Below are 55,017 nucleotides of genomic sequence, written 5' to 3'. Positions count from 1 at the left end.
CGGGCATCGGCGCGGACTTATCGGTGACCTCCGAAAGTGGGTCTGCGCCGGTGAAGACCACTTTTTCCACCAGCGGGCACAGCTGCAGCAGCCGGCCCAACTTGGGGGCGAGCCGCGGGTCGGCGACGATGACCTTCGCCTCCGAGTGGTTCACGATGTAGGCGATCTGATCCTCCATCAGCTGAATGTTCAGCGGGGTAAAGACTGCGCCCTTGGCCGCCACCGCGAACATCACCTCGAGGTGCTCGGCGCAGTTATACATAAAGGTGGCCACCCTCTGGTCGCCGTCGATGCCCAAATCATCGTGCAAGGCGTTGGCGAACGCGCCTGCGCGCGCCCCGATATCCGCAAAGGTGCACTCCTCCGCGCCAGTGGCGCGCCACGTCGTGCACTTGGTCGAGCCGTGCGTCTGCGAGCCATAACGCAAAATTTGCGCGACAGAGAAGGGTACTTCCTGCATCGTTGAAAGCATGCGCTTTAGTCTAGCCCGTAGCGTGCAGGGCAAAAGTGGGGGCGAAGCCGCGGGGCCAAGATTACGATCTGGCAAAGATGCGTTACACTAACTCCCGGGTTTGCAACCGTGCCCAGAGATGCCGCAGCACCGCTTCACGCCAACACCGGTGAGAGATGCGCGTACTGCTTGGCCTTCAGACGCAGATTTCGCGCCACTGGGCAATGCTGTAACGGGCGCACCCGCCTCACCCCGCTACCTCCCAGGGCGATTTGAGCTGTGATGGGCCGCAAAGGTCTTCACGGGGAGGGCAGACCGGCACACCACACTGCTGGGCCATGTTTTCAAGGGGTGGGAGTGTGGCGGCTTTGCCCGTCATCAACAGCTTCACAGTTTTTCCATACTGCACACGGAAAGCTTCCAGTTTGCCCGTGCGGGACACGCCCGCGGGGTAGGAGAAGAAACTGGTTAAGCGACGAAAGGACATTCGTGACCGACACGAGTAACGCGGCAGCTACCGGCAACACTGCCGAACTTTCCGCACTGAAAATCCCCGAGCTGCGCAAGATCGCCGCAGAAAAGGGGCTCAAGGGCGTCTCCGCGCTGCGCAAGGGGGACCTCATCCAGGCCATCGTGACCGGCGAGGTGCCGCGCAAGGCACGCGCCGCAGCCGCTGAGGCCGCGGGGGACGCAAGGGACGCAGACACCGCTGAGCAGAACAACGACGCGCCCGCTGCCAGCCAGCGCCGCCGCGCGTCTCGTCGCGCCGCTGGCCCCGCCGACGGGGACGCTGGGGACAACGCCAACGCTGCCGCGCCGCACGCTGAGGACAAGAAGTCCGACAAGCCTGCGAAGGGCGACAAGCCAAAGAAGCAGGATCGCGAGCAGGACAGCGATCACGAAGGCCAGAACGAGAAGTCTGAGCAGGGCGGCCAGAAGTACGAGTCCCGCTCCGCCGCGCGCCGCGCACGCCGCAACCGGGCCCGCCACGACAACGATCAGCACGGTGATCACCAGCACGGAGACAACCAGCACGGCAACGATCAGCACGGCGACAGCGAGCAGGACCACGGGGGCGACGGGAAGCAGCGCGACCGCGACAACCGGGACAACAACGGCGGCCGTAACAATAAGCAGAACAACCGCGGCGGGCGCAACAACAACCGGGACAACAATGACGACGGCAACCAGGGCGGCCGCCGCGGGCGCCGCAACCGTCGGAACCGGAACCGCAACCGTGATAACCAGCACAACCAGCAGGACAACAACCAGCAGCTGGACCCGGAGGAGCTGCAGGAAGTCGCCGGCATTGTGGACATCGTGGATAACAATGCCGCGTTCATCCGCACCACCGGCTACCGCAAGAACAACGCTGACGTCTACGTCAACCAGAAGCTCGTGCGCCAGAACGGCCTGCGCGCCGGCGACGCGGTCATCGGTCAGGTCCGCCAGAACGGCCAGGGCCACTCGCACGGCTCGGGACGCAACCGCCAGCGCTACAACCAGCTCGTCCGCGTTGACTCGGTCAACGGGATGAACCCGGAGGAAGCGAAGCAGCGCGCCGAGTTCCACAAGCTCACCCCGCTGTACCCGAACAAGCGCCTGCGCCTGGAGACCGAGCCGAAGATCCTCACCACGCGCGTGATCGACCTGGTCATGCCGATTGGTAAGGGCCAGCGCGCGTTGATCGTCTCCCCGCCGAAGGCCGGTAAGACGACGATCCTGCAGAACATTGCCAACGCGATCGCGACGAACAACCCGGAGTGCTACCTCATGGTCGTGCTGGTGGACGAGCGCCCCGAGGAAGTCACCGACATGCAGCGCAGTGTGAAGGGCGAGGTTATTGCCTCGACCTTCGACCGCCCGCCGTCAGAGCACACCGCGGTTGCGGAGCTGGCGATCGAGCGCGCGAAGCGCCTGGTGGAGATGGGCCAGGACGTCGTCGTCCTGCTCGACTCGATCACTCGCCTGGGCCGTGCGTACAACAACTCCTCGCCGGCGTCCGGCCGCATCCTCTCCGGCGGTGTGGACTCGAACGCTCTGTACCCGCCGAAGCGCTTCCTGGGTGCTGCCCGCAACATTGAAGAGGGCGGCTCGCTGACGATTATCGCCACCGCGATGGTGGAGACCGGCTCGGCCGGTGACACCGTGATCTTCGAGGAGTTCAAGGGCACCGGCAACGCGGAGCTGAAGCTGGACCGCAAGATCGCGGAGCGCCGTGTCTTCCCGGCAGTGGACGTCAACCCCTCCGGCACCCGCAAGGACGAGCTGCTGATGAGCCCGGAGGAGGCGCGCGTGATGCACAAGCTGCGTCGCATCCTGTCGGCGCTGGATCCGCAGCAGTCGATCGATATGCTGATTAAGCAGCTGAAGAAGACGAAATCCAACGGTGAGTTCCTCATGGGCGTGGCTAACTCCGCGCCGATGGTCGCTGACCAGGACTCGGAGGAGTACAAGTAAATGGCAAACGAAGTCTCACTGGTTGATGACTACGTCGCTGAATACCAGGGCATCCAGGCGCAGATGAGCGACCCGGAGGTGACCTCGGACCAGCAGCTCTTCCGCAAGCTGTCCAAGCGCTACGCGGAGCTGCAGCCGATCATCAAGGCCAACGACGCGCTCCAGCAGGCCAAGGACGACCACGAGGCCGCCTCCGAGATGGCCAGCGAGGACAAGGAGTTCGCCGAGGAGGCCGAGCGCCTCGCCGCAGAGATCGTGGAGCTGGAGGAGCAGCTCGCTGACCTGCTCGCGCCGCGCGACGAGCACGACGGCGACGACGTCATCATGGAGCTCAAGGCAGGCGCAGGCGGCGAGGAAGCCGCGCTCTTCGCCGGCGACCTGGCCCGCATGTACCAGAAGTACTGCGAAAAGCACGGCCTGAAGTGGGACGTGCTCGACGCAGCGGAAACTGACCTGGGCGGCATCAAGGACATGACGGTCTCGGTCAAGGCGAAGAACCCTTCGCGCGACGGAGCCTGGTCGAAGCTGAAGTTCGAGGGTGGCGTGCACCGCGTCCAGCGCGTGCCGGTCACCGAGTCGCAGGGGCGTATCCAGACCTCAGCGGCGGGCGTGTACGTTTTCCCGGAGGCCGACGAGGTCGAAAGCGTCAACATCGATGAAAAGGACATTCGCGTGGATGTCTACCGTTCCTCCGGTAAGGGCGGCCAGGGTGTGAACACCACCGACTCGGCGGTGCGCATCACTCACCTGCCCACAAACATCGTGGTGACCTGCCAGAACGAGCGTTCGCAGATTCAAAACCGTGCGCGTGCGATGCAGGTGCTCCAGGCCCGCCTTGAGCAGCTGGAGCGCGAGAAGCTCGAGGCTGCGGAGGCCGAGGGCCGCGCGTCCCAGGTGCGAACCATGGACCGCTCCGAGCGCATCCGCACCTACAACTGGCCGGAAAACCGCATCTCCGATCACCGCATCAACTTCAAGGCCAACAACCTGGATTCGGTGCTGGACGGCAACCTGGACGACCTGATCACCGCCCTGCAGGCCCACGAGCGCCAGGAGCGCCTTGAAGCAGAGTAGGCCCGCGATGCGGGAGGTACTCGCGCGGGCGTCGGCATTGCTTGCCGACGCCGGCGTGCCCACCCCCGACGTCGACGCCCGTTTGCTCGCCGCCCACATCGCTGGCACCAGCCCGATGGGCGTGCTGTTTGCCGAGGTCACACAGGAGTTCTCCCAGGCCTTCGAGGCCGCCGTCGCGCGACGCGCCACCCGCGAACCGCTACAGCACATCACCGGCACCGCGCCCTTTGGCCCCCTCGAGCTCGAGGTTGGTCCGGGCGTGTTCATCCCGCGCCCCGAGACCGAGGTGCTCGCGGACTGGGCGGTGCGCACGCTCGCGGATACGCCGCGTCCGGTCGTGGTGGACCTGGGCACTGGCTCCGGGGCGCTGCCGATCTACATCGGCCACCACATCCCCGAAGCCCAGCTGTACGCCGTCGAGCTTTCGGCCACCGCACGCGAGTTTGCTGCGCGCAATGCGGCCAGCCACAACGTGCGCCTTTCGCTTATCGACGCCAACATGACCGACCCGGGACTCCTCCCGGAGCTGCGCGGACGCGTCGATCTGGTGGTGGCGAACCCGCCATACGTGCCGGAAACGCCCGACCTGGACCCTGAGGTCTACCACGACCCGCACGATGCGGTCTTCTCCGGGCCCGATGGCATGGACGCCATCCGCGGACTCGTCCCGGTCGCAGCACAACTGCTGCGTCCGGGTGGCTGGTTGGGCGTGGAGCACGACGACGCGACGTCGGAAAGCACGCGCGCGGTCATCGCCGCATCCGGTGGCTTTTCCGCCCCGGAGCCGCTGCGCGATTTGGCCGGGCGGGAGCGGTTTGTGTGTGCGAGTAAGCTTTAACGCGATACGGGAGTAAAGGAGCCCAATGGGGAGCAAAATCTATCACTGTCTCGAGCCGGACGAGCGCGAAGCAGGCCTGAGTGCCGCGGTGGACGCCGTGCAGGCAGGCCAGTGCATCGTGCTGCCGACCGACACGGTCTACGGCATTGGCGCGGACGCGTTCAACAACGACGCGGTGGCGAAGCTGCTTGCCACCAAGCGACGCGGCCCGGACATGCCGGTGCCGGTGCTCGTCGGCTCCTGGACCACGATTCAGGGGCTCGTGCGCGAGTTTTCGGACACCGCGAAGATCTTGGTTGAGGCGTTTTGGCCCGGAGGGCTCTCCATTGTTGTGCCGGAGGCGCCGAGCCTGCCGTGGAACCTCGGCGATACCCGCGGCACCGTGTTGCTGCGCATGCCGAACCAACCGCTCGCGCTCGAGCTTTTGCAGCGCACCGGGCCGATGGCGGTGTCTTCGGCGAATATCTCGGGCAACCCGCCCGCGCTCAACGCCGCGAACGCGAAGCAGCAGTTCGGCGACGCCGTTGGCATCTACCTCGATGGCGGGGACGCGCAGGTGGGGGAGCCGTCGACGATCGTGGATATCTCCGGGCCGCAGCCGGTGGTCTTGCGCGAGGCAGCGATCAGCGCCGAGCGCATCGGTGAAGTCTTAAACCTTGACCCGGAGCAGTTGCGGAGGCACTAGGAGATGACCGGAGCGGGAGTGCCGCTGCGCGAGCTCGGCCTGGTGCTCCTGGTCGCGGCGGCAATTACCTACTTAGCCACGGGGCCGGTGCGCTCGCTGCTCGTGCGCACCGGGAGGGTTGCGGAGATCCGCAAGCGCGACGTGCATACTCAGCCCACCCCCTCGGTTGGCGGGCTCGCCATGTTCACTGGCTTCGTCTGCGCGGTCTTTCTTGCCCAGCAGCTGCCCGCGTTGACCCGCGGGTTCGCGCCAATTACCCCGGAGATGACGGCGGTGCTCGCGGGAGCTTTCGCCATCGTGGTCGTGGGCATTGTCGACGACCTCTACGAACTCGGCGCGCTGACGAAGCTGCTCGGGCAGTTCCTCGCCGCCATCGTCATGAGCGTCATGGGCATTTCCTTTACCGTTTTCTTCCTGCCCTTTGGTGAGGGAACCACCTTGATTCTGGACCAGGTCCAAGGCATGGCGCTCGGAGCGATCTTTACCGTGCTCTTGGTCAACGCCGTGAACTTTGTCGATGGCATCGATGGGCTCGCCGCAGGCGTCGGCATGATCGCGGGAAGCGCGATCCTGGTCTTTTCGCTCACCGTGCTGCACGAGCAGGGCGGCGCGGTCTCGGCCTACCCGCCAGCGATCATCTGCGCCGCGCTGGTGGGGATTTGTGCGGGCTTTCTGCCGCACAACTTTGAGCCCGCGCGGATCTTCATGGGGGACTCCGGCGCGATGCTCATCGGGTTGCTGCTCGCCGCGGCGTCGATTTCTGCCTCCGGCAAGATCAACATGTCCCTCTACGGGACTGCTGATCTGGTGGCGCTGGTCAGTCCGATCATCGTGGTGCTCGCCGCGATCGCGCTGCCGGTGGTGGACCTGCTGTGGGCCGTCGTGCGGCGCACCGCTCGTGGCCAAAGCCCCTTTGCCGCGGATTCGGGCCACATCCACCACCGGCTTTTGCGGCTTGGGCACACGCACCGTCGCACAGTAGTGGTGCTCTACCTCTGGGTCGCCGCTGTGGCCTTCGGTGCGGTGAGTTTCTCGGTGGTGCCGACCCGCGCGGCGGTGCTCTTTACGCTGGTGCTCCTGCTCGCGGCGTTCCTGCTCACTCTTGTGCCGCTCCGCGCGGGCAAGATCGGGCCGACGCGCATCCCACGGGGGAGCACGCAATAGGGAAGTGCTGGCCGTTGGGTAAGATGTCGCTTCGTGAGTACTTCCACGCCGGACCCCAGCAATGCACAGCCCGACCTCGAGGTGCGTGACACCGAGGAATTCCTCGACCAGCGACTGCCTATTACCCGCGCCCTGAAGATCGCTGCGGGTGCGCTGGTGGCGCTGACGTTGATCAGCCTCATGGCATGGGGCGCGGCGCGCGAGTTGCCCGGCATCTGGGGCGTGCTCATGGGTGTGGCGATCGGCGGCGGCTTCGTGCTCGCCACCGCGGCGACGGTGCTGGCCACGTCGAACTCGACCCCGAGCATGACCATGGCGGTGGTGCTCGGCGGCTGGCTAGTCAAGATGGTGGTCTTGATTCTGCTCTTCGTGTGGCTGCGCGGGTTCGACTTCTACGACAACACCGCATTCGGTGTGACCACGCTGGCCGCCCTCGTGGTGGCGCTCACCGCAGAGGCGTGGGGTGTGATCACCTCGCGTACCGCTTACCTGAGCTAGGAGACGGGGGCAGCGCTCGTCGACAAGTGCCTTGGGCACGTGCGACGGCGGGGTAGCGCATGGCCGCGAACAACTACCCCTGTTTGGCGGTATGTGACAGACATTACAAGGGGGTAAACATGCTGGTTATGGTGGCACTTTACCCCGAAAACGGGTGGGAGGCAGTGACATATAGGTGGCACGACCCCCAAAGTCCAGGAAACTCACGACGACCTGTTAAAGTATCCGACGGGCATACTTGAGGCAGGGGACTGCTCAGCGAAAGCTGGCTCACGCTGCCTTTTAAAGACTCCCCTGTCCCCGCGGTAGCAGATGTGCGACGGAGTCCGCCGCGGGTGACAGCTTTGATGAAGACGTCCATCGCACCGCATTCACACCGGATGCGGCCCGAGAACGGGAGAGAACGCTGAGCGTTACAACTTTGGCCATGAAGGGTAGTTTTCACGCACCCGAACTTGGTCCAGAATTTTTCCCGGGGCACACGTACGGCCAGTTCATTGGTGAAGACTTTGCCAATGGATGGTTCGCGCTGGATCGCATCATGCTCGTTCGCCTCCTTGTGGCAGCGATCCTTGTGATCCTCTTTGCTATTGCCTTTAGGAAGCCACAGCTGGTTCCTAAGGGGCTGCAAAACTTCGCAGAAATGGGTGTGGACTTTGTTCGCATCCACATCGCAGAAGACACGTTGGGGAAGAAGGACGGCAAGCGATTCCTTCCGCTTATCGCCACCATCTTCTTCACCATCCTGTTCATGAATGCTGCGACGATCATTCCTTTCCTCAACATCTCGCCTAACGCGCGTATCGGTATGCCGATCGTGCTGGCTGGTGTTGCCTACATTGCGATGATCTACGCAGGCGTGCAGCGCTACGGCATTGCTTACTTCAAGCACTCCACCGTCATTCCTGGACTGCCTTGGTTCCTCCACCTCCTGGTGGTGCCGATCGAGATCTTCTCGACGTTCATTCTGCGTCCGGTCACCCTGGCACTTCGTCTCATGGCGAACTTCCTGGCCGGCCACATCATTCTGGTCCTGCTGTACTCTGCCACGAACTTCTTCTTCTGGCAGCTCAACGCATGGACCGGGCTCAGTGGCCTGACCATCATTGCAGCGATCCTGTTCACGCTCTACGAGTTGATCATCATCTTCCTGCAGGCATACATCTTTGCTCTGCTGACGGCGGTCTACATTGAGCTCTCGTTGCACGCGGATGCGCACTAACAAAGGCGCGACCAACTGGCCTAACTGAATAACCCCTCCACATTGTCACTCGCCCTCCTGCACTAAGGACGCGGGGGAGCACCTAGAAAGGGAACGACTTTCACATGAACGACATCATCCTCGCCCAGGCAAACGAGACTGTCACCGCTTTCGACGGTCTGCAGTCCATCGGCTACGGCATCGCAACCATCGGCCCTGGTATCGGTATCGGTATGCTCGTCGGCAAGACCGTCGAGGGCATGGCTCGTCAGCCGGAGATGGCTGGCCAGCTGCGTACCACCATGTTCCTGGGTATCGCCTTCGTTGAGGCACTTGCCCTCATCGGCCTTGTTGCCGGCTTCCTGTTCTAAGAAGAGCTAGCCAACCTAGCGATAAGAGTCCATTTTTTAGAACAGGAGCAACCAATGACTAACGTCAACGAATTTCTCGTGGCGGCTGAGGGGTCGGAGGACATTCCGTTTACGTCGGAACCTTCCATTCTCTTCCCCGCTGCGTACGACGTGGTTTGGTCGCTTGTCGTCTTCATCATCGTCTTCTTGCTCTTCTGGAAGTATGTGCTTCCGAAGTTCCAGGAAGTGTTGGCGGAGCGCGAAGACCAAATCAAGGGTGGCATTGAGCGCGCTCAGGCTGCCCAGGCTGAAGCGTCGGCTGCCCTGGAAAAGAACAATGCAGAGCTCGCCGAGGCACGCGCCGAGGCCGCTGCGATCCGTGAAGCTGCCCGTGCAAAGGGCAAGGAGATCGAGGCGGAATCCCGTGAGCGCGCTGAGGCCGAGTCCAAGCGCATTGTAGAAGCTGGAGAGAAGCAGCTTTTGGCTTCCCGTGAGCAGGTCGTTGCCGAGCTGCGTAACGACTTGGGCCAGAACTCGATCAACCTCGCCGAGCGTCTGCTGGGCACCGAGCTGTCGGATTCGACCCGTCGCTCGAACACGATCGACTCCTTCCTCTCTGAGCTCGACAACGTCTCGACGAGAAAGTAGGCGAGATGAAGGCAGCGAGTCGCGAAGCACAAGCAAAGGTCTCGGAACAGCTCGATCAGCTGATCCAGAACTCCGACAACGCCGTCGCTACTGCGATGAACGTCGGCGCGGAACTGTTCCTCATCGTTGATCAGCTCGACGGGGAGCGCGCGCTGCGCATCGCCGTTGCCGATAGCTCGGTCACCGGCGAACAGCGCACCGGCGTCATGCGCGACGTGTTTGGTGGGAAGGTCGCGGAGCCGACCCTGCAGATTCTGCTGGCAGCAGCGGAGCAGGAGTGGTCCACGCCGCGCGAGTTCCGCACCGGGCTTGTCAACCTTGGGCGTCGCGCGATTGCGCGCGGTGCTGAGAAGGACGGCAAGCTCGAGCAGGTAGAGGAGGAGCTGTACCAGCTCTCCACCCTGCTGGAGCGCGAGAAAGATCTGACCCAGCTGTTGTCGGACCGCACTGCGGTGTCCGAGAAGAAGCGAGGGCTGCTGGCTAACGTGATTTACGGCAAGGTGACGATGTTCACCGAGGCTTTGGCTTTGCAGGTCATCGGCCGGCCGCGTCACAACCCGGTGGACGACCTGGTGGCACTGGCCACCGAGTTCGCCGACCTGCGCGGCAAGACCGTGGCACGTGTCGCCACTGCTGAGGGACTTAATGACTCTCAGCGTGACGTCCTGACGCAGAAGCTTGAGAAGATTTACGGTCGTGAGATTGCTATCCACTCCGAGGTTGACCCCAGCCTCCTCGGCGGGATGGTTATCCGTGTTGGCGATGAGGTAATTGACGGTTCCACGCGCGGCAAGCTTGCCCGCCTGCGCACCGACGTTGCCGCGAACGCGACCCTCTAAGAACGAAGATAATGCTGGAAGAAACTACCGAGAGCAGGAAGAACATGGCGGAGCTGACGATCTCCTCCGATGAGATCCGTAGCGCGATAGCGAACTACACCTCGAGCTACTCCGCGGAGGCCTCCCGTGAGGAGGTCGGCGTGGTGACTTCGGCTGCAGATGGTATTGCCCAGGTTTCCGGGCTGCCAGGGTGCATGACGAACGAGCTGCTCGAGTTCCCGAATGGCGTCATTGGCGTCGCACAGAACCTTGAGACCGATTCCATCGGTGTTGTGGTTCTGGGTAACTTTGAGTCCCTGACAGAAGGCGACGAAGTCAAGCGGACGGGCGAGGTCCTGTCCATCCCCGTTGGGGAGGACTTCCTTGGTCGCGTAATCAACCCCCTGGGTCAGCCGATTGACGGCCTTGGCCCGATCGAGTCCAAAGAAGAGCGTGCCCTGGAGCTCCAGGCCGCAGGCGTGCTCGACCGCCAGCCGGTCGAGGAGCCGCTGCAGACGGGTATGAAGGCGATCGACGCCATGACCCCGATCGGCCGCGGCCAGCGTCAGCTCATCATCGGTGACCGTAAGACTGGTAAGACCGCGGTCTGCATCGACACCATCCTCAACCAGAAGCCGTTCTGGGAGACCGGTGACCCGTCGAAGCAGGTGCGCTGCATCTACGTGGCGGTGGGCCAGAAGGGCTCCACCATCGCTGGTGTGCGCAAGACCCTGGAGGATCACGGTGCGCTCGAGTACACCACGATCGTGGCTGCACCGGCGTCCGACTCCGCAGGCTTCAAGTGGCTCGCACCGTTCTCCGGTGCCGCCCTGGGCCAGCACTGGATGTACCAGGGCAAGCACGTCCTGGTCATCTACGATGACTTGACCAAGCAGGCTGAGGCCTACCGTGCCATCTCGCTGCTGCTGCGTCGTCCGCCGGGCCGCGAGGCTTACCCGGGTGACGTCTTCTACCTGCACTCCCGTCTGCTGGAACGCGCAGCGAAGCTGAACGACGAGCTGGGTGCCGGCTCGCTCACCGCGCTGCCGATCATTGAGACCAAGGCTAACGACGTGGGCGCGTTCATTCCGACCAACGTCATCTCCATTACGGACGGCCAGGTCTTCCTGCAGTCCGACCTGTTCAACCAGGGCGTGCGCCCGGCTATCGACGTGGGTATTTCCGTCTCCCGTGTCGGTGGTGCCGCACAGACCAAGGGTATGAAGAAGGTCGCCGGTAACCTCCGTCTTGACCTTGCCGCGTACCGCGATCTCGAGGCCTTCGCCGCCTTCGCTTCCGACCTGGATGCTGCTTCCAAGAAGCAGCTGGAGCGTGGTCAGCGCCTCGTCGAGCTGCTCAAGCAGTCCGAGAACGCGCCGCAGGCAGTCGAGTACCAGATTGTTTCCATCTGGGCCGCGAACGAGGGCCTCTTCGACGTCGTTCCCGTCGAAGATGTGCGCCGTTACGAGGTCGAGCTGCAGGAGGCGATCCGCTCCTCCGCTCCCGAGGTCTACTCGCAGATCGAGGGCGGCCAGGCGCTGGACGACGCTTCGAAGGACGCCATCAAGCGCGTCAACGAAGAGTTCTCCCGCACCTTCCAGGCATCTTCTGGCGAGCGCATCGTGCGCGAGCCGGAGGCACAGCCCCTGGATGCCGGCGAAGTTTCCAAGAACCAGCTCAAAGTCAGCCAATCCTAGTTCTGCGGCAAGCGGAATTTAGGACCTACATAAAGGAAGGGAGGAACACACACCATGGCAACACTTCGCGAATTGCGTGACCGCATCCGGTCAGTCAACTCCACGAAGAAGATCACCAAGGCCCAGGAGCTGATCGCGACTTCGCAGATCACCAAGGCCCAGGCTCGCGTCGCTGCGGCGAAGCCGTACGCGGACGAGATGCAAGACGTCATGGAACGCCTCGCGGCTGCGAGCTCCCTCGACCACCCCATGCTCCGTGAGCGTGAGAACGGTCGAGTCGCAGCAATCCTCGTGGTCACCTCCGACCGCGGTATGGCTGGCGGCTACAACCACAACGTGTTGAAGAAGGCGGCAGAGCTTGAGCGCATGCTCAAGGACGCCGGCTACGAAGTGGTTCGCTACATCACCGGAAACAAGGGCGTGACCCACTACCGTTTCCGTGACATGGATGTCGCTGGTGCATGGACCGGCTGGTCGCAGAAGCCATCGTGGGAGGGCACGCACGACGTGCGCCGCCACATGATCGATGGTTTCATGGCCGGTTCCGAGGACTCCGCCAAGTGGCGCGAGGGGCTCAACAGCCCCGAAGGGGAGGCAGTGCGTGGTTTCGACCAGGTACACGTTGTCTACACCCAGTTCGTGTCCATGCTCTCGCAGGAAGCACACGTTCACCAGCTGCTCCCCATCGAGCCCGTCCTCGAGGAATTCGAGTACGAACAGAAGAGCATGCTGGAGCAGACCGGTGCCGTGCACCCGGATATGAGCTTCGAGCCGGATGCGGACACGCTCATTGCTGAGCTGCTTCCGGCATATGTTTCCAGGTCGCTCTACTCGATCTTCTTGGAAGCATCGGCTGCGGAGTCCGCTTCTCGCCGTACGGCGATGAAGAACGCGACGGATAACGCCACCGATCTGGCGAACAACCTGTCGCGTGAGGCTAACCAAGCCCGTCAGGCAAAAATCACCCAGGAAATCACCGAGATTATCGGCGGCGCTGGCGCGCTGTCCGGTAGTGGAGAAAGTGACTAAATCATGACTACTGCTCAATCTTTTGATGAGCGCAACGATGAGCCAACGGGCGAGGCCGACACCCAGGCACAAGCCCGCGAGGCACAGTCCGCGCAGAACCCGGCGGGTTCTGACAACGGGCGCGTCGTTCGCGTAATTGGCGCAGTCGTCGACGTGGAGTTCCCGCGCGGCGAGCTGCCCGCTCTGTACAACGCACTCGAGGTCGACATCGAGCTCGAGGGCATGTCCCGCACGATCGTGCTTGAGGTTGCCCAGTTCCTGGGCGACAACCTCCTGCGCACCATCGCCATGGCTCCGACCGACGGCCTGGTGCGTGGCGCGAAGGTGCGCGACACCGGCAACCCGATCTCTGTCCCGGTCGGCGACCAGGTCAAGGGCCACGTGTTCAACGCACTCGGCCAGTGCCTGGACGACCCGAGCGTGGGCCAGGACGGCGAGCGCTGGGGCATCCACCGCGAGCCCCCGGCGTTCAAGGACCTCGAGGGCAAGACCGAGATCCTCGAGACCGGCATTAAGGTCATCGACCTGCTCACCCCGTACGTGAAGGGTGGCAAGATCGGCCTCTTCGGCGGTGCTGGTGTGGGTAAGACGGTGCTCATCCAGGAGATGATTACCCGTATTGCCCGCGAGTTCTCCGGTACCTCCGTCTTCGCCGGCGTCGGCGAGCGTACCCGTGAGGGCACCGACCTCTTCCTCGAGATGGAGGACATGGGCGTCCTTCCGGATACCGCCCTTGTCTTCGGCCAGATGGATGAGCCGCCAGGGGTGCGTATGCGCGTCGCTCTGTCCGGCCTGACCATGGCGGAGTACTTCCGCGATGTGCAGAACCAGGACGTGCTGCTGTTCATTGACAACATCTTCCGCTTCACCCAGGCCGGTTCCGAGGTCTCGACCCTGCTGGGTCGTATGCCTTCCGCCGTGGGCTACCAGCCCACCCTGGCTGACGAGATGGGTGTCCTGCAGGAGCGCATTACCTCCACCAAGGGCCGCTCCATTACCTCGCTGCAGGCTGTCTACGTGCCGGCCGATGACTACACCGACCCGGCACCGGCAACCACCTTCGCCCACCTGGATGCGACCACCGAGCTTTCGCGTTCCATTGCCTCCAAGGGTATTTACCCGGCAGTGGACCCGCTGACCTCGACCTCTCGCATCCTGGAGCCGGGCATCGTCGGCGAGCGTCACTACGCTGTCGCGCAGAAGGTGATCGGTATTCTGCAGAAGAACAAGGAGCTGCAGGACATCATCGCCATCCTCGGTATGGACGAGCTGTCCGAAGAGGACAAGATCACCGTTATGCGTGCACGTAAGCTGCAGCGCTTCCTCGGCCAGAACTTCTTCGTCGCGAAGAAGTTCACCGGCGACGAGGGATCCTACGTGCCGCTCGAGGAGACCATCGAGGCCTTCGACAAGCTCTGCGAGGGCGAGTTCGACGCCTACCCGGAGCAGGCCTTCAGCAACCTTGGTGGTCTCGACGACGTCGAGGCTGCGTACCAGAAGCTGCAGGGCTAGGAGGCAGACATGGCTGAACTTACCGCTCAACTGGTGTCGGTGGATCGTATGCTCTGGTCGGGTCCGGCCAGCATCGTCACCGCCCAGACCATCGAAGGTGAGATCGGCGTGCTGCCAGGTCACGAGCCGTTCCTTGGCCAGCTCAAGGAGAACGGTGTGGTGACCATCCGTCCCATCAGCGGCGACCGCATCGTCGCCGCTGTGCAGGGCGGGTTCCTCTCCGTGCAGGGCGATAAGGTGACCGTCCTTGCTGACTACGCGATCTTTGCCGACGAGGTGGATTCTGCTGAGGCAGAATCCGGCTTGGAGGCACAGGACGAGGACGTGAAGCACAGGTCCGAGGCGGAGCTCGCTGCGGTGCGCCGCAACGAGTCCCGCTAGGCCACTCGCCTTACAAGGAGGGGCGTCACACGCCCGTACCACCGCAAGCACCCCCGCATACCGCAAGGTAGGCGGGGGTGATTCGCATTGTGTTGCACGACAAGTGTGCGGTTGGCAACCGTCGAGGCGCGAAGTAGGATTACTGCTAAACGACGAAGTACCGGCTGAGTCGACGGGGTCGACGCCAAATATTGAAATCTTGCGGGGAGGTTGTCATGGAGATCATCCTCTCTGTGGTGCTGCTTATCGTCGTTGGCGTCGCGGGCATCGCCATTTGGCGTTTTGCCATGTTCCGCAACGCGGGGGCGCGCGGGTTGATCCGCAAGCTGCCCGCCACGGGTGTGCGGGGCTGGCGCCACGGGGTGGTCAAATACACGGGGGAGGAGCTGCAGTTTTATAAACTGCGCTCCCTGTCGTCGAATTACGACGTGTCTTTTGATCGTCGCGAGCTGACGTTCAACGGCGTGCGCGAGCTGAGCGCGGACGAGCGGATGATCATGCCCGGCGTCACAACAGTACTGGAGCTGACCTGCCCGGAGGGCGATTTCGAGTTCGCTGCCGAGCGCCACGTCGAGATGGCGCTGATTTCTTGGGTGGAGTCCGCGCCGGATCGTCGACAAGAGCGGATAGACATCCGCGCGCTGACGCAGCGGGTGCAGCGCGGCAAGGCCTAGCCTGCTTGCCCTCACCGCCTGCCCGGGCGGTAGTCTGTGGGACATGCGTCTTGTCATAGCTCGTTGCTCTGTCGACTACGTCGGCCGCCTCGCGGCACACCTGCCGTCTGCACTGCGGTTGATCCTGCTCAAGTCTGATGGGTCGGTCTCTGTACATGCCGACGACCGTGCCTACAAGCCATTGAACTGGATGACGCCGCCGTGCACGGTGAAGGAAGAAGCAGTGCTTGATATCGACGGTGAGGACACCGGCGAGGCGCTCTGGATTGTAGAGAACCCGAAGGGCGAGCAGCTGCGCATCACGATCGAAGAGATCGTAGCGGATTCGACCTACGAGCTCGGCGAGGACCCCGGCCTGGTCAAAGACGGGGTGGAAACCCACCTGCAAGAGCTGCTTGCGGAGCACATCACCACGCTGGGAGAGGGCTACAGCCTTGTTCGCCGCGAGTACCCCACAGCGATCGGCCCGGTCGACCTGCTCGCGCGGGATGCCGACGGTAAGACCGTGGCCGTAGAGATCAAGCGCCGCGGGGGCATCGATGGCGTAGAGCAGCTGACCCGCTACGTGGAGCTTCTGAACCGTGACGAACTGCTCCGGCCGGTGGAGGGAGTATTCGCCGCCCAGGAAATCAAGCCGCAAGCACGCACCCTTGCCGAGGACCGAGGCTTCCGCTGCCTGACCCTGGACTACGACGAGCTGCGCGGCATCGAATCCGACGAGCTGCGCCTATTTTAGAAAGGGGGCTCTCGCGATGCCGAGGAAGAACCGCCGCCAGAACATCACCCCGTCGTATGTGCTCCCGCGCGATGGCTCGACGTTCATTGGCACCCAGGAGGTTGAGGGGCCGAGCTGGAGTAACGGGGAGATCTACCTCGTGCGGCTGATCGGTGCGAGCGCGGCGAACAAGTTCTACGTCTGTCCCCGGTGCAACCAGAATATTCCGCCGGGTGTTGCGCACGTGGTGGCCTGGCCCCGTGATGCAGGAGGCCGTGGCGACGATCGGCGGCATTGGCACAAACACTGCTGGGCGAGGCGCTAGGCTGGGCCCATGATCGCAGCATTTTCAGTCGCACCGACGGTGACGAATAACGCCACCGCAGAGATGTCAGAGGCGGTTTCGCGCGCAGTGCGCGTGGTCCGCGAATCAGGCCTACCGCACGAGACGACGGCCATGTTCACCACGATCGAGGGGGAGTGGGACGAGGTCATGGACGTGATCAAGCGCGCAACGCAGGCGGTCGAGGCCGTTTCGCCGCGGGTATCGTTGGTGATCAAAGCGGATATCCGTCCTGGATACACCGACATGTTGCACCAAAAGGTAGCGTCGCTGGAGAAGCACTTCTCCCAAGAACAATAGAACCTATACAAGGAGTACATAAATGCCGGATTTTGGTCCCGGGGCAGTAGACCTGAACAAGCTGGTCGAGCAGAAGGAAGCACAGCAGCAGCTCAAGGAAGGCGGCTTCGAGCCGTTTATTACCGTCGATGAGAAAGACATCGAGGCGCGTGCGTTCCAGCGCTCGATGCAAGTGCCGGTTGTGCTGATGTTCGGCACGCAGCGCTCGGAGGACTCCGAGACGCTCAAGGAGACGTTCAAGACGCTTGCCGCCAACCAGCGCAAGTTCATGGTCGCCTACGTCGACGCTGACGCGACGCCGCAGGTGGCCCAGATGTTCGGCCTGCGCGCGCTGCCCACCGTCGTCGCGCTAGCGGCCGGGCAGCCGGTGACGAACTTTGAAGGCAACCAGCCCGTAGAGCAGCTCAAGCAGTGGGTGGAAGCCCTGGTCACTAACGTTGGCCCGCAGCTACAGGGCTTAGGCGAGGAACCCGAGGCTGAGGAGGCCACCCCCGAGGATCCGCGCCTGGATGAGGCGACCGCGGCGCTCAACCGCGGCGACTTCGACGCAGCCACCGCCATCTACGACGCGATTCTGACTGAGGAGCCGGACAACCAGCCGGTCAAGCAAGCAAAGGCGGCGGTTGCAGTGCTGCGTCGACTTGACCCGCAGAACCGCACGACTGACCCGATCGCTGAAGCGGAGCAGGCCCCGGATGACGTGGAGAAGCAACTCGCCGCCGCAGACGCAGAGGTCGTCGCGGGGGCACCGGAGAAAGCCTTCGATCGCCTGCTGCGCTACGTGAAGACGGCACCGGAAGCGAAGGAGCGCCTGCTTGAGCTGTTCACGCTGTTTGCGCCCGATGATCCGCGCGTGATCCAGGCGCGTACCAATCTGGCCAGCGCGCTGTTTTAGTCTGGCTGGGGTGGGTTGCCCCGCCGCTGGTTGTCCAGCTAACTGCCAGACTAATTCCGCAGGGGCGGAAAACGGCGCCCCTCCTCGCGACGCAGCCCCAAACGAACCTGGCCCGCCGCACTACTCGAGCACGGCGGGCCAGGGGGCGTAACTCGGGTTAGCCCCGCAGCTTGTACAGCTGCACGCTCATCGCCGGGATGTGCAGGCTCAGGGACTGGTCGAACTGGTCCCACGCAGTCGGCTCGGTGTGTACCTCACCGGCGAGCGGGTTGTCGGCACCGCCGTAGATGCCCGCGTCCGTGTTGATCAGCAGATCCCACGTGCCGGCCTTCGGCGAGCCCAGCCGGTAGTTGGGCTGGGAAGAGCCGGAGAGGTTGACCACGGCGAGTACTGCGGAGCCGTCCGCGCCCCAGCGGATGTAGGACAGGATGTTGTGCTGCGCGTCGTCGCCCTTGATCCACTGGAAACCCATCGGCGTGTTGTCCTGGGAGAACAGCGCCGGAGTGTCGCGGTAGACCAGGTTGAGGTCGCGGACGAGGCGCTGAATGCCGCGGTGGTACTCGTGCCCCCAGCCGTCGCCGATGTTGTCCCAGTTGATGGAGTGGGCCTCGTCCCACTCCGTGGTCTGGCCCCACTCGCAGCCCATGAAGAGCAGCTGCTTGCCCGGGTGGGAGAACATGTAGCCGTAGAGGGCGCGTAGGCCGGCGGCCTTGTTCCAGTCGTCGCCAGGCATGCGGGTCCATAGCGAGCCCTTGCCGTGGACGACTTCGTCGTGGCTAAACGGCAGCACGTACTTCTCGCTAAATGCGTAGACCAGCGAGAAGGTGATCTCGTTGTGGTGGTAGGAACGGTGCACCGGGTCGAGGGAGAAGTACTCGAGGGTGTCGTTCATCCAGCCCATGTTCCACTTCAGAGAGAAGCCCAGGCCGTCCGACTCGGTCAGGGCGGTCACGCCCGGCCAGGCCGTGGACTCTTCGGCGACGGTGACCACGCCCGGGTGGGTGCGGTGGACCGTGGCGTTCATCTCCTGGAGGAACTGCACGGCGTCCCAGTGCTCGCGGCCGCCATACTGGTTGGGCAGCCACTCGCCGGGCTCGCGGGAGTAGTCGAGGTAGAGCATGGAGGCCACTGCGTCAACGCGGAGCCCGTCAAGGTGGAACTCCTCGCACCAGTACAGCGCGTTAGCCACCAGGAAGTTGCGGACCTCGTTGCGGCCGAAGTCGAAGACGTAGGTGCCCCAGTCCTTCTGCTCGCCGCGGCGCCAGTCCGGGTGCTCGTAGAGCGCGGTGCCGTCGAAGCGGGCGAGTGCCCAGTCGTCCTTGGGGAAGTGGGCGGGTACCCAGTCGACGATGACGCCGATGTTGTGGGCGTGGAGCTCGTCGACAAGCGCGCGGAACTCATCTGGGGTGCCCCAGCGCGCGGTCGGCGCGTAGTAGCCGGTGACCTGATAGCCCCAGGAGCCGCCGAAGGGGTGCTCGGCGACGGGGAGGAACTCCACGTGGGTAAACCCGTTCTCCACGAGGTAGGGAACGAGCTCTTCGCGCAGCGTGTTGTAGTTCGCGCCCTGCTTCCAGGAACCGATGTGGCACTCGTAGACGCTCATCGGCGAGTTGGTCGGGTCGATGCCCTGGCGCTTCTGCATCCAGTCGGCGTCGCGCCACTCGTACTCGCTGGGCGCGGCGACCACGGAGACGGTCTCCGGCGGGGCGACAGTGGCCTTGGCCAGCGGGTCAGCCTTGTCCTTGCGGTTGCCGTCGGCAGTTTGCACCGCGAACTTGTAGTGCGCGCCGGCGGTAATGCCGGGGATGAAGATCTCCCACACGCCGGTCGAGCCGAGCGAGCGCATCGGGTACTGGTTGGGGTTCCAACCGCAGAAATCACCCACGACGGCGACGCCGCGCGCGTTCGGGGCCCACACTGCGAAGGCAGTGCCGGTGACCTGCCCGAGGTCCGTGGTGTAGGTCTTGACGTTCGCGCCGAGCGCTTCCCAGAGACGCTCGTGGCGGCCCTCGCCGATGAGGTGGAGGTCGAGGGAGCCGACCGAAGGCAGGAAGTAATAGGGATCCGCGACGATTTGCGGCTCCGCCTCGGGGTAGGTCACGCGCAGGCGGTAGTCGCTGGCGTGCTCGCCGTCGAGCTCGGCGATCCAGATGTCGTCGCCAGTATCAACCATCTGGATCATGTCGTTGTGGATAAGCAGTTGCACGTCCGTCGCGCCGAGCAAGCGGGTGCGCACCACGGTGTTGCCCGCCACAGTGTGGCGGCCGTAAAAATCGTGCGGCGCGTGGTGCTTGCACTGGAGCAGGCGCGTGCGGTCGTGCTCCGGGATGAGTGCTTCCGGGGAGAGTTCGTGGCCGGTCATAATTGTCTTTCTTTGTGGGGTTCCAGGTATGCGTGTGGGGCTTAAGGCCGGTAGTCGTGGTCAGAGATCTGGCGGTAGGCCAATGCTTCTCGACGCTCCGGTGCCACCTCCGGCAGGCGGAAAATGTGCGCCACGTTGTTCTGGGGCGTGAGCCGGACGTAGTTGTGCGTCCCCCAGTCGTAGCGGTTGCCGGTGACAAGATCGTGCACCTGGAAGGGCTCGCCCTCGTCGCGTCCGACCGCGGCGGCGTCGATATGCACCATGCCCTCCTGAGTGTGCCAGGGATCCAGGTTGACCACCACGACGATGGTGTTGCCGGTAACGGCGTCGACCTTGGAGTAGGCGAGGATCTGGTCGTTGGTCACCTCGTGGAAGCGGATCTGCCGCAGCTGCTGGAGCGCCGGCTGCTGTTTACGGATGGAGTTGAGCAGCGTGAGGTAGGGCTCGAGCGACTCGCCGCGCTCAAGTGCCGCTTCGAAGTCGCGGGGGCGCAGCTGGTACTTCTCGGAATCCAGGTACTCCTCGGAGCCGCCGCGCACGGGGATGGACTCGTAGAGCTCGAAGCCGGAGTAGACGCCCCACAGCGGGCTCATCGTCGCAGCCAGGGTCGCGCGGATGGCAAAAGCGGCTGGCCCGCCCTGCTGGAGCGAGGCGTGCAGGATATCCGGGGTGTTGACGAACAGGTTGGGGCGCGAGACATCAGCTACGTCGACGCACAGCTGCGCAAAGTCGGTGAGCTCTTCCTTGCTCACCTTCCAGGTGAAGTGGGTGTACGACTGCGAGAAACCGGCCTTGGACAGGCCGTACATGCGCGGCGGGCGGGTAAAGGCCTCGGCGAGGAAGATGACGTCCGGGTGCGTCTCGTGCACCTTGGAAATCAGCCAGTGCCAGAAGTTGACCGGTTTGGTGTGCGGGTTGTCCACGCGGAAGGTGGAAATGCCCAGCTCCACCCAGTACATGATGACGCGGTAGACCTCGTCGTAGAGGGTCTCCGGGTCATTATCAAAGTTGATGGGGTAGATGTCCTGGTACTTCTTCGGCGGGTTCTCCGCGTACGCGATCGTGCCGTCCGCGAGCACGGTGAAGAACTCGGGGTGCGCCTCCGCCCACGGGTGGTCCGGGGCGGCCTGGAGGGCGAAGTCGAGCGCGATCTCCAGGCCGAGCTGCTCGGCGTGGCGCAGCATCTCCAGGAATTCCGCCTCGCCACCCAGCTCGGGGTGGAAGGCGTCGTGGCCGCCGTCCTGCGAGCCAATGGCCCAGGGCGAGCCGACGTCGCCCGGCTCGGCGGTGACCGAGTTGTTGCGGCCCTTGCGGTTGACCTCGCCGATCGGGTGGATCGGCGGGAAGTACACGGTGTCAAAGCCCATCGCGGCGACGCGGTCGAGCGCGGCGGCGGTGGTTTCCCAGGTGCCGTGGACCGGACGGCCGTCCTCGTCCCACCCGCCGGTGGAGCGGGGGAACAGCTCGTACCAGGAGTTCACCAGTGCGGCGCGGCGCTCGACGGCCACATCACAGGTGGGGCCGTGGGTGACGAGCTCACGCAGCGGGTAGGCCGCCAGCACGTCGAGGACATCTTCGTTCAGGCCGGCGTGGATGCGGTCGGCAAGCGGCAGCGTGTCGTCGGCAAGCGCGGTGGCGACATCGCGCAGCACCTCGCTATCTGGCGCCGGGGTTTGCTCCGCGGCGGCCTCGAACAACTCGATGCCGTGGGCGATGTCGTTGGCTAGCTCGGCTTCGGACTGCCCGGCGTCGAGCTTCTTGGTCACGGCGTTGCGCCAGGTGGCCATCACATCGGACCACGCGTCGACGCGGAAGTGCCACAGGCCCTGCTCGTCCGGCACGAAGACGGAGTGCACGTAGTCCGGGCGGAAGGGCTCCGGGTGCATGTGCACCGAGTACTGGTCGCCGTCGGGGGAGGTGATCACCAGCGTGGCCGCGATGGCGTCGTGGCCCTCGCGCCACACGAGCGCGGAGACCGGCACCACCTCGCCGACGACCGCCTTTGCGGGGAGCGTGCGCCCGCTGACCTGGGGGCGAACGTCATCAATTCCGAACCTTGCAACCATGCTGTATCTCTACCTCGTCCGTCGCGTGTGTATCACTGCCAAGAGTAGCGAAAGACGTCGCGCTCTACCTGCCTAAGATGGGCCTAATTACCGGGGGTGGCAAGAGATGCCCTTTGGCGCGCCGGATGCAACTTCCACATATGGGAGAGAAAATAGGACAGAATGGGAACCGTGAATGATGCACGAGCGACTGAACCAGGAACGGACCCGGACCTTCTCATCGACTTTCGCGGGGTGGAATTCTCGCGCGGCGGCGCACGCCTCGTCGGTCCGGTGGACTGGCAGGTAGAACTTGATGAGCGCTGGGTCGTCATCGGCCCCAACGGGGCGGGCAAGACCACCCTGATCCGCATGGCGTCTGCGCTCGAGTTCCCGTCCAAGGGCACCGCGTTTGTGCTTGGCGAGCAGCTCGGGCGCACCGACATGCGCGACCTGCGCGCCGCCATTGGACTCACCTCCTCGGCGATTGCGCAGCGCGTGCCGGATGACGAGAAAGTCGGAGACCTGGTCGTCTCGGCCGGATACGCCATCGTCGGGCGCTGGCGCGAGGACTATGACGAGATGGATTACGCCCAGGCGATGGACGTGCTCGAGCAGGTCGGCGCGATGCACCTGATCGACCGCCGCTGGGGCACGCTCTCCGACGGGGAGAAGAAGCGCGTGCTCATTGCCCGCGCAGTGATGATCAACCCTGAGCTGCTCATCATGGACGAGCCCGCCGCCGGCATGGACCTCGGCGGCCGCGAGGACCTCATCGCCTACTTGGGCGAACTCGCCTTGGACCCGGACGCCCCGGCGATGGTGATGATCACCCACCACCTGGAGGAGATCCCGTACGGCTTTACCCACGCGATGCTGCTCGACGAGGGCGATGTCGTCGCCCAGGGCCTCATCGAGGATGTGCTCACCAGCGAGAACGTCTCCAAGGCCTACCACCAGCCCATCGAGGTGACCCGTGACGAGGGCCGCTTCTTTGCGCGCCGGGCGCGTTCGGCCCGTGCTGGGGCGCACCGGAAGTAGGGAGAGTGGGGCGTCGAGAAGCACTCGGGGCCCCTTCAAGGATGGGTCGAGGCATGCAGCGCAGCGTTGGGGCGTTCTCTGCTGACCGTGGCGACGAGATCGACGTCACCGAGGTCAGCGGGTTTCACGGTGCGCGAATGTCGGCGACCGTGCTGCTGCTGCGCGACACACCCCAGGGGATGGAAGTGTGGATGCAGGAGCGCGTGCTCAGCATGAAGAACTATCCCGGGGTCACCGTTTTCCCCGGCGGCGGGGTGGACAGCCGCGATTTCCCGGGCCGCGCCTGGAACGACGGCGACCTGTGGCTCGGTCGTAGCGCGATTTCCATGGCCCGCCAGCTCGGCGTGACCAAGTACAAGGCGCACGCGCTCGTCTTCGCCGCCGTGCGCGAGCTCTTCGAGGAGACCGGCACGCTGCTCGCAGTCGACGATGCGGGCCAGCTGCTTGACGACGCCCGCCCGTTCCACCACCAGCGCCTCCTGTTGGAATCCCACGAGATCTCGCTGACCGACGTACTGCGCGCCCACGACCTCAACGTGTGTGCCGACCTGCTCAAGCCCTTCGCCAGGTGGGTCGGCCAGTCCGAGCGCGGCAACTGGTTCGACACCTTCAGCTTCCTCGCCGCTAACCCGACCGGCCAGGAACCAGACGGCAATACCGGGGAGGCCGACGACGCCAACTGGTTCCCGCCCTCGCTGCTGCTGGAGGGGTGGCGGCACGGGCTCGTGCGCTTCGCGCCCGCCACCTGGGCGCAGCTACGCCTCATCGAGGGCTTCAACACCGTGGAAGAAACGCTGGAAAGTGCGAAGCACGCCACGATCTCCCCGGTGATCGGCGACCCAGTCGACGACGAGCGCTTCGCCGAATTCTTCACCTTCACACCAAAAGACCGGATTGGACGCCGCTATGGCATTTCACCCGACTGAGGTGGACTATCTCGCCGCCAACGCCGAACGCATCCGGGCGATCGCCCCGGAGCTGGCGCTGACCAAGGCGAGCGTGTTCGCCGACCGTGCGCGCTTGGACGCCGAGTTCGGCGAGCACGCCCGTGCGGTCTCCGCGCTGATCGCGGCTCAGCGGCAGGCTGCGGGCAAGTTCCCCGAGTGGTGGCTCACTGACTCCGACGCCGCCCAGCAGGCCACCCCCGCCCTCGTTGCCGCCCACCGCGCCCGCACGCTTGCGTCCGCGGGGGCAAGCTTCGTTCACGACGTGACCTGCTCCGTCGGCTCGGAGGCACCGCACATGGTCGAGGCGGGGCTCGGCTGGCTCGGCTCGGATCTTTCGGCCGCGCGTCTGCGCATGGCGCGCTTCAACCTGAGCGAGGACGCCTGGCTCGCGCGTGCCGACGCACTCGCGCCCGCCAGCACGATTGCTGGGGTATCCGGCGGGGTCGTCGTGGCGGACCCGGCGCGTCGCAAAGATGGCCGACGTATCACCGACCCAGCTCAGCTCGAGCCACCCCTGCCGGCACTCGTCGCGGCCTACCCGGGCGCGGAGCTGGCGATCAAGTGCGCGCCGGGGATCGACTACGCCGAGTGGGAGGGCCTGGTTAGCGTGGTCTCGCTCGACAGCGGGGTGAAGGAGGCCTGCCTGTACACGCCTGGGATTGGGTGCGGGCGCGAGGCGGTCGTGCTGCGCAGCGACGGCTTTGCCGAGACAGTGCGCGGGCTTGGCGACGAGCACGCATCGGAGTCGGAGGAGGTGCGCGACCCAGGCGAGTGGATCATCGAGCCCGACGGGGCGATCATCCGCGCAGGCCTTGTGCGCACGTGGGCGGAGAAGCACAGGCTGTGGCAGCTCGACCCGCACATCGCATTCTTGAGCGGCGCGGAGATCCCTCCCGGCTACAGCGGTTTCCGCGTGCTTGACGCGGTCCCGCTCAAGCGCCTGAAGGCGGCGCTGCGCGAGATGGATGCGGGCGCGGTGGAAATCCTCGTGCGCGGGGTGAACGTGGATCCGGACGCGCTGCGCAAGAAGCTCAAGCTCAAGGGCACGCAGCAGCGCGGGGTGGTCATCGCGCGCGTTGGCGACGACGCGCTCGCATACGTCTGCGATGCGAGGGAGCACCGGCCGCTACCATAAGCGGCATGGTGTATCTCGATCACGCAGCAACAACCCCCATGCGCCAGGTGGCTATCGACGCCTGGGTCGAACACGCAGCCGCCGTCAACCCCGGCGGCCAATACGCCTCGGGACGCGCGGCCAATGCGGTGCTCGCGCAAGCCCGCGAGGACATCGCGGAGCTTTTGGGCGCAGACCCGGTCGAGGTGGTCTTCACTGGCTCGGGTACCGAGGCGGACAATATTGCGGTGCGGGGTCTGTACCGGGCGCGTCGAGAAGCGGCGGGCACAAACCGGGTGGTGGCGAGCACGATTGAGCACTCGGCAGTCCTCGAGACAGTCAAGTCTCTAGCACAGACTGAAGGGGCCGAGGTCGCGTGGCTGGAGCCGGATCGCGGCGGGCACCTCCGCGACTTGAGCGCCTTGGATACCCCGGCCGCCGTGGCCACCATGATGTGGGCGAACAACGAGACCGGCGCGGTACAGCCCGTGCGCGAGGCCGCCGAGCGCGCCGCGGAGGCTGGCACCCCGCTGCACATCGACGCGGTGCAAGCCGTGGGCAAAGAGGACGTGCACTTCCATGACAGCGGCGCGACCACACTCGCGGCTAGCGCGCACAAGTTTGGCGGACCGCGCGGCAGCGGCATCCTGCTCGCGCGCCGCTCGCCAGTGCCGGCTCCGGTGTTGCTTGGCGGCGGGCAGGAGCGGGGCCTGCGCCCGGGCACGGTCGACGTGGCGGCAGCAGCTGCCACCGCAGCCGCGCTGCGCGAGGCGCTGGCTGAACGCGAGGCGGAAAATGCACGCCTGGCGAAGCTGCGCGACGAGTTCATCGAGCGCATCGTCGCCGCTGTGCCGAACACGCTGGTCACCACCCCGGAGCCGCGCCTGCCTGGGCACGCGCACCTGATGTTCCCGGGCGCGGAGGCGGAATCCATGCTCATGCTGCTCGACTCGCTCGGCATTGAAGCCTCCGCCGGTTCGGCCTGCTCGGCGGGCGTGCACCGCCTGTCGCACGTGCTCGAGGCGATGGGCGTGGCCACCGAGGACGGCATGGGCGCGCTGCGGCTTACGCTCGGCCGCACCACCACCGCTGCGGACGTGGACAAGGTGGTCGCCGAACTGCCCGCAGTCATCGAGCGCGCCCGCCTCGCCGGCTCGCTCTAGCGCGCTTTTCGACGCCCACCGGTGTGTCAGGTGTGAAAGTTGTGACTTGAGTGCGCTAAAGTGCCGGATATGCACGCACCTCGGACGCTTAAGCACGCGCGCAACGCGCACCAGAACACACTCAAGGCGCTTCTCGCCGCCGTCGTTACCGCCGCCCTGACCTTTACGCTGCTGGTCGTCAGCCCGTTTGGGCAGAAGTCTGCCGACGCGCAGGCGTTGCCCGGTCTGATTAACGGCGTCGACGTCGCCGCCCACCAGCACCCGGGCGGTGGTCCGATCGACTGGCGCATGGTCGCAGGGCCGGGCGGCCAGCAGTTCGCCTTCATCAAGGCGACCGAGGGCACAAGCTACGTCAACGACTTCTACGCTCAGGATGCGCAGGCTGCTAACGAGGCCGGCATCAAGGTCGGTGCCTACCACTACGCCCGCCCGGCCACCGACCCGATCGCGCAAGCGCGCCACTTCGCCGACACCATCAACGCCGGCCCGCGTAACCAGCTGCCGCCGGTGCTCGACCTCGAGGTCAACGAGGGCCTCGGCCCGGTGCAGCTCGCGGCGTGGACCCAGATCTTCATGGCCGAGCTGGAAGCGCGCACCGGGCGCACGCCGATGCTGTACACCTACCGCTACTTCTGGTACGAGCGCATGGACAACACCAACGCGTTCACCCGCTACCCGCTGTGGCTGGCCGCTTACCAGAACCAGCCGCCCGCACCGGTCGGCGGCTGGGACCACCTGAGCTTCTGGCAGCGCTCTGACTCCGGGCGTGTACCCGGCATTGATGCCGTCGTAGATATGAACCTGTTCAACGGCAACGCGGGCCAGTTCATGAGCTTCGCGGCAGGCAACCTCAACGCAGGCGGCGGCGTGCTGGAGAAGTTCCAGGCCTCCGACTCCGGCGAGCTCGCAGTGCTGGAGCAGGACAACACCGCGCTCGTTGTGGCGATCCTGGCGCTCGCCGGCGGTGCACTCGGGATCGCGGGCCTGGCCGAGGCTGCGGACCAGGCTGGCTTTAGCGACCAGGACGCGCGCAACATCGCCAACATGGTCGGCCAGCTTGCCGAGAACGGTGAGCTGCCCGTCGAGGACCTGCGCAACATGATGATCGGCGACTACCAGATCGGCGACCTACTCATCCTGCTGGATAACGCGACGAAGTAACGCGCGCGTCAACGGTCCGAGCACCGGCACCCCATTTGGGGCGCCGGCTTTTGTTTATGCGTGTGAGTCGTGGCGCGGGGTGGTGGCCAGGCTACGCGCCCATTTCTCGCCCTTGAAGTGGGCAGGCACTGCGCCCTTGAGCAGGTTGCGGGTGAGTTGCGGGCTCGCTTCGAGCGGGGTGTTCGCGCCGATCAGCACGATGTTGCCGTAGCGTCGCCCCTTGAGCATCGGCGGATCCGCGATCGCCGCGACGTGCGGGAAGACCTCGCACATGCCGGCGAGTTCCTCCTTCGCCTCCTTCAGGTCGGCGTGGGAGCCGCAGTTGGCCACGTAGACGCCGTTATCACTCAAAGATGTGCGCACGTGTTGGTAGAACTCCACCGTGGTCAGCTCGCGTGGGGTGAGCGACTGCGCGAAGACGTCGCGGATCATCACGTCGCGCGTTGAAGGCTTGAACGAGTCGGTGACCTCGCGCGCGTCACCGACGCGGATTTTGACGGCGGGGGAGCGCGGGACGTCGAAAAGCTCGCGCGCGAGCTCGGCGAGCTTGCCATCGATCTCCACGACGGTGTTGCGCGAGCCGGGCCAGGCGGCGGCGAAGTAGCGCGGCAGCGAGCAGGCCGCGCCGCCTAGGTGCGTCAGGCGCGGCTTCGGCCAGCGGGGCGAGCTGCCGAGTTGGAGCGAGTCGAGGAAGTCCGCGATCCAGCGCATGTACTCGAAGTCGAGGCGCTGCGGCTCGCCGGGCACGATGTGCGAGCTGGGCACTCCGTTGACGAGCAGCACCATTGAGCCGTCGGGCTCGTGGTGGACCTCGGCTTCACCGGTGTCGATCGGGTACGTCTCGCTTTTCGCAGCCATGTCTTGGCAGGGTAGTCGTTAGGCGTGCACGTCGACGAAACGCAGGTACGCGATTGATGCGAGCCAGCCTGCCGCGGTGAGCAGCAGTGCGCTCGCACCAATGCTGGCGAGCGTGCCCAGGTCGAGCGCGTCTGAACCTGCGACCGCGGTGCTGCCCATCCACAGCGCCTTCGTCACGCCGACGGGCGGGAGGAAAAATTGTGCAGCTGGGACGCCGGCGGCGAGCGTGCCGAAGGCAAAAATGCTCGCGATCACGCCGAGCGCGACCGGCATGGCGAAGTTTCGAATCACCATGGAGGCGAAGCTCTGCCACGCGGCCACTGCCGCCGCCGGGATGACGGCGAGCAGCGTCGCGGTAAGCAGTGCCCGGGGAGGCAGACCCGACAGCCCCGAAACCCAGCCGCCGATTGTGCTGAAGAGGATGAAGACGCACTGCATGATCGCCGTGACCGCGACAATGACGCCGAGCTTGGCGGTGACCAGGCTCGCCGCCGAGCGGGAAGAGGTAAGCAGCGTGTGCCAATTGCCGCCGCGGTGTTCCACCCGCCATACGGCGGAGGCGAGGATGGCGATGCCGGCCACCATGAACAGCATGCCGTAGAACAGCGTCGCCTGAGACCAGTAGCTGTGCCAGCCGGAGTCCAGTGTCTCTGCATTTGCGGCGTAGTTGCCGGTGCCGAAAACGACTGCGATCAGGGGGATAGCAACCGGGACGATAGCGACGTGTGCGCGCCGGAGTTTGGCGAATTCGTTGATGAGCATGGCTAGATTTCCTTCCCGTTGAGTGCGCGCGTCGCGAAGTAGAAGCCCGCACCAAGCAGCGCGATGTAGGCGCACCACAGCGCCCACCCCGGCTGCGTCGGTACGGGACCTGCGTCCGCGAAGGTGTAGGGGAGCAGCACCGCGAAGTAGCCGAAGGGGTTGATCGCGGCGAGCCAGGCAGGGGACAACAGCGAGACGATGCCGCAGAATCCGCCGACGACACCACACGCGAGCACCCCGATCTGTGATTCGGTCACGGCCGCAAGCAGGACCATGGCGCAGGTGAGTGCGATACTCGTGATGACAGTCGCGAGCGCGTAGAGTGCCCAGGCCCCGGCGGTGCTTCCGCTTGGCAGCGGTGCCCCGAGCAGCACCGGAAGGGCGACGCACCCGCCGAACTCCAGCAGTTTCAACGCAGTAACAAGCGGTGCGAGCACGTACAGCTTGCGGCGCAGCAACGATCCCTGGCGGGTGCCCGCTACCGCGTTGAGCAGCCAGCCGCCGCTTGCGTGCTCGTTATCCACCGTGCGGCTGGCCAGCAGCGCCACCTGCAACGGGGTGAGAAACGCCAGCGCCATCGCCACGCCGATGAGCTGCCCAGACCATGCCCCGGCTGGATCAGCGACAAACGTGTCCACCTGCCCGTCGGCGAAGAGGCTCATCGACGCGAACAGCACGATGCCGAGCGAGAGCACACCACCGAGCAGCAGGATGTGCGTGCGCCGCAGCTTCAAGATTTCGACGTTCATGCGCTCAAGCCCTCCCGCCCCGTCATGCCGATGAAGATCTCTTCCAGGCTGCGGCGCGCGCGAACCACCTGGTGGATCGGGACTTCGCGGGCGACAAGCTGTGCGCACACGGAGGCAACGTCGTCGTCGCTGAGCCCAGCCAGCTCCACACCGCCGGGAACGATGCGCGGCTGCCGCTCGCGCAAAACCGAAGCGGCCGCGGTGGTGGCAGGGGTTTGGATGAAGAGGTCGGGGAGGTGGGCGTCGAAAAGCTCGCGCTGCGAGCCCTGAAAGACCAGCTTGCCCTGGTTGATGATGCTCAGGCTGGTGGCCATCTTCTCAATTTCCGAAAGCAGGTGGCTCGACACAAGGACCGTGCGGCCTTCGTCGCGCGCGAGGCTGATGATGAGCTCGCGGATTTCCTCGATGCCGGCCGGGTCGAGGCCGTTGGTCGGCTCGTCGAGGATGAGCAGCTGCGGGTCGCGCACGAGTGCGATCGCGATGCCGAGGCGCTGCTTCATGCCGAGCGAATACTTCTTGACCTGCTTATCCATGTGGCGCTCAAGCCGCACGAGCCGCACCGCGCGCTGGGCATTCGCCGGGTCGGCCTTGAACAGCCGTGTCACGATTCGCATGTTCTCGGCACCCGTGAGGTGCGGGTATGCCGCCGGCGACTCGATGAGCGAACCGATGTCTTTCAGCACCTCGCCGCGTGTGGCGCGCGTCATCGGCCGGCCCATGATGGTGATCTCGCCGGCGGTGGGAGTGGTGAGCCCAAGCAGCATCTTCATCGTCGTCGACTTGCCGGAGCCGTTCGGCCCCAGCAGCCCGTGCACCGCACCCTGGGGTACTTCGAGCGCAAGCTTATCGACGACCGCCTGCTTACCGTAGGTCTTCGTCAGACCTCGCGTAGAAATGATTGGTGTGTCCATGGCTTCCACTCTCGCGGGGCGGGGCCGGGAAAACGTCGGAGCCAGGGACGATCTTTCGAGTCATACCCCGGGATGAGTGAGCAGATCGGCGCGGTCGACGAGACCGGTGCGGTATGCAAACAGCGCTGCGTGCACGCGGTCGCGCGACTGCGTCTTCGCCAGGATTCGCCCCACGTGTGTTTTCACCGTGGGCATGGAGATGAACATGCGCTCGGCGATCTCCGCGTTGGACAAGCCGCGGCCGATTGCGACGAGGACTTCGTGCTCGCGGGCGGTGAGCTCGTTAAGCGCGAGGCGGTCCGCCTTCGGGAGTGCGGGTGCTGTCTCCGTGTGGTTGGCGAGCCGGCCGATGATGCGCTTGGTGGCGCGTGGGGAGATAACGGCGTCGCCGGCAGCGACGGTGCGGATGGCGTCGAGAAGCACTTCGGGCTCGGCGTCCTTGAGCAGGAAGCCGCTTGCGCCGCCGGAGAGGGCGTTGATGACGTAGTCCTCGTCGTCGAAGGTGGTGAGGATAACCACCTTGGCCTCCGGGAAGCGGCGGGCAAACTCGGCGGTGGCGGCGATGCCGTCGAGCACCGGCATCTGTACGTCCATGAGTACGAGGTCGACCGGGTGCTGTGCGTGTTGTTCGAGCGCCTCGGCGCCGTTGGCCGCCAGCCACTCCACGGACAGATCCGGCTGTGAGTCGATCACGAGCTGGATCCCGTGGAGGAAGAGCGCTTGGTCGTCGACGATGCCGACGTGGATTGTGGTCATTCCTGACTCCTCGTGTCATGTGCGGGGTATGGGACGCGCAGCGTGGCGGTCCAGCGCTGCGGGGCGCTCGGGCCGGCGTCCACCGACCCGCCGATGAGCGTGGCGCGCTCGCGCATCCCTTGCAGCCCGTGCCCTTGTTGGTGTGTTGGCGTGTTGGTGAAGGGGTTGGTCACCGTGATCACCAGCGCGTCGCTGCGCCACACGACTTCGAGCGTGGCCGTGCCGTCGCCGTGCCTGAGCGCATTTGTCAGCGCCTCCTGCACCACGCGCCGGGCAGCGAGCGAGGTGGCTAGCGGTAGCTGCGCAGGTGCCGCACCGGTGACCGTGTATTCTACGTCGAGACCGCCGAGCCGACTGGAGCGCACGAGCTCGTCGAAATCCAGCGAGGCAGGCGAGGGGGCGACCGGGCGCGACTCGGGTGCGCGAAGCAACGCGACGACCTCGCGCATCTGGGTAAGCGATTCCCGGCCGACCTCGCCGATGGTGCGCAGCGCCGCGTCCTTGTCATCCGGCGCGCCGTAGCGGCCGCCGTCTGCCTGCGCGACCATCACGGTCAGGGAGTGGGTGACTACGTCGTGGATCTCGCGCGCGAGGAATGTGCGCTGCTCGGACATCGCGTGCTCAAGCTCGACCCTTTGTTGCTGAAGGGCCTGCTCCAGCTCGCGCGCAGCGGCCTCTTCCGTCCGCCTGCGCAGCTCGCCGAAAAGCCCGGCCGCGACAAGCAAGGTGACGCTCCACGCGAGGTAGGGGAGGCGCTCGTCGTAAGGCATGCTCCGCAGCACAGGCGAGACCAGCGAGATCGCGAGGATATCGCCCAGGACAAGCACGGCAGCCATCACATCGCGGAGCACGGGCCGCAGGTTCCGGCGGACAAGGTACGCGGCAAACGTCGCCACGACGATGTCCGTCACCGTTAGAAGCGGGCTCATCGCCCGCACCGCAAGCAGTGCCACCGCGGCGACCACTGTGGCCAACGGCCAGCGCCAGCGGGTAAACGGCGCGACAATCAGCCACACAACCCCGGCCGCAATCGTCCACACCGGGCCCGAGGCGCTGACAACGCCAAGTAACGCACACGCCGCCAGCACGCCGGCAAGGAAGAAATCGCGTGCGCGGAGCGACGGTGGGGGAGACTTTGGCATAGCCTCAACCTAGCGATACGGCGTGCCGCACGCGTCATGCCCCAGTATGATTCGCCCGCGCGCTGCGGGTACACTTCCGCCACATGCGAGTACTAGCGGCGATGAGCGGGGGCGTGGACAGCTCGGTGGCGGCTGCGCGCCTGGTAGAGCAAGGCCACGACGTCGTCGGCGTGCACCTTGCCCTGTCCAAGGACGCGCAGCAGACCCGCGAATCGGCCCGCGGCTGCTGCTCGCTCGAGGACTCCGCAGACGCGCGCCGGGTGTGCGACAAGCTGGGCATCCCGTTTTACGTGTGGGACTTCTCGGATCGCTTCAAGGAAGACGTGATTGATAATTTCGTCTGGTCCTACGAGCACGGCGAGACCCCGAACCCGTGTCTGCGCTGCAACGAGAAGATCAAGTTCGCGGCCCTGCTTGAGCGCGCGGTCACCCTCGGCTTCGACGCGGTGGCCACCGGCCACTACGCAATTATCGACGGCGACGGCAACCTCCGCCGCTCCACCGACCCCAACAAAGACCAGTCCTACGTCCTCGGCGTACTCACCCGCGACGAGCTCAACCGCTGCCTGTTCCCGGTCGGCGATACGGAGAAGCCGCAGATCCGCGAGGAGGCCGCCGCACATGGCTTCTCGACGGCCACGAAGCCGGACTCTTACGACATCTGCTTCATCCCCGACGGCAACACGCAGGCCTTCCTCGGCCGCTCCATCGGCATGCGCCCCGGCCTGATCAAGGACCAGGACGGCACCGAACTCAAAGAACACGACGGGGCGTTCCAATACACGATCGGGCAGCGCCGCGGGCTGGATCTACGCGTGCCGGCCGCCGACGGCAAGCCGCGCTACGTCACCGACGTCGACACCGCCACCGGCACCGTGACCGTCGGCCCGCGCGAGGCGCTCAAGGTCCACCGGATCACCGCCGATCGGCTCAAGGTGCTCCACCCGGCCATGGAGGGTGAGTTTGAGGCGAATGTGCAGATTCGGGCGCACGGTGGCGTCGTCAAGTGCACTGCCCGCATCGACGACGACTCAATGACCCTTGACCTGCACACTCCGCTCGAGGGCGTGGCGCGCGGCCAGGCCGCGGTGCTCTACCTGCCGGATCCGGACGGGCTGGGCGATGTCGTGCTCGGCTCGGGCACGATCTGCGCGACGGCCTAGGAGGCGCCGAACACGCAGGAGGCGATCAAGCGGTCGATGCCGCGGATATCGATCTCCTTGCCCAGGTTGATCTTGAAGTGGCCGACGTTGGTCCACAGCTCAAGCTCCGCGTTCCAGTCGAGCATGCGCCCTGCGTTTTCGGTCGACCACATGGTCACCGATTTGAAGGGGATGGAGTACATCTCGACCTTCTTGCCTGTCATGCCCTGTGCATCGCGGATAATCAGGCGCTTGTTGGTAAACACGGCCGCGTCGCGGATCGTTTTGAACGCCTGGATCGGCTGCTCGCCGTGTGCGAGGATGTCCTGGATGTCGTTGGGCACTGGGCAGGGGGAAATGAAGGTCCAGCCAGTAAATTGTTCGAGAGCCATGCACAGAGCATACCCGCCCGCCCGTATCATCGGTGCCGTGAATGCAACTGCTTTTGGGCTCGGGCCCTTGCCCGGTATGGATCTCGCGCAAGCCGCGGACGTCGTGCTTTCCGAGTCGCCCCTTCCGCATATCCCGCAGCTGCCGGAGCGTGGCGTGGGCTCGGACGCGATCGGTCGCACGGCCGCGCTGCTGGAGATCCCGATCGGGCCCGGCCCGCGCGGGTGGCGCGTCGCTGCCCGCAAACGGACCGACGCCGACCGCATGGCACGCGACCTCGACGTGCTCGAGGAGGCGTGGCACGGCAAAGCGGCTGCGGTCAAGGTGCAGCTCGTCGGCCCGTTTACGCTCGCCGCCGAGGTGGAGATGCCCAACGGCCACCGCATGATCACTGATGCCGGCGCGCTGCGCGACCTCACCGACGCGCTGCTCGAAGCCTGCGACGCGCACCGCCGCGATGTCGCAGCTCGCTTCGGTACAACCGTGCTGCAGCTCGACGAGTCGCTGCTGCCGGAAGTCACCGCCGGCACGCTCAAGGGCGCGACCGACTACGAGACCATCCGCGCGATCCCCGAACCGCAGGAAACCTTGCTGCGCTTCGGCGAGCATCTTTTACACACACCGAAGCTTCTCGACGACACTCCGTGGCTCACCGTCGACCCTCGCACCTGCGACAAGGACGCGCTGGCACGCCTGCTGGATAAGGGCAGTCGCATCGCGATCCCGACGATGGCACCGCGGGAGCTCTACCGTGTTTTCGACGAGCTGCAGATCGATCCGGCGCGCACGAGCATTGACGTGTACGCGGAGCCTGCGGCAACGCTTGTGGGCACCGCCGCGAACTACCGCGCCGCCCGCGAAATGGCGGAAGAACTGAGCAAGAAGGCATGAGCGAGCCGCTGCACTGGAGTAAGAAAAGCCACGACTATTCGACGGGCGTCACCTTCGGGGTGATGTTCTTCGTTGTCTTTGGCCTGGTGCTGGACGACCTCGTTTTAGGAGTCGCCATCGGTGTGCTGTTCTTCATCGCATTTTCTGGGTTTCCGGAAAAGCTTGAAGCCCACTTCGACGGGCAGACGCTGCGCTTGGTGGAAGACGGAGAATCCACGGAGCTGCCCGCAGAGAGCATCGAGTCTGTGGTCCTGACCGACGGCGATTTTGTCGTGCGAACGAAGGCCGGTGAGGCACACGTGCTGGAAGCTGATGATGAGGAGCTGCGTGCGTTCGTCGAAAAGCTGCGAGACGCGCTTTAGCCCACCATCGGCCAGCCCATGCTCACGTTGGACGCGTCGCGGTCGCGGGATTCCAGCCACTTCTTCAGGTCGGTCTGGATGCGGTAGTTCTCCACGGCCTGGTATTCCATGAGCTCGTCGGTGTCCATCTCCGCGAGCTCCGGCCACACCTTGCGCACCTGCTTCCACGCGATGCGCGCCGCCGCCATCGCGTCCGAGGTGGCCTCGTGCGCGTTGTCCAGGCGCACCCCGTAGTGCTCGCACAGCGCGCCCAGGTTGCGCTTGCCTTTGCGGTAGCGGTCGCGGGCCCTGTCGATGAGCAGCGGGTCGAACACCGGGCCGGTGACGGTGAAATCGCCGGTCAGCGCGCGCAGCACGCTCAAGTCGTAGGGGGCGTTAAACACGATGAGGGTGAGCCCGTCCTCCCAGCCCTGTTTGATCGCGTCGACGGTCTCGCGCAGCACCTCGTCGTGGTCGCGGCCCTCGGCGCGCGCCTTTTCCGTGCTGATCCCGTGGACCGCGGCGGCCGCCTCCGGGATCTCCACGCCGGGGTCTGCCAGGGTCTCGTTGGCGGTGACCTCGCGCCCGTCGATACGCACGAGCGCGGAGGTGACAATGCGAGCCTCGCGCGGGTTGACCGAGGTAGTTTCCAGGTCGAAGGAGAGCATGCGGGACGCGTCGAAGAAAGCCATGACTGCATGATAGCGGGGGAGGCGAACACGCCGGGGCGAAAAGCTATGCTGGCAGGTTGTGAGCGAGATTTCTGCAGATTTGCACCGTGAATGGACCGAGCTGGCAAACGGCGTGCGCCACCACCGCGACCTGTACTACAACGGGCAGCCGGTGATCACCGACGGCGAGTTCGATGCGCTCTTCGAACGCCTCAAGGCGCTCGAGGCCGAGCACCCGGAGCTTGCCGTCCCCGACTCGCCGACCAAGGAGGTTGGCGCGCCGACCGCTGCCACCTCCGCGTTCGCCGACGTGACGCACCTCGAGCGCATGTACAGCCTGGATAACGTCTTTTCCCCCGAGGAGCTCACTGAGTGGCTGGAGAAGACTCCGGGGCCGTACCTCACCGAGCTGAAGATCGACGGGCTGTCCATCGACCTGGTGTACCGCGACGGCGTGCTCGAGCGCGCCGCCACCCGCGGCGACGGCACTGTCGGCGAGGACATCACCGCCAACGCGCGCGTGATCGAGGACATCCCGCATAAGCTTTCCGGCGACGCGCCCGCGCTGCTGGAGGTGCGTGGCGAGGTGTTCATCCGCCCGGAGGACTTCCCCGAGCTCAACGAGCAGCGCATCAAGGAGGGCGGCAAGCCCTTCGCCAACCCGCGCAACACCGCCGCCGGCGGCCTGCGCCAGAAAGACCCCGCGGACGTGAAGAAGCGCAAGCTGCGCATGATCTGCCACGGCATCGGCGCCCGCGAGGGCTTCGAGCCGGAAACGCAGCACGAGGCCTACCTCAAGCTCGCCGAGTGGGGCCTGCCGGTCTCCGAGTACACCAAGCGGGCAGAAACGGCCAAGGATGTGCAGGAGGCGGTGAAGTACTGGGCGGAGCACCGCCACGACGCGATCCATGAGATGGATGGTCTGGTGGTGAAGGTGGATAGCGTCGCGAAGCAGCGCCAACTCGGCTCGACCTCGCGGGCTCCGCGCTGGGCGATTGCCTACAAGTACCCGCCGGAGGAGGTCACGACCAAGCTCAAAGACATCCAGGTTTCGGTCGGCCGCACCGGGCGCGCGACCCCGTACGCGGTGCTTGAGCCGGTCTTCGTCTCCGGCTCCACGGTGTCCATGGCCACCCTGCACAACCAGCACGAAGTCAAGCGTAAGGGCGTGCTCATCGGCGACACCGTCGTGGTGCGCAAAGCCGGCGAGATCATCCCCGAGGTCCTCGGTCCCGTCGCCGACCTGCGCGACGGCACCGAGCGCGAGTTCGTCTACCCGAAGGAATGCCCCTCGTGCGGCACCACGCTTGCGCCCGCGAAGGAGGGCGACGCCGACTGGCGCTGCCCGAACACCCGGTCGTGTCCCGCGCAGCTTTCGACCCGCCTGGAATACCTCGCCTCCCGCGGCGCCTTCGACATCGAAGCGCTCGGCGAGAAGGGCGCCCAGGATCTCATCGCCTCGGGCGTGCTTATCGACGAAGCCGCCCTCTTCAACCTCACCGAAGACGACCTGAAGAAGTCCACCGCCTACACGCGCAAGGACGGCCAGGTCAACGCCGCCGGCAAGAAGCTACTCGCCAACCTCGAGACCGCAAAACAAGCTGACTTCTGGCGCGTACTCGTCGCCCTGTCTATCCGCCACGTCGGGCCCACCGCCGCCCGCGCGCTCGCCGCGCGCTATAGGAGCATGCAGGCGCTTCTCGACGCCGACGTGCACGACCTCGCCGAAACCGATGGCGTCGGCGACATCATCGCCGAGTCCTTCAAGGACTGGTTCACCGTGGACTGGCACCGCGACATCGTCGATACCTGGGCAGCAGCCGGCGTGCGCATGGAGGACGACCAAGACGCCGAAGCGACCCCGCAGACCCTCGAGGGGCTCACCGTCGTGGTCACCGGCACGCTCGAGGGCTTCAGCCGCGACTCCGCGAAAGAGGCGATCCTTACCCGCGGCGGCAAGGCCTCCGGCTCGGTGTCGAAGAAGACCGACTACGTGGTGGTGGGGGAGAACGCCGGGTCCAAGGAGCAGAAGGCGCGCGACCTGGGCCGCCCGATCCTCAACGAGGAGCAGTTCGTCACCCTGCTGGAGCAAGGCCCCGACGCGCTCTAGTGCGCCTCCGCCGCCGTGATGATCGCCATCAGCGGAATCACGCGCGCCGGGCGGAGCACGAACGCGCCGTGTTCTTTGTCCACCCAGCCGGCCGCCTGCAGCGCGTTGAGGTGGTGATACGCCGTGCCCGTGGAGGTGACTACTTCTGCGGCGACCAAGTCGGCGGCGGTCGCGGGCGCGGCGAGCAAATGCCGCAGGATCGAGCCGCGCACGGGGTGGGCGAGTGCTGCGAGTCGTTCGATCTGCTCCGACCAGTCGTGTGCTGTCACCCACTCCGTCGGCCGGGCCCACTGGTAGTCATAGGTGCCGGAGTCTGTGGTCACCGAGCCGCCGAAGGTCACCGCGCCGTTGTCGCAGCCCTCAAGCGAGCGCATCGCCGCAGGCAGGTCGGGCAGATCCATGTCGCGCTCAGGGGTGTCCGGGGTGCCAGCAAGCGCGGATTCCAGCGCCGCCACGCGTGCTTCGAGCGCATCGAGGCGTGAAGCATCAGAGGTCATTCATGTCTTCTTTCGAGAATTCTAGAATCGTTGCAGCGCCAAACGCCCGGCGGCAACGCCCACGAGCACCGACGCCCACGCTACGATCGCCCACCACAGCCACATCGGCAGCGCAGCGCTAAAGTCCAGCGGACTTACTAGCAACCACACCACAACTGCGGTGAGGATCACGCTGAGCAGCGCGCGGCCGGGGCGCTTCGGCCCTCGCGCAAGTTTGATCGTTTCCCACGCCAACAGGGCGATGGAGATAACGACGAAGGCGATCATTCTTCCTCCTTAAGCAGGTCAATACCGAGCTCGTCGACCCAGGCTTCCGTGTCGCCGGCGACGTACACCGCGCGGTGCGGGTCTTTCGGATCCCACACCAACATGGTGCGAAACCCGCCGGTCCCGCCGTTGTGGAAGGTGTATTCGTCGAGAGTCGCCCAGCCGTAGTCGGGTCGGCCGTGCTCGTCAACCCACTCGATGTATTGCGCCATGTCGGCCGCAGTCGAGCGGATCGCGCCCGCGGGAGCCCAGCCGTCCATGTCCCAGGGTTCGGCCGCGCGCCCGTTGCTGGCGAGGCCGCGCCCGAGCTGCTGCTTATCGACGCCCCCTGGCCCCGCCACGTACGTGTCATCCATCCCCGCCGGCTCGAGGATCCGTGTGCGCACGAGTTCCTCGTAGGGTGTGTCAGTCGTGCGCGATAGCAGCTGGCCGAGTAGCGCGTGCCCGTAATTGGAGTAGCCGTCCTCGCCGCGGCCTTCGAGCTCCATTTCCGGCGCGGCGGCGAGGATGTCTTCGGGGGAGTCGTTGCGGTACGCGTTGCCGCCCTCGGTGAGGTTGGCCCAGAGAATGTCGCCAAAGCCGAGCGGCCCCATCGGCTCGAGCCCGGCGGTGTGGCTGAGCAGCTCCTCGAGGGTCACCGTATCGATCGGTGCCCCGGATTCTCCGAGGATGTCGCCGACGGTGGTGTCGAGGGTGAGCACGTCCTCGTCGATAAGCTGGCGCACCAGCTCCGCGTTGAATGTCTTGGTGATCGAGCCGATCTCGAATTCGGTGTGCTCATCGGCCCCGAGCCCGCCGAAGGTGACCTCGCCTTGGTCGTAGACCAGCGCGGAGAGCGTGTGGTAGCCCGGCTCCGCCTCGGCCAAGCGCTCGAGGTCGGTGGCAAGCTGCGCATCGCCGGTGTGTTCTGTGGCTAGGGTGATCTGGCGCGGGCCAAAGCCGACCATGAGCCCGGCCGTGGCCAGCGCCGCGAGTGCACCGACGCCGAGTGCACCGTACATGGAATTCTGCATGAATTCCATAATTCCAAAAGTTTAAACTTGCGGCAAGGGTCTAGCTCAGGATCGTACCAATGATGCTGCCGAGGTCACCAATCTGGGTCACCTCGGAGGCTAAGAAGTCCGGCCCGCCCACGCGGCCGACCACCAGCACCAGGTCGGTGCCGGGTAGGCGGGTAATGGACAGGGCAGTGTCCAGAAGCCACCAGGCCTCGGGGACCCACGGGTCGGAATCTGGTAGCAGGATGCGCGCCTGGTTCACTTCCCCCATCTGGGGGCGGGACCCGTCGTCCTCGGGTGCGGCTTGCGACGCCGCGACCCTGACCAGGCCGTCCTCGGTCTCGCGCAGCGCCACCGCCCACGAGGAGGTCATCGAGCGCGGGATCGCGCCGACGAGCTCTTCCATCGCGCGCTGCTCGTCACCCGCCGTCGCCACGATGCGCGAAAGCATCTGGATCTGGCCGCGGCGATCCACACGCCCGGTAAACGGCCGGATCGAATCCACCTCGGCACCCTGCACGGACGCGGCGGCGGTAATCAGCGTGTCCACCATCGTGCCGGTTGGCAGCTCCACCACGATGTCGTCGGTGACTGTGCCGCCGCCCTCTGATCCCGCCGCAGCCACGGTGTCCACAATGTCCACGGACTGGATGTTGGCGTCGATCATGCCGAACGCCTCCGCGAGCTCGCCGAGGCTGCCCGGGACGTCCGGAAGGGAAACGCGAATAAGGTAAGACATGTCCACAGTTATATCAGCCAGCCCGTACATATTGGTCAGAAAGGCCCCGTATGCTGGCGAATCTTAACGGAAAGAAGGGATTGGAATCATGCACGCGAGCAACCTGCCAACCGCACCTACCGCCGACACCGACCCGCGAGCGTACGGCGACACCCAGCTCGCCGCCGGCCACCGGCTTGTACGCAACGGCAACGAGGTCGTGGTGCTCGGCAACACGCAGGCCCGCGCCGTCGCCGAGGATCCGGTCCGCTTTTCCTCCGGGGTGTCCCGCTTCATGCAGCTGCCCAATGGCCTCGATGGTGGGCGGCACGAGCAATTCCGCTCGCTTATCGACGCCTACCTCACCCCTGACGCACTCGACCCCTTCGAACCGGCGTTTCGAAAGGCCGCACGCAGCGTGGTGGCCGATATCCGCGACGGCAGGCCAGCGGGCGCCGCGCTGTTCGCCCCTGTCGACGCAGTAGCCGACATCGGCGCGCCGTTCGCGGTGCGCGCCATGCTCGCGTGGCTCGGATGGCCGGAGCAGATGGAAGCCCGCCTGATCGAATGGGTTGCGGAGAACAACGCCGCGACCCGCTCCGGTGAGCTCGCGCGCACCGCCGCAGTGGCAGGGACCTTCGACGACATGATCCGCGAAGTACTCCAGCCATTACAGTCCGGTACGGAAACTGCCACCGCAGCACGCGAGGCACTTCCCCGCTGCTGGGCAAAGAGGACGCCTTCCCGGCGCCCAGTGTGACTGCACAGCTCGTCAACGATACGAGCCTCGGACGCCCCCTCGAATTCGAGGAGCTCGTCTCCATCCTGCGGAACTGGACCGCCGGCGACCTCAGCTCGATGGCGTACTGCATTGGTGTGTTGATCCACGCGCTTGCCGGCAACGAGCCGGTGCGTCGCCGCCTGCAAGCCGGGGTCTCCCACGAGGAGTTCACCGCCATCGCGGATGAAATCCTGCGCCAAGACTCGCCCTTTGTGAGCAACCGGCGCGTGACCACCTGCCCAGTCACTCTGGATGGAGTCGACCTGGACGAAGGCCAGCGCGTGCGCATCCACTGGACCGCGGCAAACCGCGACCCGCAGGCCGTCGGCGAGCCGGAGGCATATGCGCCAGGGGAGGGCGGCAACGTGAGCGCAAACCTGGTCTGGGGAGCGGGCCCCCACGCCTGCCCGGGCAAATACCTGTCCATGCTCGAATTGAAGTGTTTCACCGAAGAGTTCCTCGCAGTCTTTGAACTCATCGAGGTCGACGAGGACGCGGCGCGCCGGGAGGTGTACCCGGTCGGCGGCTGGGCCGAGCTGCCGACCTACCTCAAGGTGCGGGAGTAGCGGCGCTCGCAGCCTGCTACTCGCCGTGACGTAAGATGAGTGGCGTTTTACTAACCACGTACACAAGAGATTGGAACCGTTTTGGCTGAGATTTCCCGCGAGGAGGTCGCCCGCATCGCCCGGCTTGCCCGGATTGCGCTGCAGGACGACGAGCTCGAGCAGATTTCCCAACAGCTCGACCAGATCGTCGACGCTGTCTCGAAGGTGCAGAGCGTCGACACGGAGGGCGTGGAGCCGATGAGCCACCCGCACTCCATCGAGGCAGGCATGCGCCCGGACGTGGAGAAGAAGACACTGACGCAGGCACAGGCGCTGGACCAAGCGCCCGAGGTGGAAGAGGACCGCTTCGTCGTGCCGCAGATCCTGGGGGAGGCTGACGAGTAAATGACCGAGCAGACGAACTACACCATTCCCGCCGAGGGCCTTGTGTCCAAACCCGCCCACGAGCTGGCGCGCATGATTCAGGCCGGCGAGGTCACCTCCCGCGAGGTCACCCAGGCCTTCCTGGATCGCATCGCGGAAACCGACGAGACGCTCGGTGCCTTCCTGCACGTCGGTGCGGACGAGGCGCTCGCGGCCGCCGACGCCGTCGACGCGCAGGTCAAGGCGGGCGAGGCCCCAGCCTCCGCGCTCGCCGGTGTGCCGCTGGCGCTGAAAGACCTCCTGGTCACCACCGATGCGCCGACGACCGCTGCGTCGAAGATGCTGGAGGGCTACATGAGCCCCTATGACGCGACCGTCGTGAAGCACTTGCGCGAGGCGGGCATCCCGATCCTGGGCAAGACGAACCTCGACGAGTTCGCGATGGGCTCTTCCACCGAGAACTCCGCCTACAAGGTCACCCGCAACCCGCACGACATCGAGCGCGTGCCGGGCGGCTCCGGCGGCGGCACCGCGGCGGCACTCGCGGCGGGCCAGGCACCGCTGGGCATTGGTACGGATACCGGCGGCTCGATCCGCCAGCCGGCGTCGTTGACCGGCACGGTCGGCGTGAAGCCGACCTACGGCGGCGTGTCGCGCTACGGCGTCGTGGCCTGCGCCTCTTCGCTGGATCAGGTCGGCCCCTGCGCCAACACAGTGCTGGATACTGCACTGCTGCACGAGATCATCGGCGGCCACGACGAGTTCGACGCCACCAGCGTTGATCGCCCCGTGGGCTCGCTTGCCGACGCCGCCCGCGAAGGCGCATCCGGCGACCTCAACGGCGTGAAGATCGGCCGCATCAAGCAGTTCGCTCGCCCGGGCACCCAGGACGGTGTCAACGCGCGCATCGACGAGGCGTTCGCTCAGCTTGAGGCCCAGGGCGCGGAGATCGTCGAGGTCGACTGCCCGCGCTTCGACGACGTGATGGGCGCTTACTACATCATCCAGATGTCCGAGGTGTCCTCGAACCTCGCGCGCTTCGACGGCATGCGCTACGGCCTGCGCGCAGGCGACGACGGCAAGCACTCCGCCGAGCAGGTCATGGCCGCCACCCGCGGTGCCGGCTTCGGCGACGAGGTCAAGCGCCGCATCATCCTGGGCACCTACGCGCTCTCGGTCGGCTACTTCGACGCCTACTACCTGCAGGCGCAGCGCGTGCGCACCTTGATCGCGGAGGACTTCGCCCGCGCCTTCGAGCAGGTGGACGTGATCGCGGGGCCGACCGTGCCGTCGACCGCGTTCAAGATCGGGGAGAAGGTCGACGACCCGCTGGCCATGTACAACTTCGACCTGTTCACGCTGCCGCTGAACCTCGCCGGTCTGCCGGGCATGTCCGTGCCCGCGGGCGTGACCGAGGACACCGGCCTGCCGGTCGGCCTGCAGCTGATCGCCCCGGCCTTCGAGGACGCGCGCCTCTACCGCGTGGGTGCCGCTTTTGAAGCCGGCCGTTAATCCCTGGAATACCCTCGCAGCCCTGGCTGCGGGGTATTTTCTTGTCCTGATCGATCAGGGCTTCATGCCCGTGATCACGCCGCTTTTGCCTTTCGACGTAGGCTCCGCCGTGTGGCTCACCAGCATTTACCTGCTGTGCACGGTGGCCCCGATGCCGGCGACGGGCAAACTTGGCGACGCCTTCGGGCAACGCGGCGTCTTCCTCATCGGCCTTGCCATTTACGTGGCCGCGCTGGTGCTCGCGGGCGTGTCCTGGTCCTTCGAGTCGCTGATGGTGGCGCGCGGTCTGCAGGGCGTGGGCGCTGCAGCGTTCTTGCCGCAGGCGTTCGGGCTGATCCCGCGCGTGTTCTCGCCGGACACACAGGGCCGGGCGTTCGCCGCATGGGGCGTGATCGGCTCGGTGGCATCCCTGATCGGCCCGGTAGTCGGCGGGGCAGTGGCTGACAGTCTCGGCTGGCGCGCGGCGTTTTTTGCCCAGGCGGCACTTGGCGCGGTGGCGCTGATCGCCGGACTGATCGCGCTGCCGCGACTGCCGCGCAGCGGCGAGCGGGTCACCCTGCTGCCCGTGCTGCTTTCCTTCGGAGGGCTGGGGCTGCTGGTTTACGGCATCCAGTTCGGGCAGTGGCCCTCGATCCTCTTCGGCGCGCTGCTGCTCGGCGTGCTGGTGCGCTCAGCCCGCGACGGCACCGACAACGGATTCCTACCCGTGGGGCTCATACTGCATCGCTCCTTCGCGCTAGGAGCCCTGGGCGTCGCCGCGATGGGCTTCAGCGTGGCGTCGATGTTCATCCCGCTGATGTACTGGCTGCAGACCGTCGCCGGTGCCTCACCGACCGCATCCGGCGCGATCACCGCGCCCATGTCAGTGTTCGCGTTGGTGCTGACCCCAGTCGCCGGGTACCTGACGGACCGGCGCAACCCGGGCAAGCTCTGCGCCGCTGGCTTCAGCATTTCCGCGGCCGGGCTGGCGCTCGCTATCGCGCTGATCCACACTGGGGCGGGTGTGTGGTGGTTTACTGCCGTGACCTCGCTACTGGGCATCGGCGGCGCGTTCGTCTGGGCTCCCAACGCGGCGGTGACCATGCGCGGCATCCCCGAGCACGAAACCGGGGCCGCCTCCGGGCTCTACAACACCATGCGCCAGGTCGGCAGCGTGCTCGGCGTCGCGCTCGTGGGCGCGGTGCTTGTGCGCGGCGACATCGCGCAGACCGCGCACGTCGCGGTGCTGCTGCCGCTCGCGGCGATGGTGATTGGCGCGGCGAGCTCGCTTGCTTTGCGACGCGACGACGCTTGAGGTCACTCGGCCTCGCCGCAGCGAACGCGCTAGGGTGGACGGTATGCGACTTGCGACACTGACTTCCGGCGGCGACTGCCCGGGCTTGAACGCCGTCATCCGTGGAATTGTCCGCACTGCCAGCGCCGAGTACGGCTCGACCGTGGTCGGCTACCAGGACGGCTGGGTCGGTCTCATGGAGGACCGCCGCGTCGACCTGTACGACGATGCGTTCATCGACTCGATCCTGCTGCGCGGCGGCACCATCTTAGGCACCGGCCGCCTCCACCCCGACAAGTTCAAGACCGGGCTGGACACGATCAAGGCCAATCTGGCGGACGCGGAGATCGACGCGCTCATCGCCATCGGCGGCGAAGGCACCCTCAAGGGCGCGAAGTGGCTCTCCGACAACGGGATCCCGGTGGTCGGCGTGCCGAAGACCATCGACAACGATGTTGCGGCGACCGACTACACCTTCGGTTTCGACACCGCTGTCTCCGTGGCCACCGACGCGATCGACCGCCTGCACACCACTGCGGAATCGCACAACCGCATCCTCATCGTCGAGGTGATGGGCCGACACGTCGGTTGGATCGCCCTGCACGCGGGCATGGCCGGCGGCGCGCACTATACCGTCATCCCGGAGGAGCCCTTCGACGTCGCCGATATCTGCAAGGCGATGGAGCGTCGTTTCCAGATGGGGGAGAAGTACGGCATCGTCGTTGTCGCCGAGGGGGCGATCCCGAAGGAAGGCACCATGGACGGCGGCCTGGGCGAAGAGGACGAGTTCGGCCACATCACCTTCAACGGCATGGGCCAGATCGTCGCCGACGAGATTAAGAAGCGCCTGGGCTACGACGTGCGCACCACCGTGCTCGGCCACATCCAGCGCGGCGGCACGCCGACCGCCTACGACCGCGTGCTGGCCACCCGCTACGGCGTCCACGCGGCGCGCGCTGCGCACAACAACAACTTCGACACATGCGTGGCTCTGCACGGCGAGAACATCGAGCTCGTCCCGCTTGAGTCCGCGATCGCGCAGCTGAAGACCGTGCCGGAGCACCGCTACACCACCGCCAAGGCGATGTTCGGCTAAATGCGCGACCGGATCCCCGATCCCTGCCGCCTGCTGGTGGTGGGGATCAACCCCGGTCGCTTGAGCTACGCCCACGACGCCCCCTTCGCACATCCCGGCAACCGTTTCTGGCCCGCCCTGGAACGCGCGGGCATCACTCCGTACCGGGTCGACGCGACGGGCGGCATTTCGGAGGAAGACGCGGCGATGCTCGCCGAGCTGGGCATCGGCTTTACGAACTTCGTCGACCGCATGACGCCGCGCGCCGCGGACCTGAAGCGCGAGGAGCTTGTTGCTGGCGGAGAAAGGGTGCGGGTGTGCGTCGAAAAGCATAAGCCTCGCGCGGTGATGGTGGTGGGCATCGGTGCCTACCGCGACGCGTACCGCAAGCCTGGCGCCACCCGCGGGCTGCAACCGGAGCTCCTTGCTGGCGTACCTGTGTGGGTAGTCGGCAACCCGAGCGGGCTCAACGCGCACGAAACGGTCGACACGCTGGCGGAAAGTTACCGCGAGGTGTGGGAGGCGAGCGTCGGGAAGTAGGATAGAGCCCATGACTGCCTACGACTTGATGGATTACGACGAAGTACTGGAAAAGTACGACCCCGTGATGGGCCTCGAGGTGCACGTGGAGCTGGCGACGGAGACGAAGATGTTCTCCACGTCCTCCGCGCACTTCGGTGCCGCGCCGAACACGAACATCGACCCGGTCTCGCTCGGCTTGCCGGGCGCGCTGCCCGTGGTGAATGCGAAGGGCGTCGAGTGGGCGATCAAGATCGGCCTGGCGCTGAACTGCCAGATTGCCGAGAGCTCGCGGTTTGCCCGCAAGAACTACTTTTACCCGGACCAGCCGAAGAACTACCAGATCTCGCAGTACGACGAGCCGATTGCCTACGACGGCTACCTCGACGTGCAGCTCGAGGACGGCACCGAGTGGCGCGTGGAGATTGAGCGCGCGCACATGGAGGAGGACACTGGCAAGCTGACGCACCTCGGCTCGACGTCGGGCCGCATTACCGGCGCGACGGCCTCGCTGGTGGACTGCAACCGTGCCGGCGTGCCGCTGATCGAGATCGTGACCAAGCCGATCATCGGCGCCGGCGAGCGCGCGCCCGAGGTGGCCAAGGCGTATGTCGGTGCGCTGCGCGAGCTGGTCAAGGCGCTCGGCGTCTCGGACGCACGTATGGACCAGGGCTCCATGCGCTGCGACGCGAACGTCTCGCTGCGCCCGGTAGGCCAGGAGGAGTTCGGCACCCGTACCGAGACGAAGAACATCAACTCGCTGAAGTCCGTCGAGCAGGCCGTGCGCTTCGAGATGCAGCGCCAGGCCGCCGCGCTTGAAAACGGCGAGGAAATCGTCCAGGAAACCCGCCACTACCAGGAGAAGGACGGCTCCACCTCGAAGGGCCGCCCGAAAGAGGAGGCGAGCGAGTACCGCTACTTCAACGACCCGGATCTGCCGCCGGTGATCGCGAAGCCGGAGTGGGTCGAGGAGATCCGCCAGACGTTGCCGGAGCTGCCGTGGGTACGCCGCGCGCGCATCCAGGAGGAGTGGCAGCTGCCGGAGAAGGAGTTCCGCGACCTGGTCAACGCTGGCGCGCTCGACCTGGTGGTGGACACCGTCGAGGCCGGCACCACGCCGGACGAGGCGCGCGCCTGGTGGGTTTCCTACATCCAGGCCAAGGCGAATGAGGCGGGCAAGGAGCTCGACGCGCTCGGCGTCGAGCCGGCGGACGTCGCCCGCGTGGTGGAGCTGGTCAAGGAAGGCAAGCTGACCACCAAGCTGGGCCGCCAGGCCATCGACGGCGTGATCGCGGGCGAGGGCCGCGTGGACGAGGTCGTCGCTGCCCGCGGGCTCGAGGTCGTGCGCGATGACGGCGCGATCGAGAAGGCCATCGACGAGGCGCTCGCCGCCAACCCGGACATCGTGGAGAAGTACCGGGCGGGCAACAAGAAGGTCACCGGCGCGATCGTCGGCGCGGTGATGAAGGCGACTCAGGGCAAGGCCGACCCGGGTGAGGTCAACAAGATGATCGCACAGAAGCTCGCTTAGCGACGACAAAAGAGGCGCTCCCGGTTTGGGAGCGCCTCTTTTTTGTTACTTATTTATCCTCGGGCTTGACCGCGGGGAAGCTGCCGGTCTCGTAGACCTCCTTGTAGGCGTCCCAGTCGATGCCTTCGCCGTCGGACTCGGGAGCACCCTCGTAGTCGGCGTGCTCCGGGTCGAAGGCGGGGGCGTCCTCGAGGGTGAACTCGCTGTCGCTGTCGGCGTCGAGGTCTGCTGCGACTTCCTCCTGGACGGAGTGCCACAGGTCGGCGTCCTCGACGTGCGACTCTGCGACGAGCGTGTCGACTTCCTTGCGCTGCTTGGCAGACAGGTCGTCCTCGGTGGGGTCCAGGGCGGTCTCGGCAAGCTCGGCGAGGCGCTCGCGCCGCTCGGTTTCTTCCTTGATGTTGCTGCGGTCGCGGAACCAGCCGACGAGGATCGCGATGGTCAGGATGATGCCCAGGTAGCCGATGGCCGGGTAGACCCAGCTGATCAGGTCTGCGAACCCGACGAACGAGAGCAAAAAGCCGATGCCCACGACGGTGAAGTACACGGGGCGGAAGCGATCCTGGTGCTTGTGGGTGAGGCGGCGCGCCATGGCATAGAACATGCCGACGGCGGTGTTGTAGATCATCATGTAGATGATGATGGACACGATCACGCCCACGGTCGGGTGCATCGAGTCAAACACTGCCAGCAGCGGCATGTCAGCGCCGGCGACCTTATCCATGTTGAAGAACAGGATGAAGTTCAAAATGACGAGCAGGATGGCGAAGATGAGGCCGCCGAGCAGGCCGCCGACGCCAGCGGTGCGCGGGTTCATCTGGGAACCTGCGATGACCAGCATCATGGACACGGCCATGATGTTGACCAGGGTGCCGTAGTTGACGGCGGCGAGCAGCCAGTTGTTAAACACGCCGTCTGCGGGCGACTGCTGTAGCGCGATCTCGTTCATCTCGTTCAGGCTGTCCGGCATGTTCATGATGGTGATGCCGAACGCCACGATGATCGCCACGATGAGGAAGGGCGTGATGACAGAGATGACGTCAGTGATGCGGTCGACGTCCAGGAAGCCGGAGGCCACGAGCAGCACCGTCATGATGGTCGCGCCGATCCATGGGGCGAAGCCGAACTGCTGGTTCAGGTTCGAGCCCGCGCCGGCCACCATGACGAAGCCGAAAGCAAAGAGGCTGAACATGGTGGCGTAGTCCATGTACTTGGACACGATGGGGCTGGAGACGCGGTTGAACACCGCGGAGTGGTCGTCGGCAAGGTAGTAGGAGCCGAGTTGGAAAATCGTGGTGCCCACCACGAAGATGATGGTGCCGGAAATGACGGCACCAACGATGCCGATGTAGCCGAAGGACAGGAAGTACTGAATGACCTCCTGTCCGGAGGCGAAGCCTGCGCCGACCAGAAGGCCGACGAGCGCCATCGCCACTTTGATTGTTTGTCTCATAACGGTAATCCTTGGTGTTTCGATAATCTAAGAAAATGAACCGGGGGCGATGTTAACAAAGCGCCGCACGGCCCGCGAATGTGCATTGTGCGTGAGTACGGGGCATTTTTGCGCCTGTGCCCGAGAGAAACGCCAGCGTATCCACCCCCGCGCGCATCCAGCCTCACGTCAGTTTTGCGTTTCGGCACCCAGGAAAACGTTATGAGTTTGTAATCAATGGTGTCCGAATGTGTGGCTTTGGGTTGCCGTCCTTTAGACTTTGCACCCATGACCAAGATTCGCGAAGCCGTCGAGGCCGACACCCCCGTCATCTACGAGATGATCAAGGAGCTCGCCCTCTACGAGAAGGAACCGGACTCCGTCACCTCTACCGAAGAGGACGTGCGTACCCACCTTTTCGGCGAAAACCCGAGCGTCTTCGCCCTGGTTGCGGACAACGACGGCGTGCTCGAGGGCATGGCCCTGTGGTTCTTGAGCTACTCTACCTGGGAGGGCCGCCATGGCATCTGGCTCGAGGACCTCTACGTCCGCGAGGAACACCGCGGCAAAGGCCTGGGAACGGCGCTTTTGCAGGAGCTCGCGCGCATCGCCGTCGACAATGACTACCGGCGCGTGGAGTGGACCGTGCTGAAGTGGAACACGCCTTCGATCGGCTTCTACGAGGCCATGGGCGCCGGCGACATGGGCGAGTGGTCCACGATGCGCCTTGACGGCGACGCGCTGCGCGTCCTCGGCAGCGCTCGCGGCTAGCGCTGGAACGGCGCGGGGTGTTTGACCTCCTCGCCCGCGCGGACGGGGCGCGGCGGGGTCACGCCGTCGGCGAAGGGGGTGCCGGGGAGGCGGTTGCGGTCGTGGGCGTCGACAAGCCAGCGCATGTCGGGCCCCACCGGGACGACGCTGGTCGGGTTGATCTCGGAGTGGGTGATGTAATAGTGCTCCTTGATCTCCTGAAAGTCGGTCGTGTCGCCGAAGCCGGGAAGCTGGAAGTGTTCCTGGAGGTAGCCGCGCAGGTTGGGCATCTGCGCGATGCGGTTGCGTGACGCCTTGAAGTGGCCGACGTAGACGGGGTCGAAGCGGACGAGGGTGGGGTAGAGGTAGATGTCGGCAAGCGTGATGTGCTCGCCGACCAGGTAGCGGTGCCGCCCGAGGTGATCCTCCAGCCAATCCATGTGCTCCCACAGGTCGGCGTACGCCTCCTCGTAGGCGTCCTGCGAGCCGGCGAAGCCCGCGCGGTAGACGCCGTTGTTGACGTGGCGGTAGATCCGGTCCGCGATCTCGTCGATCTCCGCACGCAGCTCGCGCGGGTAAAGGTCGGGCGCGCCGTCGCGGTGGTGCGCGCGCCAGGCGTCCTGGAAGTCGATGGGGATGCGATGGAAGTCGTTGGTCACCGCGGCGCGCGTTCGCTTCTCGACGACCACCGGCACCGTAATCCCCCGCGGATAGCCCGGAAAGCGCGCCTCGTAGGCGTCCTTGAGGAAGTGCAGGCCCGTCTCGGGGTCCTTGCCGTTGGGGTCGAGGTCGAAGACCCACGAGCGCGCGTCGTGGGTAGGCCCGGCCAGCCCGAGCGAGATGACGTCCTCGAGGCCTAAGAGGCGGCGGACGATGATGGTGCGGTGGGCCCACGGGCAGGCGCGCGCCCCCATGAGTCGGTAGCGCCCCGGTTCGACGGGCCAGGCGTAGCTGCCGTCCTCGGTGGGCTGCGGATCGCTGCCTGGGGCGATCTCGGCGCTGAAGTAGTCGTTGATGTAGGTGGTGTCGCGGACGAACTCGCCGTCCGGGGAGGCGTTGCGTGCAGGTTGAGCGTTCATGGACTCGAGTATTCCCACAAAACGGTGACGCGTCAACCAAGTTTTGTGGGGGCGCGCCGAGGACATTGCCAGCTGCGGCGGAGCGCGTGGCATAGATTTACAGACATGGACAAGAACAACGCACGCGACGTCACCCCTGAGGATTTCGACCCGATCGACGGCCTGCCGTACGCCCCGCTTGGCGATAAGGAACCTGCTGGCGGGAGTACGGCGGTGGGGGCGTCGAGAAGCGAGGAGTCCGCGACGCTCACCGGCAAAGCCGCGCCGACCGAGGTCATGCCGGAAAACCCGACCGAGACCGTGAGCCTTGCGCAGCCCGAGCCGGAGCCGGTCCCCGTGGAGCCGCCCGCGAAGCGCGGAACGATGGACTTCGGGCTGCTGCTGCGCCTGCTGCTCGGCGGCTGGCTCATCCTCGAGTCGCTGACCACCCTGTTCCGCCTCGGCGGCTCCGACGGCATCAGCGCGCTGCGCGACGCCTTCGACGCCTACGCTTTCGCCAGCGGGCTCTCCGTGGTCGTGCCGGTGCTGCAGCTGACGGCGGGCGTCTTCCTTGTGCTCGGGCTGCTCGCGCCGATCGCCTCGCTGGTGGCCGTGGTGGTCACCGGGTTTATGGCGCTGCACGGCATCGTCGACGGCACCGACAGCTGGAACGCCTTCGTGTGGGAGGCCGACGTCTGGCTGCCGATCGTGCTCTTCGGCCTCGCTCTCGGGCTGCAGTTCACCGGCCCGGGCTTCTACGGCGTCGACGCGAAGCGCGCCTGGACGCGCCGCCCGCTCGGCTGGGCGTGGGCGTGCGCGCTACTCGGCCTCATCATCACCGGCGCCGTGTGGTGGTTCGGCACCGGTGTCAACCCGCTGAGCTAGTCGACCTGGCGGACCGCGCCCTTGTCAGCGCTGGTCGCCATCTTCGCGTACGCGCGCAGCGCCTTCGACACTTCGCGTACGCGGTTCGGCGTCCACGGGCGCTCCGAAGCTTCCATTGCTTCTCGACGCCGCGCCAACTCAGCCTCCGGCACATCAAGCTTGAGCTCGCGGTTGGCCACCGAGATAGCAATCGTGTCTCCGTTCTCGATCAGGCCGATGAGCCCGCCGTGTGCGGCCTCGGGGGAGATGTGGCCGATGGACAGGCCGGAGGTGCCGCCGGAGAAGCGGCCGTCGGTAATCAGCGCGCACTTTTTGCCCAGGCCAGCGCCCTTGAGGAAGGACGTCGGGTGCAACATTTCTTGCATCCCCGGCCCGCCGGCGGGGCCCTCGTAGCGGATGACCACGACCTCGCCTTCGAGCACCTCGCGGTTGAGAATCATCGAGACCGCCTGCTCCTGCGAATCCACCACGCGGGCCGGGCCGCTGAACTCCCACAGGCCCTCTTCCACACCGGCGGTTTTCAGGATCGCGCCGTCGGGGGCGAGGTTGCCGCGCAGGACGACCAGGCCGCCGTCGGAGGTAATCGGGTGCTTGACGTCGTGGATGACGCCGTTCGCGCTATCCGTATCCAGGGACTCCCAGCGCGCGGACTGGGAAAACGCCTCCGTGGTACGACTCCCGCCGGGAGCCGCGTGGTAGAGTTCGATGGCCTCGTCGCGCGGGTTCTCGCCGCGGATGTCCCAGTCGCTGAGCCATGCGGAGAGGCTGGGGTAGGCGACTGAGTGGACGTCGTCAAGCAGAAGGCCCCCGCGGTGCAGCTCGCCCAAGATGGCGGGGATGCCGCCGGCGCGGTGGACGTCCTCGACGTGCGCCTCGCCGTTTGGGGCGACCTTGGACAGGCAGGGGATCACGTGCGAGAGCTCGTCGATGTCTGTCAGGTCGAAGTCGACCTCGCCCTCCTGCGCGGCGGCGAGGATGTGCAGGATCGTGTTCGTGGAGCCGCCCATCGCCATATCGAGTGCCATCGCGTTGCGGAAGGCCTGCTTGGTGGCGATGTTGCGCGGCAGCACGGACTCGTCGCCCTCACCGTAGTAGCGCTCGCACATCTTCACAATGTGCTCGCCGGCCTGCGTGAACAGGGCGCGGCGGGCGGTGTGGGTCGCGAGCGTCGTGCCGTTGCCCGGCAGCGACAGGCCCAGCGCCTCGGTGAGGCAGTTCATCGAGTTCGCGGTGAACATACCGGAGCAGGACCCGCAGGTGGGGCAGGCGTTGTTGGCGATGTCGTCGAGCTGCTCGTCGGTGACTGCGTCGTTGGCGGAGAGCGCGATGGCGTCGATAAGATCCGACTTCGGCTTGGTCACACCGTCAACCGCGAAGGCTTTACCGGCCTCCATCGGGCCGCCGGAGACGAAGACCGCCGGGATGTTCAGACGCATCGCCGCGTTGAGCATGCCTGGGGTGATCTTGTCGCAGTTGGAGATGCACACCATCGCATCAACCGTGTGCGCGTTGACCATGTACTCCACCGAATCCGCGATGATCTCGCGGCTCGGCAGCGAGTACAGCATGCCGGAGTGGCCCATCGCGATGCCGTCGTCCACGGCGATCGTGTTGAACTCCTTCGGCACGCCACCGGCCTTGCGCACCGCGTCCGCGACGATGTCGCCGACGTTCTTCAGGTGGACGTGGCCCGGCACGAACTGCGTGTACGAGTTCACAATGGCCACGATCGGCTTGCCGAACTCGTGCTCGCCGGTGCCCGTCGCGCGCCACAGGGCGCGGGCACCAGCGGCTTGGCGGCCAACGGTGGTAACTCGTGAGCGGAGGGGGATCAACGGGTGCTCCTTCTATTGATTTTCGGTCGTGGGGCGCGGGCCCGGCGTATCTGGGTGTTCTCGAAGGTACTCCTCGTACTCCTCGCGCGAGAGCAAAACGTGGTGATTGTCCTTATCGATGATCTCGTACTTGCCGTCGGCAGCTTCCTGCGCCCCGGTGATCACGTCGGTGATGCGGCCGCGTGAGGCCTCGGCGAGATCGGGCAGTGAATTAAAAGACACACCCGGCATCATGTATTCCTTGCCGGCTTTGGTCGTGGCGAGCGCGCGGGCACCCTTGAAGCCGATGCCCTCGAGGTCGTCCCACTCGATGTGCGTGTTGGGGCGCGCCACGTAGCGCAGGCCGATGCCGCGCTCGTCCACGGTTGTCGACGCGCACAGCACCCACACAATCCAGCCAAGCGGAAACAGCAGGAGCCAGCCAAGCATCAGCGGCGCCCAGGAAATACCGATCAGCGCGATGCCGATCATGAGAACAACCCCCACGATGTGTTCTCGAGACGGTCGAAAAATCTTCTGCTGATCATCCGGCTGTGCAGTCATGCCCAACATGCTAGTCAAAGGGCATGCCAGTAAGCGCCAGGGGGCTGGCGCTTATCGACGACCCACTACTCCGGCGGTCCGGTTGCTGGGATGTGCGCGGCCCGGGCGTGTCTTCGCGCCGGGTC

Annotated in this window: 57 protein-coding genes (1 of these 57 only partly in view); 38 read left to right on the top strand and 19 right to left on the bottom strand. The window is 65.5% G+C overall.

All coding sequences use genetic code 11. The annotated features are described in order from the left end of the window. Window positions 1-472, bottom strand: the 5' end (the start) of a protein-coding gene (locus HMPREF2990_RS05015) for a long-chain fatty-acid--CoA ligase (RefSeq protein WP_070762982.1). Its footprint begins 1,307 nt before the window's first position; only the first 472 of its 1,779 coding nucleotides appear in the window; the start codon lies at window positions 470-472; its stop codon lies off the left edge, out of view. A 468-nt stretch (window positions 473-940) separates the two neighbouring features. Here HMPREF2990_RS05015 and rho point away from each other — a divergent pair, with 468 nt between their 5' ends. From rho to HMPREF2990_RS04920, 19 genes are all read left to right on the top strand, one after another. Then, window positions 941-2,911 (top strand): transcription termination factor Rho, encoded by a 1,971-nt coding sequence (gene rho, locus HMPREF2990_RS05010; RefSeq protein ID WP_070762981.1) that lies wholly within the window; start codon window positions 941-943, stop codon window positions 2,909-2,911. Continuing rightward, entirely contained in the window at window positions 2,912-3,985 is a 1,074-nt protein-coding gene (gene prfA / locus HMPREF2990_RS05005) for a peptide chain release factor 1 (protein ID WP_070762980.1), read from the top strand. It begins immediately after the preceding gene. A gap of 7 nt (window positions 3,986-3,992) precedes the next feature. Then, window positions 3,993-4,823, top strand: coding sequence for a peptide chain release factor N(5)-glutamine methyltransferase (gene prmC / locus HMPREF2990_RS05000; RefSeq protein WP_070762979.1), 831 nt, complete (start codon window positions 3,993-3,995; stop codon window positions 4,821-4,823). Window positions 4,824-4,848: 25 nt separating this feature from the next. Continuing rightward, window positions 4,849-5,508: an L-threonylcarbamoyladenylate synthase gene (locus tag HMPREF2990_RS04995; RefSeq protein WP_070762978.1), complete on the top strand. Its 660-nt coding sequence runs from the start codon at window positions 4,849-4,851 to the stop codon at window positions 5,506-5,508. A 3-nt stretch (window positions 5,509-5,511) separates the two neighbouring features. Next, the gene (locus tag HMPREF2990_RS04990; protein WP_070762977.1) at window positions 5,512-6,672 is read left to right on the top strand and encodes an MraY family glycosyltransferase; all 1,161 of its coding nucleotides are present in this window, start codon (window positions 5,512-5,514) and stop codon (window positions 6,670-6,672) included. Window positions 6,673-6,753: 81 nt separating this feature from the next. Next, complete coding sequence (locus HMPREF2990_RS04985; protein ID WP_070763147.1) at window positions 6,754-7,170, top strand: Cg1360 family ATP-synthase-associated protein; 417 nt, start codon at window positions 6,754-6,756, stop codon at window positions 7,168-7,170. A gap of 427 nt (window positions 7,171-7,597) precedes the next feature. Continuing rightward, window positions 7,598-8,392, top strand: a complete 795-nt coding sequence (gene atpB, locus HMPREF2990_RS04980) for a F0F1 ATP synthase subunit A (protein WP_070762976.1) — start codon at window positions 7,598-7,600, stop codon at window positions 8,390-8,392. A gap of 104 nt (window positions 8,393-8,496) precedes the next feature. Further along, window positions 8,497-8,742 (top strand): ATP synthase F0 subunit C, encoded by a 246-nt coding sequence (locus HMPREF2990_RS04975; protein WP_038589976.1) that lies wholly within the window; start codon window positions 8,497-8,499, stop codon window positions 8,740-8,742. A 54-nt stretch (window positions 8,743-8,796) separates the two neighbouring features. Next, window positions 8,797-9,369: a F0F1 ATP synthase subunit B gene (locus tag HMPREF2990_RS04970; protein ID WP_038589980.1), complete on the top strand. Its 573-nt coding sequence runs from the start codon at window positions 8,797-8,799 to the stop codon at window positions 9,367-9,369. Window positions 9,370-9,374: 5 nt separating this feature from the next. Beyond that, window positions 9,375-10,208 carry a F0F1 ATP synthase subunit delta gene (locus tag HMPREF2990_RS04965; RefSeq protein WP_070762975.1) on the top strand — a complete coding sequence of 278 codons (834 nt, stop codon included), beginning with the start codon at window positions 9,375-9,377 and terminating at the stop codon, window positions 10,206-10,208. 11 nt (window positions 10,209-10,219) lie between these two features. After that, entirely contained in the window at window positions 10,220-11,884 is a 1,665-nt protein-coding gene (atpA, locus tag HMPREF2990_RS04960) for a F0F1 ATP synthase subunit alpha (RefSeq protein WP_070762974.1), read from the top strand. A gap of 54 nt (window positions 11,885-11,938) precedes the next feature. Beyond that, window positions 11,939-12,913, top strand: a complete 975-nt coding sequence (locus tag HMPREF2990_RS04955) for a F0F1 ATP synthase subunit gamma (RefSeq protein ID WP_070762973.1) — start codon at window positions 11,939-11,941, stop codon at window positions 12,911-12,913. A gap of 3 nt (window positions 12,914-12,916) precedes the next feature. Further along, entirely contained in the window at window positions 12,917-14,425 is a 1,509-nt protein-coding gene (gene atpD / locus HMPREF2990_RS04950; RefSeq protein WP_038589992.1) for a F0F1 ATP synthase subunit beta, read from the top strand. 9 nt (window positions 14,426-14,434) lie between these two features. Next, complete coding sequence (locus tag HMPREF2990_RS04945; protein WP_038589995.1) at window positions 14,435-14,806, top strand: F0F1 ATP synthase subunit epsilon; 372 nt, start codon at window positions 14,435-14,437, stop codon at window positions 14,804-14,806. Between the two features lie 215 nt (window positions 14,807-15,021). Next, a complete protein-coding gene (locus HMPREF2990_RS04940) occupies window positions 15,022-15,480 on the top strand; it encodes a DUF2550 domain-containing protein (protein ID WP_070762972.1) in 459 nt (152 codons plus the stop codon). A 43-nt stretch (window positions 15,481-15,523) separates the two neighbouring features. Beyond that, complete coding sequence (gene nucS, locus HMPREF2990_RS04935) at window positions 15,524-16,216, top strand: endonuclease NucS (RefSeq protein ID WP_038589999.1); 693 nt, start codon at window positions 15,524-15,526, stop codon at window positions 16,214-16,216. A 16-nt stretch (window positions 16,217-16,232) separates the two neighbouring features. Further along, a complete protein-coding gene (locus HMPREF2990_RS04930) occupies window positions 16,233-16,520 on the top strand; it encodes a hypothetical protein (RefSeq protein ID WP_038590004.1) in 288 nt (95 codons plus the stop codon). Between the two features lie 9 nt (window positions 16,521-16,529). Further along, window positions 16,530-16,838, top strand: coding sequence for a thiamine-binding protein (locus HMPREF2990_RS04925; RefSeq protein WP_038590007.1), 309 nt, complete (start codon window positions 16,530-16,532; stop codon window positions 16,836-16,838). A 22-nt stretch (window positions 16,839-16,860) separates the two neighbouring features. Then, the gene (locus HMPREF2990_RS04920; RefSeq protein WP_038590010.1) at window positions 16,861-17,733 is read left to right on the top strand and encodes a tetratricopeptide repeat protein; all 873 of its coding nucleotides are present in this window, start codon (window positions 16,861-16,863) and stop codon (window positions 17,731-17,733) included. Between the two features lie 157 nt (window positions 17,734-17,890). On the opposite strand, the gene glgB is transcribed toward HMPREF2990_RS04920, so the two are convergent. After that, entirely contained in the window at window positions 17,891-20,095 is a 2,205-nt protein-coding gene (glgB, locus tag HMPREF2990_RS04915) for a 1,4-alpha-glucan branching protein GlgB (RefSeq protein WP_070762971.1), read from the bottom strand. A gap of 41 nt (window positions 20,096-20,136) precedes the next feature. Then, window positions 20,137-22,161 carry a maltotransferase domain-containing protein gene (locus HMPREF2990_RS04910; RefSeq protein ID WP_070762970.1) on the bottom strand — a complete coding sequence of 675 codons (2,025 nt, stop codon included), beginning with the start codon at window positions 22,159-22,161 and terminating at the stop codon, window positions 20,137-20,139. Window positions 22,162-22,323: 162 nt separating this feature from the next. Here HMPREF2990_RS04910 and HMPREF2990_RS04905 point away from each other — a divergent pair, with 162 nt between their 5' ends. From HMPREF2990_RS04905 to HMPREF2990_RS04885, 5 genes are all read left to right on the top strand, one after another. Continuing rightward, window positions 22,324-23,181 (top strand): ABC transporter ATP-binding protein, encoded by an 858-nt coding sequence (locus tag HMPREF2990_RS04905; RefSeq protein WP_038590020.1) that lies wholly within the window; start codon window positions 22,324-22,326, stop codon window positions 23,179-23,181. Between the two features lie 53 nt (window positions 23,182-23,234). Then, window positions 23,235-24,107, top strand: coding sequence for an NUDIX hydrolase (locus HMPREF2990_RS04900; protein WP_070762969.1), 873 nt, complete (start codon window positions 23,235-23,237; stop codon window positions 24,105-24,107). Further along, window positions 24,088-25,263: a THUMP-like domain-containing protein gene (locus HMPREF2990_RS04895; protein ID WP_070762968.1), complete on the top strand. Its 1,176-nt coding sequence runs from the start codon at window positions 24,088-24,090 to the stop codon at window positions 25,261-25,263. Before HMPREF2990_RS04900 ends, HMPREF2990_RS04895 begins: the two co-directional genes overlap by 20 nt. A 5-nt stretch (window positions 25,264-25,268) precedes the next feature. Further along, window positions 25,269-26,405, top strand: coding sequence for a cysteine desulfurase family protein (locus tag HMPREF2990_RS04890; RefSeq protein ID WP_070762967.1), 1,137 nt, complete (start codon window positions 25,269-25,271; stop codon window positions 26,403-26,405). Window positions 26,406-26,474: 69 nt separating this feature from the next. Next, a complete protein-coding gene (locus HMPREF2990_RS04885; protein WP_070762966.1) occupies window positions 26,475-27,566 on the top strand; it encodes a glycoside hydrolase family 25 protein in 1,092 nt (363 codons plus the stop codon). 54 nt (window positions 27,567-27,620) lie between these two features. Here the strand turns inward: HMPREF2990_RS04885 and HMPREF2990_RS04880 are convergent, their stop codons facing one another. The 6 genes from HMPREF2990_RS04880 to HMPREF2990_RS04855 are packed head-to-tail and all read right to left on the bottom strand — an operon-like array spanning window position 27,621 to window position 32,744. Beyond that, window positions 27,621-28,424 carry a spermidine synthase gene (locus HMPREF2990_RS04880; protein ID WP_070762965.1) on the bottom strand — a complete coding sequence of 268 codons (804 nt, stop codon included), beginning with the start codon at window positions 28,422-28,424 and terminating at the stop codon, window positions 27,621-27,623. Between the two features lie 18 nt (window positions 28,425-28,442). Continuing rightward, complete coding sequence (locus HMPREF2990_RS04875) at window positions 28,443-29,186, bottom strand: ABC transporter permease (RefSeq protein WP_070762964.1); 744 nt, start codon at window positions 29,184-29,186, stop codon at window positions 28,443-28,445. Between the two features lie 2 nt (window positions 29,187-29,188). Continuing rightward, window positions 29,189-29,935: an ABC transporter permease gene (locus HMPREF2990_RS04870; protein ID WP_070762963.1), complete on the bottom strand. Its 747-nt coding sequence runs from the start codon at window positions 29,933-29,935 to the stop codon at window positions 29,189-29,191. Then, complete coding sequence (locus HMPREF2990_RS04865; protein ID WP_070762962.1) at window positions 29,932-30,846, bottom strand: ABC transporter ATP-binding protein; 915 nt, start codon at window positions 30,844-30,846, stop codon at window positions 29,932-29,934. The genes HMPREF2990_RS04870 and HMPREF2990_RS04865 overlap by 4 nt, the downstream gene beginning before the upstream one ends. A gap of 60 nt (window positions 30,847-30,906) precedes the next feature. Next, on the bottom strand, window positions 30,907-31,602 hold the full coding sequence (locus tag HMPREF2990_RS04860) for a response regulator (protein ID WP_070762961.1): 696 nt from the start codon (window positions 31,600-31,602) through the stop codon (window positions 30,907-30,909). After that, window positions 31,599-32,744 carry a sensor histidine kinase gene (locus HMPREF2990_RS04855; RefSeq protein WP_070762960.1) on the bottom strand — a complete coding sequence of 382 codons (1,146 nt, stop codon included), beginning with the start codon at window positions 32,742-32,744 and terminating at the stop codon, window positions 31,599-31,601. The genes HMPREF2990_RS04860 and HMPREF2990_RS04855 overlap by 4 nt, the downstream gene beginning before the upstream one ends. Window positions 32,745-32,827: 83 nt before the next feature. Between HMPREF2990_RS04855 and mnmA the strand changes: the two genes are divergently transcribed. Then, a complete protein-coding gene (gene mnmA / locus HMPREF2990_RS04850) occupies window positions 32,828-33,907 on the top strand; it encodes a tRNA 2-thiouridine(34) synthase MnmA (RefSeq protein ID WP_070762959.1) in 1,080 nt (359 codons plus the stop codon). Here mnmA and HMPREF2990_RS04845 read toward each other — a convergent pair. After that, a complete protein-coding gene (locus HMPREF2990_RS04845) occupies window positions 33,904-34,278 on the bottom strand; it encodes a PH domain-containing protein (protein WP_070762958.1) in 375 nt (124 codons plus the stop codon). The genes mnmA and HMPREF2990_RS04845 overlap by 4 nt on opposite strands. Before the next feature lie 37 nt (window positions 34,279-34,315). Here HMPREF2990_RS04845 and HMPREF2990_RS04840 point away from each other — a divergent pair, with 37 nt between their 5' ends. Beyond that, window positions 34,316-35,167, top strand: a complete 852-nt coding sequence (locus tag HMPREF2990_RS04840) for a uroporphyrinogen decarboxylase/cobalamine-independent methonine synthase family protein (protein ID WP_246817447.1) — start codon at window positions 34,316-34,318, stop codon at window positions 35,165-35,167. Beyond that, complete coding sequence (locus tag HMPREF2990_RS04835) at window positions 35,164-35,529, top strand: hypothetical protein (RefSeq protein ID WP_070762956.1); 366 nt, start codon at window positions 35,164-35,166, stop codon at window positions 35,527-35,529. The genes HMPREF2990_RS04840 and HMPREF2990_RS04835 overlap by 4 nt, the downstream gene beginning before the upstream one ends. Here the strand turns inward: HMPREF2990_RS04835 and HMPREF2990_RS04830 are convergent. Then, window positions 35,526-36,200, bottom strand: a complete 675-nt coding sequence (locus HMPREF2990_RS04830; protein ID WP_070762955.1) for a 3'-5' exonuclease — start codon at window positions 36,198-36,200, stop codon at window positions 35,526-35,528. The genes HMPREF2990_RS04835 and HMPREF2990_RS04830 overlap by 4 nt on opposite strands. 58 nt (window positions 36,201-36,258) lie before the next feature. On the opposite strand from HMPREF2990_RS04830, the gene ligA reads away from it, so the two are divergent. Continuing rightward, window positions 36,259-38,289, top strand: a complete 2,031-nt coding sequence (ligA, locus tag HMPREF2990_RS04825) for an NAD-dependent DNA ligase LigA (protein ID WP_070762954.1) — start codon at window positions 36,259-36,261, stop codon at window positions 38,287-38,289. On the opposite strand, the gene HMPREF2990_RS04820 is transcribed toward ligA, so the two are convergent. The 4 genes from HMPREF2990_RS04820 to HMPREF2990_RS04805 are packed head-to-tail and all read right to left on the bottom strand — an operon-like array spanning window position 38,286 to window position 40,790. After that, window positions 38,286-38,786 carry an ArsR/SmtB family transcription factor gene (locus HMPREF2990_RS04820; protein WP_070762953.1) on the bottom strand — a complete coding sequence of 167 codons (501 nt, stop codon included), beginning with the start codon at window positions 38,784-38,786 and terminating at the stop codon, window positions 38,286-38,288. The genes ligA and HMPREF2990_RS04820 overlap by 4 nt on opposite strands. Window positions 38,787-38,807: 21 nt before the next feature. After that, window positions 38,808-39,053 carry a hypothetical protein gene (locus HMPREF2990_RS04815; protein WP_070762952.1) on the bottom strand — a complete coding sequence of 82 codons (246 nt, stop codon included), beginning with the start codon at window positions 39,051-39,053 and terminating at the stop codon, window positions 38,808-38,810. After that, window positions 39,050-40,066, bottom strand: coding sequence for a serine hydrolase domain-containing protein (locus HMPREF2990_RS04810; protein ID WP_168167126.1), 1,017 nt, complete (start codon window positions 40,064-40,066; stop codon window positions 39,050-39,052). Before HMPREF2990_RS04810 ends, HMPREF2990_RS04815 begins: the two co-directional genes overlap by 4 nt. Window positions 40,067-40,106: 40 nt before the next feature. Then, window positions 40,107-40,790: an ACT domain-containing protein gene (locus tag HMPREF2990_RS04805; RefSeq protein ID WP_070763144.1), complete on the bottom strand. Its 684-nt coding sequence runs from the start codon at window positions 40,788-40,790 to the stop codon at window positions 40,107-40,109. A gap of 88 nt (window positions 40,791-40,878) precedes the next feature. Between HMPREF2990_RS04805 and HMPREF2990_RS13215 the strand changes: the two genes are divergently transcribed. The 8 genes from HMPREF2990_RS13215 to gatB all read left to right on the top strand — a co-directional run bounded on the left by HMPREF2990_RS13215 (window position 40,879) and on the right by gatB (window position 48,389). Continuing rightward, entirely contained in the window at window positions 40,879-41,529 is a 651-nt protein-coding gene (locus HMPREF2990_RS13215) for a cytochrome P450 family protein (RefSeq protein ID WP_246817445.1), read from the top strand. Next, entirely contained in the window at window positions 41,526-42,116 is a 591-nt protein-coding gene (locus HMPREF2990_RS13210) for a cytochrome P450 (protein ID WP_246817444.1), read from the top strand. Before HMPREF2990_RS13215 ends, HMPREF2990_RS13210 begins: the two co-directional genes overlap by 4 nt. Before the next feature lie 81 nt (window positions 42,117-42,197). After that, window positions 42,198-42,500, top strand: coding sequence for an Asp-tRNA(Asn)/Glu-tRNA(Gln) amidotransferase subunit GatC (gene gatC / locus HMPREF2990_RS04795; RefSeq protein ID WP_070762951.1), 303 nt, complete (start codon window positions 42,198-42,200; stop codon window positions 42,498-42,500). Next, window positions 42,501-43,991 carry an Asp-tRNA(Asn)/Glu-tRNA(Gln) amidotransferase subunit GatA gene (gene gatA / locus HMPREF2990_RS04790; RefSeq protein ID WP_070762950.1) on the top strand — a complete coding sequence of 497 codons (1,491 nt, stop codon included), beginning with the start codon at window positions 42,501-42,503 and terminating at the stop codon, window positions 43,989-43,991. Continuing rightward, complete coding sequence (locus HMPREF2990_RS04785; RefSeq protein ID WP_083317032.1) at window positions 43,975-45,285, top strand: MFS transporter; 1,311 nt, start codon at window positions 43,975-43,977, stop codon at window positions 45,283-45,285. Before gatA ends, HMPREF2990_RS04785 begins: the two co-directional genes overlap by 17 nt. Window positions 45,286-45,328: 43 nt before the next feature. Next, window positions 45,329-46,360: a 6-phosphofructokinase gene (locus HMPREF2990_RS04780; protein WP_070762949.1), complete on the top strand. Its 1,032-nt coding sequence runs from the start codon at window positions 45,329-45,331 to the stop codon at window positions 46,358-46,360. Further along, a complete protein-coding gene (locus tag HMPREF2990_RS04775) occupies window positions 46,361-46,879 on the top strand; it encodes a mismatch-specific DNA-glycosylase (RefSeq protein WP_070762948.1) in 519 nt (172 codons plus the stop codon). Between the two features lie 10 nt (window positions 46,880-46,889). Continuing rightward, the gene (gatB, locus tag HMPREF2990_RS04770; RefSeq protein ID WP_070762947.1) at window positions 46,890-48,389 is read left to right on the top strand and encodes an Asp-tRNA(Asn)/Glu-tRNA(Gln) amidotransferase subunit GatB; all 1,500 of its coding nucleotides are present in this window, start codon (window positions 46,890-46,892) and stop codon (window positions 48,387-48,389) included. Window positions 48,390-48,438: 49 nt separating this feature from the next. Here the strand turns inward: gatB and HMPREF2990_RS04765 are convergent, their stop codons facing one another. Further along, a complete protein-coding gene (locus tag HMPREF2990_RS04765; protein ID WP_070762946.1) occupies window positions 48,439-49,842 on the bottom strand; it encodes a hypothetical protein in 1,404 nt (467 codons plus the stop codon). A 267-nt stretch (window positions 49,843-50,109) separates the two neighbouring features. Here HMPREF2990_RS04765 and HMPREF2990_RS04760 point away from each other — a divergent pair, with 267 nt between their 5' ends. Next, entirely contained in the window at window positions 50,110-50,592 is a 483-nt protein-coding gene (locus HMPREF2990_RS04760) for a GNAT family N-acetyltransferase (protein ID WP_070762945.1), read from the top strand. On the opposite strand, the gene HMPREF2990_RS04755 is transcribed toward HMPREF2990_RS04760, so the two are convergent. Then, entirely contained in the window at window positions 50,589-51,650 is a 1,062-nt protein-coding gene (locus HMPREF2990_RS04755; protein ID WP_070762944.1) for a glutathione S-transferase C-terminal domain-containing protein, read from the bottom strand. The two genes, HMPREF2990_RS04760 and HMPREF2990_RS04755, sit on opposite strands and share 4 nt — an antisense overlap. 105 nt (window positions 51,651-51,755) lie before the next feature. Between HMPREF2990_RS04755 and HMPREF2990_RS04750 the strand changes: the two genes are divergently transcribed. Then, window positions 51,756-52,514 carry a DoxX family protein gene (locus tag HMPREF2990_RS04750; RefSeq protein ID WP_070762943.1) on the top strand — a complete coding sequence of 253 codons (759 nt, stop codon included), beginning with the start codon at window positions 51,756-51,758 and terminating at the stop codon, window positions 52,512-52,514. Here the strand turns inward: HMPREF2990_RS04750 and ilvD are convergent. After that, complete coding sequence (gene ilvD / locus HMPREF2990_RS04745) at window positions 52,511-54,349, bottom strand: dihydroxy-acid dehydratase (RefSeq protein WP_070762942.1); 1,839 nt, start codon at window positions 54,347-54,349, stop codon at window positions 52,511-52,513. The two genes, HMPREF2990_RS04750 and ilvD, sit on opposite strands and share 4 nt — an antisense overlap. A gap of 12 nt (window positions 54,350-54,361) precedes the next feature. Continuing rightward, window positions 54,362-54,892 (bottom strand): PH domain-containing protein, encoded by a 531-nt coding sequence (locus HMPREF2990_RS04740; RefSeq protein ID WP_210399962.1) that lies wholly within the window; start codon window positions 54,890-54,892, stop codon window positions 54,362-54,364. Window positions 54,893-55,017: the final 125 nt, after the last annotated feature.

Origin of the sequence: Corynebacterium sp. HMSC071B10, assembly GCF_001814825.1 — a bacterium.
Classification (GTDB): Bacteria; Actinomycetota; Actinomycetes; order Mycobacteriales; family Mycobacteriaceae; genus Corynebacterium.
This window is presented reverse-complemented; position numbering and strand designations above follow the sequence as displayed.

Excerpts from the sequence above, each read along its gene's own strand:
- nucS (WP_038589999.1), top strand. The coding sequence starts at position 15,524 with ATGCGTCTTGTCATAGCTCGTTGCTCTGTCGACTACGTCGGCCGCCTC.
- HMPREF2990_RS04815 (WP_070762952.1), bottom strand. The coding sequence starts at position 39,053 with ATGATCGCCTTCGTCGTTATCTCCATCGCCCTGTTGGCGTGGGAAACG.
- gatA (WP_070762950.1), top strand. The coding sequence starts at position 42,501 with ATGACCGAGCAGACGAACTACACCATTCCCGCCGAGGGCCTTGTGTCC.
- HMPREF2990_RS04925 (WP_038590007.1), top strand. The coding sequence starts at position 16,530 with ATGATCGCAGCATTTTCAGTCGCACCGACGGTGACGAATAACGCCACC.
- HMPREF2990_RS04760 (WP_070762945.1), top strand. The coding sequence starts at position 50,110 with ATGACCAAGATTCGCGAAGCCGTCGAGGCCGACACCCCCGTCATCTAC.
- HMPREF2990_RS04860 (WP_070762961.1), bottom strand. The coding sequence starts at position 31,602 with ATGACCACAATCCACGTCGGCATCGTCGACGACCAAGCGCTCTTCCTC.
- HMPREF2990_RS04880 (WP_070762965.1), bottom strand. The coding sequence starts at position 28,424 with ATGGCTGCGAAAAGCGAGACGTACCCGATCGACACCGGTGAAGCCGAG.
- HMPREF2990_RS04835 (WP_070762956.1), top strand. The coding sequence starts at position 35,164 with ATGAGCGAGCCGCTGCACTGGAGTAAGAAAAGCCACGACTATTCGACG.
- HMPREF2990_RS04755 (WP_070762944.1), bottom strand. The coding sequence starts at position 51,650 with ATGAACGCTCAACCTGCACGCAACGCCTCCCCGGACGGCGAGTTCGTC.
- HMPREF2990_RS04895 (WP_070762968.1), top strand. The coding sequence starts at position 24,088 with ATGGCATTTCACCCGACTGAGGTGGACTATCTCGCCGCCAACGCCGAA.
- HMPREF2990_RS04830 (WP_070762955.1), bottom strand. The coding sequence starts at position 36,200 with ATGGCTTTCTTCGACGCGTCCCGCATGCTCTCCTTCGACCTGGAAACT.
- HMPREF2990_RS04870 (WP_070762963.1), bottom strand. The coding sequence starts at position 29,935 with ATGAACGTCGAAATCTTGAAGCTGCGGCGCACGCACATCCTGCTGCTC.
- HMPREF2990_RS04805 (WP_070763144.1), bottom strand. The coding sequence starts at position 40,790 with ATGTCTTACCTTATTCGCGTTTCCCTTCCGGACGTCCCGGGCAGCCTC.
- HMPREF2990_RS04820 (WP_070762953.1), bottom strand. The coding sequence starts at position 38,786 with ATGACCTCTGATGCTTCACGCCTCGATGCGCTCGAAGCACGCGTGGCG.
- atpD (WP_038589992.1), top strand. The coding sequence starts at position 12,917 with ATGACTACTGCTCAATCTTTTGATGAGCGCAACGATGAGCCAACGGGC.
- atpA (WP_070762974.1), top strand. The coding sequence starts at position 10,220 with ATGCTGGAAGAAACTACCGAGAGCAGGAAGAACATGGCGGAGCTGACG.
- HMPREF2990_RS13215 (WP_246817445.1), top strand. The coding sequence starts at position 40,879 with ATGCACGCGAGCAACCTGCCAACCGCACCTACCGCCGACACCGACCCG.
- prmC (WP_070762979.1), top strand. The coding sequence starts at position 3,993 with ATGCGGGAGGTACTCGCGCGGGCGTCGGCATTGCTTGCCGACGCCGGC.
- HMPREF2990_RS04865 (WP_070762962.1), bottom strand. The coding sequence starts at position 30,846 with ATGGACACACCAATCATTTCTACGCGAGGTCTGACGAAGACCTACGGT.
- HMPREF2990_RS04900 (WP_070762969.1), top strand. The coding sequence starts at position 23,235 with ATGCAGCGCAGCGTTGGGGCGTTCTCTGCTGACCGTGGCGACGAGATC.
- HMPREF2990_RS04965 (WP_070762975.1), top strand. The coding sequence starts at position 9,375 with ATGAAGGCAGCGAGTCGCGAAGCACAAGCAAAGGTCTCGGAACAGCTC.
- prfA (WP_070762980.1), top strand. The coding sequence starts at position 2,912 with ATGGCAAACGAAGTCTCACTGGTTGATGACTACGTCGCTGAATACCAG.
- HMPREF2990_RS04780 (WP_070762949.1), top strand. The coding sequence starts at position 45,329 with ATGCGACTTGCGACACTGACTTCCGGCGGCGACTGCCCGGGCTTGAAC.
- HMPREF2990_RS04975 (WP_038589976.1), top strand. The coding sequence starts at position 8,497 with ATGAACGACATCATCCTCGCCCAGGCAAACGAGACTGTCACCGCTTTC.
- HMPREF2990_RS04885 (WP_070762966.1), top strand. The coding sequence starts at position 26,475 with ATGCACGCACCTCGGACGCTTAAGCACGCGCGCAACGCGCACCAGAAC.
- HMPREF2990_RS04875 (WP_070762964.1), bottom strand. The coding sequence starts at position 29,186 with ATGCTCATCAACGAATTCGCCAAACTCCGGCGCGCACACGTCGCTATC.
- HMPREF2990_RS04775 (WP_070762948.1), top strand. The coding sequence starts at position 46,361 with ATGCGCGACCGGATCCCCGATCCCTGCCGCCTGCTGGTGGTGGGGATC.
- HMPREF2990_RS04810 (WP_168167126.1), bottom strand. The coding sequence starts at position 40,066 with ATGCAGAATTCCATGTACGGTGCACTCGGCGTCGGTGCACTCGCGGCG.
- HMPREF2990_RS04990 (WP_070762977.1), top strand. The coding sequence starts at position 5,512 with ATGACCGGAGCGGGAGTGCCGCTGCGCGAGCTCGGCCTGGTGCTCCTG.
- HMPREF2990_RS04920 (WP_038590010.1), top strand. The coding sequence starts at position 16,861 with ATGCCGGATTTTGGTCCCGGGGCAGTAGACCTGAACAAGCTGGTCGAG.
- HMPREF2990_RS04945 (WP_038589995.1), top strand. The coding sequence starts at position 14,435 with ATGGCTGAACTTACCGCTCAACTGGTGTCGGTGGATCGTATGCTCTGG.
- HMPREF2990_RS04905 (WP_038590020.1), top strand. The coding sequence starts at position 22,324 with ATGGGAACCGTGAATGATGCACGAGCGACTGAACCAGGAACGGACCCG.
- HMPREF2990_RS04910 (WP_070762970.1), bottom strand. The coding sequence starts at position 22,161 with ATGGTTGCAAGGTTCGGAATTGATGACGTTCGCCCCCAGGTCAGCGGG.
- HMPREF2990_RS04930 (WP_038590004.1), top strand. The coding sequence starts at position 16,233 with ATGCCGAGGAAGAACCGCCGCCAGAACATCACCCCGTCGTATGTGCTC.
- glgB (WP_070762971.1), bottom strand. The coding sequence starts at position 20,095 with ATGACCGGCCACGAACTCTCCCCGGAAGCACTCATCCCGGAGCACGAC.
- HMPREF2990_RS04845 (WP_070762958.1), bottom strand. The coding sequence starts at position 34,278 with ATGGCTCTCGAACAATTTACTGGCTGGACCTTCATTTCCCCCTGCCCA.
- HMPREF2990_RS04995 (WP_070762978.1), top strand. The coding sequence starts at position 4,849 with ATGGGGAGCAAAATCTATCACTGTCTCGAGCCGGACGAGCGCGAAGCA.
- gatB (WP_070762947.1), top strand. The coding sequence starts at position 46,890 with ATGACTGCCTACGACTTGATGGATTACGACGAAGTACTGGAAAAGTAC.
- HMPREF2990_RS04855 (WP_070762960.1), bottom strand. The coding sequence starts at position 32,744 with ATGCCAAAGTCTCCCCCACCGTCGCTCCGCGCACGCGATTTCTTCCTT.
- atpB (WP_070762976.1), top strand. The coding sequence starts at position 7,598 with ATGAAGGGTAGTTTTCACGCACCCGAACTTGGTCCAGAATTTTTCCCG.
- HMPREF2990_RS04940 (WP_070762972.1), top strand. The coding sequence starts at position 15,022 with ATGGAGATCATCCTCTCTGTGGTGCTGCTTATCGTCGTTGGCGTCGCG.
- mnmA (WP_070762959.1), top strand. The coding sequence starts at position 32,828 with ATGCGAGTACTAGCGGCGATGAGCGGGGGCGTGGACAGCTCGGTGGCG.
- HMPREF2990_RS04890 (WP_070762967.1), top strand. The coding sequence starts at position 25,269 with ATGGTGTATCTCGATCACGCAGCAACAACCCCCATGCGCCAGGTGGCT.
- HMPREF2990_RS04970 (WP_038589980.1), top strand. The coding sequence starts at position 8,797 with ATGACTAACGTCAACGAATTTCTCGTGGCGGCTGAGGGGTCGGAGGAC.
- HMPREF2990_RS04750 (WP_070762943.1), top strand. The coding sequence starts at position 51,756 with ATGGACAAGAACAACGCACGCGACGTCACCCCTGAGGATTTCGACCCG.
- HMPREF2990_RS04955 (WP_070762973.1), top strand. The coding sequence starts at position 11,939 with ATGGCAACACTTCGCGAATTGCGTGACCGCATCCGGTCAGTCAACTCC.
- HMPREF2990_RS04765 (WP_070762946.1), bottom strand. The coding sequence starts at position 49,842 with ATGAGACAAACAATCAAAGTGGCGATGGCGCTCGTCGGCCTTCTGGTC.
- HMPREF2990_RS04740 (WP_210399962.1), bottom strand. The coding sequence starts at position 54,892 with ATGACTGCACAGCCGGATGATCAGCAGAAGATTTTTCGACCGTCTCGA.